Below are 57,671 nucleotides of genomic sequence, written 5' to 3'. Positions count from 1 at the left end.
TTTTTATGAAGATAACCACTTTTATTATTTTCAGCCTCTGCATAAAAACCTGCATCCATTTCTACCCCAATTGTCGGAATATGAAATTTATCATGTACATAAATAGGAACTCTCCCTTTTCCACATCCCATATCGATAAACACTGGATTATCAGGCATTTCATACTCTGCAAATAATTGTTCTAAGCCAGCATACGGTGTTGGCTCATAGCGATGATAATGAGCTAGTTTAGGGAAGCCGTATTGTTCACCTACTGTGTTAATATGTAAATATTTATCAAATTGATGTTCATTCATACTATTACTCCTAAAAAAAGAATGATTAATTTTAGCACGATAAAAAGAAAAAACCACCCCCAAAAGTTTTGAGGGCACTTGGTGAGGCTTTGTGTTGTTAGCGATTTTTTGATGTTTATCAGCGATTTATCTGGTTTTATCAGCGATTCCTTGTTGTTTATCAGCGATTTTTCCGGTTTTATCAGCGATTCTTTGTTGTTTATCAGCGATGTTCCCGGTTTTATCAGCGATTCTTTGTTGTTTATCAGCGATGTTAAAAGTTTTGGAATATCGTCCTCCCCGGTTTAAAACAAAGAGCATTGCAACTATTAATAAGGCAAGCAAACAACAATCGTATAACAGTTCCTTGCTTTAGTTGCTCATCGCCTTTGCTAGGCCATGTAGGTCCTCCATTTTCGTCAGGTCGTTGCATTGGACCAGCACAATATGGTCTTTCCCCCTGCTTATCACCATTTTGAAGCTATTTTACATTGCTCTTCTATTGACAATGTCTTCCTAGGCGAATTATCATTGATTGCGAATGATAATCATTGATAATTCATTCATATGGTTAACTAAAAAATGAATAGGGGGGGAAATTATGATTATTGTTACAAATCGTATTCAAGTAAAACCCGGCTTTGCTGCAAAAATGGCACCGAACTTTACAAAACCAGGACCTCTACAGCAGTTTGAAGGCTTCCATAAAGTGGAGGTATTAATTTCAACTGATGATCCGACTTATGACGAAATGAGCGTCAATATGTACTGGGAGTCCAAGGAGCATTTCCAAGCTTGGCGTAATAGTGATGCATTCGCTGCAGCTCATCACCGTCCTGGACAAAGTGCTGAGGGAGGAAAGCCTGAAAACAGTCCACTTATCGGTAGCAAAATAGTTATAGCCGAATTAGCTTCTTCGATTGAAGCGTTACGCTAATTTTTAACTTCTTTCAGCAACTGAAAGAGTAACAACTAAAATATCTTCTGATTCTATCTAAAACATCCTGCATTTTTGAAAATGCAGGACTTTTTTGAATTATTGCATGAAAATAACTAAAACATAGCCAAGTATTGATAAGCAAACCGAACCGATAAGTCCTGCAATAAACGCTTTTACGCCTAATTGTTTAAAAGTTTTTATCTCTACATTTAAACCTAGTCCAGCCATCGCCATCCCAATTAAAATATAAGCGATATTTACAAATGTTTGCGCTACATTAGCTGGTACAATCCCTAACGAATTAATAGCACTCATCGCTAAAAAACCAAGAATAAACCATGGAATTATCGACAGCGAAAACCTTTCTTTTTCCTGCCCCTTATCAATTCTTCGATATAAAATACCGATGACAATAGCTACCGGTACAAGCAATGCGACACGTGTTAGCTTCACAATAACTGCCGTATTAACAGCTTCATTTCCACCAGCTGAGGCTGCTGCAATAACATGAGCAATTTCATGTAGCGTGCCTCCCGCAAAAATACCATATTCAGTAGGTGTTAAGTTAAATACTGAATATAACACCGTGTAGACTAATGTGAATACAGTCCCTAGTAATGCGACTATCGCTGCGCCCACTGCCGTTTCTTTTTCATTCGCCTTAATTTGGGGAGCAATAGCGACAACAGCCGCAGCCCCACAAATAGCTGTACCACAAGCTGTTAATATGCCTAGCTTTTTATCTACATGAAATACCTTCGTTAAGCCGTATACAACCACTAAAGCAAATACTAGATTAATAAAGGCAATAAGAAAAACATTCGCGCCAGCATTGTAAATATCCGCTAAGTTTAAACGCATCCCCAAAAAAATAATACCGAGGCGTAACAATTTTTTACTTGAAAATGTTATACCTGTTTGCCAAGAATCCTGCACCTTAAAAGCTGCTCTCCAAGCCATACCTAATATAATGGCAATGACAAGCTGCCCTAATATTGAGAAGAACGGGAATGTCGAAATATACTTTGCTACTAAGGCAATTATGAGTGTCAACAATATCCCCTTCATAAACGCTGGGGTCAGGAAACTTTTTACCCTATGCTGCCTATTATCCATGTTGTTCACTTCTTTCATCCTTGATGATTTTACTTTATTAGAAAGTTAATCATCAGTAAAATACATATATATAATCATAATTATTAATATTTCTAATGATAGGAGTGATGATATGCAATTTGATGCTTTAAGAACGTTCATCACACTGGTGGAGGTCAATAATTTTACGAAAGCCTCCGAAATACTTCATATTTCGCAGCCCAGTGTCAGTTTACACATTAAAAATTTAGAGCAAGAATTTCAAACGACTTTATTTATCCGTTCACCCAAATCTGTACAAATCACACCAACTGGAGAAATTCTATATAAACGAGCTAAGCAAATGATGGCCATTGCCGAGGCAGCAAAAGAAGATATTTTAACCTATCACCATGAAATTCAAGGTACACTTGTGATTGGCGCTAGCTTTACTATTGGGGAATATATATTGCCTCCTATCATTGCGAGCTTGCAACAGCAATTCCCTCAGCTAGAGCTTCAAGTTATTATTGGTAATACGAAAGAAATCATTCAATATACAAAATTGTTACAAGTCGATATCGGTCTTATTGAAGGACAAGCACACGATCATGAACTTCTTATTAAACCGTTTATGCAAGATGAATTATTTATTGTCAGTGCGAGTAATCACCCCCTTGCAAAGAAGGCAACGATTACGGTTTCGGACATGCAGCAACAAAATTGGGTTGCACGTGAAGAAGGCTCAGGCACACGTTATTATTTAGATCATTTATTTAGAGCAAACGGGCTTCAAGTACGTTCACTTCTTACTATTAGTAGTAATCAAGGTGTGAAAGAAAGCGTTATACAAGGGCTTGGACTTTCATTACTGTCCGCTAGTGTCATCGAGCGCGAATTAAAAAATGGCGATATAAAAATCTTACCCCTCGAGGAACAGTATTTTATACGAACATTTTCTTATTTGTGCTCGCCTACACTGAAAAATAAACGCAATGTTGACATTCTTTTAGAGGCGCTATTAAAAAAGGCTTAAATAGTATAACTCTTCGGAGTCAACTTAATATTGTGTAAAATTCTATACAATGTTCTTCAACTCTGACTTTAGTTTAGTCAAAGTCCAGCTTATATTGGTATTCGCCGCTAAAAGTGTGAGTTGCGCCGCTAACCAAAGGAAGAACGCCGCTAAAACACGTAATTCCGCCGCTAACCAAGCAAGAAACGCCGCTAAAACACGTAATTCCGCCGCTAACCAAGCAAGAAACGCCGCTAAAACACGAAATCCCGCCGCTTCGGCAGATTTCCGTACCGACTAGGCGCTTTGTAGCTGACGCTTCGCTTTCACACAGAGCAAAGCTTCCTGGGCGTGTCCGATGAGATGCTTCGCTTTAGTGTCTCGGGCCAACACGATGTTGGTCACGAAGGCGTTGTCACAGGATGTGATGGTTTTAGCCTTCGTTCCTCTCTATCACTAATCTCCTAGGAGTCGCCCGGTCTCCACTACAATCAACATTTGCATGGCGTACTTTATAGCAAAATGTCATCCTAAATTATATGTAACACTTACCGCAACGATGGGATGATTTCCGTTCCACACAGTATGTACCTTCTAGCATGAACTAAAACTTCAGCAATAATGTTTATCTGAGCGACAGCACCGCAACACTCGCAAAGATTCCATTGCTCATTTTTTAACATTTGAATGTTAGAGTTTTACTACTCGCTAATCTTACTTTATAATTCTCGGATTTAGACGTTTAAGCTCCTGCTTATGCTCAATAATTTCTACAAATTTCAATGCTGCTCGTGATAAAGGTACGCTTTTTAAATAACACATGCCTATGCTTCGTGTCGGTATACTTTCTGTTAATGTTAGCTCATATAAAAATCCTCGCTGCAAATAATCATTAGAAAATTCTTTTGTCACACAAGCAATTCCTAAATTACTGCGTGCAAATTCCAGCACTAGATCATGTGAACCAAGCTCAAACTCCGGTTCAATGAAGATCCCTCTTGCAAATAAATAATCTTCTACATACTTTCTTGAATTTGATTTTTTCTCTAAAAAAATAAGCGGAAACTTTAACAAATCCTCAAAGCTTAAGCTTTTTGATGCCAACGTTTTGTACTTCTCGCCGCATACAAAAATATCTTGAACCTCGGTGCACACGGTTAACTGTAATGTCTGATCCTCTATCGGGAAATTACAAAGTCCTATATCAACCTCACCAGATTTAATAAAGTTACAAATTTCCGAAGTCGTTCCATTTAACATTTGTAATTTTATATTTGGATACATTGTATGAAACGTCTCTAGATAAGGCATTAAATAAAAACGAGAAATAGTGTCCCCAACGCCAATTTTCAATTGACCCGTTGTTAAATTTTTGAATTCTAGCAGCTTCTCCTCACCAGCATCTAAAAGGCCTAACGCGGAATTTGTATACTCATATAAAAGTTTACCCTCCGTTGTTAACGTCACCCCTTTAGGTGTGCGGTTAAAGAGACGTGTACCTAGCTCCTTTTCTAATTGCATCATAGCTTGGCTAACAGCTGGTTGAGTCATATATAAATCTTTAGCCGCACTTGAAAAGCTATTATTTTTAGCAACAATACTAAAAACACGATATAAATCTAATTTCCCTATCATATAAGCACCTCTTATAGCTATTATACGAACTATTAATTTTACTTATATCACTAAAGGGGCGTATAGTAAAACTATATTGGTTTTATTTAACATAAATTTACCCATTTAATAAGGAGAGATTATTTTGGAACGTGTAGTTGGTACAGTAGTAAGAGGTCTTCGTGGTCCAATCATTAACGAAGGCGATAATATTGAGCAAATCGTTGTTGATACAGTATTAAATGCAGCTAAGGCTGAAGGTTATTCCATTGAAGATCGTGACATTGTCACAGTAACAGAATCTGTCGTAGCGCGTGCACAAGGTAACTATGCATCCATTGATGATATCGCAGCTGACGTAGCTGCTAAATTTGGTGATGATACTGTTGGTGTTATTTTTCCAATTCTAAGCCGTAATCGTTTTGCTAACTGCTTACGTGGTATTGCAAAAGGCGTAAAAAAAGTAGTTCTTATGCTTAGCTATCCATCTGATGAGGTGGGGAACCACCTAGTTGATATCGATGAGCTAGATGTAAAAGGGATTAATCCTTGGACAGATACTTTAACTGAGGTTGAATTCCGTGAGCATTTCGGCTATAAAAAACATACATTTACAGGTGTAGATTATATCGAATATTATAAAGAACTAATCGAAGCTGAAGGCGCTTCTTGTGAAGTTATTTTTTCAAATAACCCAAAAACAATTTTAGACTTTACGAAGAGTGTGTTAACTTGTGATATTCATACACGCTCACGTACAAAACGTATTTTAACGGCAAACGGCGCTGAAAAAGTATACAGTCTTGATAATATTTTATCTGAACCTAATAATGGTTCTGGCTTTAACGCAGAGTTTGGTCTACTTGGTTCAAATAAAGCTACTGAGGATAGCGTAAAATTATTCCCACATACATGCCAACCGATTGTTGATGGCATTCAAGCAAAAATCAAAGAAGCTACTGGTAAAACAGTGGAAGTAATGGTTTATGGTGATGGCGCATTCAAAGACCCTGTGGGTAAAATTTGGGAGTTAGCTGACCCGGTTGTTTCACCAGCTTTCACTGCTGGATTAAACGGCACGCCAAACGAAGTAAAACTAAAGTACTTAGCTGATAACGATTTTGCGGATCTTCGCGGCGAAGAATTAAAAGCAGCAATTTCGGAGTATATCCAAAACAAAGATGAAGATTTAACTGGAAAAATGGCTGCTCAAGGTACAACGCCTCGTCGTTTAACAGACCTAATTGGCTCTCTTTCAGACTTAACTTCAGGTTCAGGCGACAAAGGAACACCAATGATTTATATTCAAGGTTATTTCGATAACTATACAAAGTAATTTTTTAAAAAAAGTGCGAGCAGGCCGCTCGCACTTTTTCTATTGACATATTTATATTTTTATATACTAATTTACTTTTGAAGCACTAAATATTACACCAGCAGCTTCATCATATTTTAAGTTATACCGAATCGTATCTTTCTCTACAGTTGTTTCATTCTTTTGATAGTCATAACTTTCGTCAAACAAGCGTAAATCCTTCAACACAGCACCAATATCGTTTTGGCTTAAGTCTGGGTTTGTCATACCTATTAATAATCCCATGGAAAATATGATATCCATCCCTTCTCCTTGCCCCACCATAATCAACTCATGTACTGCGCCTTTTTCATCAATATTTTCAATTAAAGTAATATCCTTACCCAACTTTGAAGTAATTGTTTCTTCTTCTTTCTTTGTATTTTCAAGAGAATATGAGAAGTCTAGTTTTTTCATTTCTTTGTTGAATGCCTCTATAAATTCTTCTTGATTATTATAAAGTGGCAGCGTTGTTGCCTTTCCAATTATAATCGGTGAGACAAAGTAGACGCCTGCTATTACGGTAGCTATAGTACGTTTCTTCTTAGTAAGCCGTCCCTGTTTCCACATAAGAAATACGCCCAAAGGAGGAAAAATAATTAACCAAAACCACATAAACCAAGCTGTTTTAACAATGGGGGTTCTAAGTTTTGACTCTGCTTTATGCATCATCTTTCTTTCCCCCTTTTAACAATTCTTCAATTTTAATAGTAAATATATATTTTTTAGCATTATCTGTACCTACATGCAAGGAGTCTTTTAATATATTTACAACATTTTTATCATATGGTGTGTTCTTTTCGTCTTCCATTAAATGATTAAAAAGTGACTTCCCTTCAAAATCAGCCGTCTTAATATGAAAGCTTTTTTGTAGTAATTGTTCCCCTTCTAATCGTTGAAGTTTCTTTTGATATTGTGAGATTACTGTTGGCGTTTCTGTTTTTTTGACCAATAATTTATAAAGCTTTTTAGCATCCCCATATTGCTTTTGGTAAAATGCTTCTTCTGCATCGCTCGTTAAAGACTCTACTGTTTCAGTATAAAAAGATTTAATCTTATCCAACTGTTTTATCTTCTGAGCCTCTTGGATAATGCTGAAAGTTTCTTCGTAATCTTTTTTATCCCTAGCATTTGTAGCTTTATAAAGTAATTCATCGATTTTTTCATTGTCTTTCATTTGTTTTAATAAACCACTAGCTTTTTGCTTAATCTCGTCATTAGAACGTCGATTTTCTTTGATATAAACTGCATAGTCTTTAGCTACAGAATATTCCCCTGCATTAGCCTTAGATTCAGCTAATTCATAAATAGCATTCACAGACTTTTGAATAAGACTATCTGTTTTACTACTACCTTTATTCAATTCGTAAATCTTTTCAAGTTCACTAATAGCTCCCTTATAATCTTTACTGTTATATAAATTCGTTGCCATTGTGTAATAGTTTTCCGCCTTCACTTGATCCTCATCTATTTTGGGCTCCGGTGTTGAAGGCACAGGTTTTTTTGGAGCAGGTTTTGATATATTGCTACTGCCATTAGATGTACTACCACCATTATGATAATGATATTCTCCGTATTGTAATCCCCATTTTTCACAGTTAGTTCGACAAGTATGTCCTCCATTACTATCTGTTCTACCTGGATGGGCACTTGCTGTAAACGGTAATAGTAGTAAAAAACTGCAAACTAATACACTAATTTTTGACAAATAACCACTTCTCACTACTTCTTCCTCCTATCTACAATAATTGACATATTTTATCTTATATCATATTTCCCATGACGCAAAGATAAAAGGGAGAAATAGGAGTATGTTTAGTTTTAGCAAAGATCCCTCACCAAGAAGACGATTGTAACGAAAACAAACTCCCTAAGTGAGGATGACAGGAATCGAGCCTGCATGTCCATTCTGTAAAAGGATACGCCACCATTGCTTACTTCCTCATACTCATTATAAATTTTTAACTTCATGTTGATTGATTAAGGTTTTACTCCATCATTTAACCAATGTTCGCTTGTTCGAGCATGATTCTGTCTCACAAATTTCCCTAGGTATTATTCATAATGAACTGTTTTCATGCATATATTTATAAAAAGCTCCTCATATGTGGGACGGGTCTGGATTAACGCAATAACTTGCTCTTTTGAGATTTCATACAGGCTCACTTTATGCACCATATGAACCTCTTCAACCCCGCCACAATATCAGAAACTCCTCTCATTTTCTCCATTATTACTTTTCGGAATCCACCTCTTTTTTTTAATATTATTTTGATACACACTGAAGACTTGGTATATCAAAATAATATTAAATAATATTAGAACATACAGATATTTTTACCTATCTCAAATACCCTGCGCTCCATTCAATATTTTTCGAATCAACAATAACAAATTGATCTTAAAGTCACATTTAGATACTCACACAAAATACGGGATACCAATCGAAATTTCTACCTAGCAGCGTTCCAAAATACCTTTTAACGCATAGCATTACTCGAAAGAATAAGCGTTTTCCGTCATTTCTTCATTCCCTTTCAAGTGTCTATATCATGTAGAAAAACATATTCTTTTAACAACTTAAGTTGGGTGTGACATTTGTTCAAACAATACTATGAATATAAGTCAGTTTGAGGGCGATTCTTCAAGGATCGGCGTCGCAGACTAGACCTATGAACGTAGATCAACTTATAAACATATTGATACAATAAAATTCTATAACCTACCATAATTTTATAATTTAACTAAACTGGGAATCAGGCTAAAAAAAGACTGCCCCCAATTTTCAGGAACAGTTTTTCAATAAATATTTGATTTTCTTTTACAACTTAATTATAGCATAAATTTGCCAATATTACTAGACTATACTTCTTTCTGAACTAGCTGTATGATAAATTTTCCGCATCAAAAACCCTGCAAATAATTATATGGAGAGGAATGTGAGTAACATTGGAAAAACAATATGAATGGACAGAAGAAAAACAGCATCTTGTTCTTTGTTTACAAACAGTTGGTCACAAAAAGGAGGAGTTACTGCAAAAGGAAAAGGATGTTAGAGAAAATGTTTTAACATTAAAGAAAACCTTTTGGGACGACGTCAGAGTGAACTTAGATACTCCGGAGGATATAGACGAGACCTATTATGCTATTAAACAACAGGCAGAGCTCTTATCAGATTCCCAGCATGCTCAGCAACGTGTCATCAAAGATGTAAAAATATATGACCGTTTGCAGCAATCACCCTATTTTGCTCGCATTGATTTTTTACAGGAAAGTCATAACGAACCTTTTAAGATTTATATCGGTGTCGCAACCTTAATGGATGAAGAGAATGAAAACATATTAATTTATGATTGGCGAGCCCCTATATCAAGTATGTATTATGATTTCACGCCTGGCCCAGCTACTTATGAAACAGTGACTGAAGAAATTCAAGGTGAGATACTTTTAAAACGGCAATTTATCATTAAAAACGGGCAATTACAATCGATGTTTAATACAGGTTTAACGATTGGTGATGATTTATTACTCGATATTCTCGCTCAAAATGCAAACGAACATATCCGTAGCATCGTAGCAACAATTCAAGCCGAGCAAAATAAAATTATTCGACATGTCAACACTCCTTATCTAATTGTAGAGGGTGTCGCAGGTAGTGGAAAAACGGCAGTCGCTCTCCAACGTGTTGCTTATTTGTTGTATCATTATCGAGATCAAATTACTGCTGATCAAATTTTATTGATTACACCTAATCAGCTTTTTAATCAATATGTTCATACCGTTTTACCGGATTTAGGTGAAGACAATATGCAGCAATTAACCTTCTCCGAATATGCAACAAAACGTTTAGGTCGACAGTTCCAATTAGAATATCCTTATGAACAATTGGAGTCACTTTTAACAGAGGAAGATGACACACTCTACCAAACGAGACTCATGATTATTTCTTTTAAAGCTAGCCTTCACTATCGAGAATTGCTGGACACATATATTGAGCACCTTGCAAATGAAGGTTTGCTATTTAAAAATATTGTTTTTCGCGGAGAAAGAATTATTACCGCTCAAGAAATTGCTGAATACTTTTATTCATTCAATGCCACAATGCCCATCCCAAATCGACTGCAGTTAGTGAAAGAATGGTTATTACAACAATTATCGAAAATTGAAAAGGCAGAACGGACAAAAGAATGGGTAGAAGAAGCCAGTGACCTTTTAGACATTGAAGAGTACACAAAAACCTATAGCGAGCTTTTGCATGAAGGTCGGTTTTCAGAAAACTCTTTTGATGATTTTGAGCAAGAGCGCAAGAAAATAGCTAGCCAAATTGTCAAAAAGCAGTTCAAGCCTCTTCGTCAATCTGTGAAACAATTGAAGTTCGTTCATATGTTAGGCATTTATCGTCAATTGTTTGAAATGAACAAATCTATTCATCGACAATTGCAGCACCTTTTACCTGACCATTGGGAAGAAATCTGTCAGCATACACTCCCTAATTTAGCAAAGCGTATTATTTCGTATGAAGATGCCGCTCCATTTCTATATTTACAGGACAAAATAGAGGGTCAACGAACAAATACGATGATTCGTCATGTTTTAATTGATGAAGCACAAGACTATTCTCCATTTCAGCTATTTGTCTTACAACAATTATTCCCACGTGCACGTATGACTATATTGGGTGATGGGCATCAAACCATCCATCCTCATACCTTTAAAAACCCTTCACTGCTGACACCACAATTATATGGTGAGCAAGCAGAAAAAATGATATTAACGAAAAGTTATCGCTCAACAAAACAAATTATTCACCTTACTTCGAAGATTTTACACGAGGACGCAAAAGTAGAAGCCTTTAATAGAACTGGTCCCGAACCAACTATCACAATTGTGTCGAATGAAATACAGTTAATTGAACAGCTTGTCGAAAAGATTAACAACTTGTCCTTAAATTTCGAAACAATTGCCATCATCTGTAAAACAGAGCAAGAGTGTACGATGGTTTTTAATAAAATGAAAGGCAAAGTAGATATGCAACTCATTACCCATGATACAAAACAATTTAAAAAAGGCATTTTACTGTTACCTGCTTATATGGCAAAAGGAATTGAATTCGATGCTGTCTTGATATACAATGCCTCTTTGGCTAATTATTCTAGGGAAACAGAACGTAATTATTTCTACACAGCTTGTACACGGGCTATGCACGAATTGCATATCTATTCCATTAATGAATTAACACATTTTTTAAAGCTTTAATGTCAAAAAAGAAGAGAATCTGCATGTTTCCATAGACACTCCATGGAACACTTGCAGCTTCTCTTCATCTATCAATTATGCCCCTATCGGCCAAAAGAAGTTAAATGTAGTACGTGTAATCCTCTGGAATAACACGTTTTAAAAATTTCTTCGTGCGTTCCTCTTTCGGATTAACAAATATATCATGAGGATTTCCTTCCTCTACAACGACACCACCGTCCATAAAAATCACCCGATTGGCTACGTCTTTCGCAAAGCCCATTTCATGTGTGACCACAAGCATTGTTGTTCCTTCTGCTGCAATGTTCTTCATAACCTGCAGGACTTCTCCTACTAGCTCTGGGTCAAGTGCAGAAGTCGGTTCATCAAATAAAATAATATCAGGATTTAATGCTACTGCTCGTGCGATACCGACACGCTGCTGCTGACCTCCTGACAATTGACTTGGATAGGCATCATATTTTTCCGATAAGCCTACTTTATCAAGCGCCTTTTTGCCAATTTCAGTCGCTTCTGCCTTCGGAATTTTACGTCCTATAATAAGACCTTCTGTAACATTTTCTAGCGCCGTTTTGTTCGTGAAAAGATTGTAGTTCTGGAATACAAAGGCTACACGCTGACGAATCGAATGTACGTCCTTCTTCTTCACATTTTGAAAATCTACTTGGATATCGCCAAATGTCGCATGTCCTTGGTCAGCCTTCTCTAAAAAGTTAATGCAACGTAATAATGTTGTTTTTCCTGAGCCACTTGGGCCTAAAATAACAACAACATCACCTTTATCGATGGCTAAATCGACACCTTTTAAAATTTCATTGTCACCAAATGATTTATGAATATTTTTAATTTCTAACATACACGTTCACCCCTTAGGCTTTTGCCACTTTGAATTTACTTAAATGTTTTTCATAGCGTTTAAAAATGTATTCAACCGTACTACATAAAATTAAGTACACAATAAAAATATCAATATATGCTTCTACGTAATTGTAACCAACATTAGCAGCTACCTTAGCTTTTAATGTAATTTCAGGTAAGGACATTGCATAGCCTAAAGACGTCGCTTTAATGAGATTGACAGTAGCTGTACAAATATTCGGCATAGCTACTACTAAAGCCTGTGGAATAATAATACGGCGATAGGCTTGAAATGTTGTTAAGCCTACTGCATGAGCAGCCTCTAGCTGACCTTTTTCAATCGTACTTAAAGCAGAACGAAATACCTCAATTAATATTGCCGTTGTACTAAATGCGAAGACGATAAATGCATACCAAATCGGATTGATTTTATAAATATCGTAGACAATATTATATTTCTCAAAAATCATTTTAAGTAGTAATGGAATACTACTATAAATAATAAAGATTTGAATGATTATAGGTGTACCTCGGACAAAGGAGACATAAATTTTCGCTATATGATGGAGCACTGGGATTTTATTGATGCGTGTTAGTGCTAGTAGAAAGCCCAGTGGTAGAGCAATTAGCATAGCAACAATTGTCACAAGGAGTGCGATAGGTACACCTGATAATGCTACAAAAAATGTTTCAACTAAAAATTGATAATTCATGATTTCGCCTCCTTACGTTGTTTCTAATGTCTTTTTCCCTTTACCAAAGAACTTTTCTAGCATAGCGAAGAATTTTTCTATAATAATTGACAACACCCAATAAACAATCGCTAAAGCAATATATATTTCTAATGCATGCGCATTAATATTACTTGCAATAATTAAATTTGCCTTTCCGACAATATCAATTAAGCCGATTGTATAAGCGAGCGCCCCTTCTTGTAATAAGGCAATCATTCCATTCCCAAAGTTCGGTAAGGCGATAACGAGTGCCTGTGGGAAAATAATACGTCGATAGGCCTGAAATGGCGTTAATCCCACACTAACAGCCGCTTCAAATTGCCCTTTATTAATCGCTAAATAAGCAGAACGAATAACTTCCGACATAATCGCCGCAAACTGTAAAGTGAACGTTACGACCACGAAAATGGCTGTTTCGATTGAATGGAGATTAATGCCGAAGTTTTCCGCTAACGCTGGGACACCATAATATACAAGGAATAATAACACGATAGATGGTGTACAACGCATAATCGTTGTATATAAGTTCGCTAATTTTCGTAGCAATTTTATTGAACTTAACTTAGCAGCTGCTAATAGTAAGCCAAATATTGTGCCTAGTACAATGGAAGAACCTGCGACTAAAAAGGTTACCTTTAAAAAAGGCAATAATACAGGAATTGAGTTCCAAATATATGATGCATCAAAATACTTCTCCATTTCCTCACCAACTTTTATTTAAGTAAGTATTAATAAAGACTGCTGAGTATACTGACTCAACAGCCTTTATTTTAGTAGTAGCTGCTAGCACTTTCTCTTCTAAAGAGGAGTCTTCTTTGATCAGCTACCGCTTATTAGCGCTTCACAGAATCTAACACTTCAAATAAATCTCGACCGTAAAACTTAGTGCTTAATTCATTTGTTTTCTTTTGCTCTTTAATTTTTGCTATAGCTTTATCGTAAGCATCTGCAAATTCTTGTTCCTTTTTATTGAACAATGGCCATGTTTTAATAACGGCAAATTCGTTGTAAACTACGTCATCCTTTAAGTTATGATATGGGCCATCTTCTGCTAAAACTTGTTGTTTAAATGGACCTTCAATCATGACACCACCATCGACACGTTTTTCATTTACCCATTGCACGATATCGACAGTGAACGCATCACCAGCCTGTAATTTCACTTTATTGTCTGGGTTTGCTTTATTATATTCATCAATAATTGTGTATTGAGCATTATTCGCAGCAATTGGTGCTAATGAATAATCCTTTTTTGCAAAGTCGGCTAAAGTTTTTATCCCTTCATCTTCTTTACGTAATACTAAACCCGCACTACTTAAACCTAAAAATTCTTTAGGAAAAATAAACTTCTCCGTCCGTTCTTGCGTAAAGAAGGCATTTTTTACGCCTACTTGATATTTCCCTTGCTCAACGCCAATTAGTAAATCATCACTAGTCGTGCCTACATATTCAAACTTATAATCAGGTAACATTTCATCCACCAGCTTCATGACTTCCACATCGTAGCCTGTTGGATTTCCTTTATCATCTAAATAACTAATGGGCTTTGACGCCTGGTCAAATGCAACCTTCACTGTACGTACTTTCGCACCATCTTCTGAATCTTTATCAGATGCTTCACCTGAATTACAGCCGGCTAAAATAGCAAGTGAAGCCAACCCGATTGCTGCCAATTGAAAAATCTTTTTCTTATGTTTAAACATATATCATGTCCCCTTATATAGTTTTTATCATTGATTTTCTTGCGATTTTTGCTGTTCAATTGCGACATTTGCCAATTTAAAAATTGTCATATCATCCATCGGTGGATTATGAAGTCCTGCACGAACATTTCGATAATAGCGCTGTAATGGATTAGTTAAATGTAAGCTTTTCGCACCTACCACACGCATTGCTTTATCGACGATTTCAATCGCCAAATTGGTTACTGTATGCTTAGCAACCGCCATTTCATTTGCTAAAAGTTCACGTCTAGCTGGGTCATCATAAGCGTCGGCAACTCCATACAGTACAAAGCGTGCTTGATATAGCTTCAATTCAATATCACCTAGAAGCTGCTGCACATTTGGTAATGTACTAATCGGAGCATTCAAGCTATTAGGTTGATGATGATTTGCAAAATGCAGCGCATAATCACGGGCTGCTTGCGCAATACCTAAGTATGTTGCTGGGATATGTAGAATCCAACCATTTATCTTGCCACCGCTTGGATGATTCGGTAACTCTACTAAATGATTTGCAGGGACAATTACATCCTTTAAAACTAGGTCATGGCTACTTGTGCCTCGCATCGCTGACATTTCCCAGTTTTCTTCAATTGAAAGTCCTTGAGCATCTTTATGAATAAGGAAAAAACCAATTTTATTTTTTTCCTCAATCCACGCTGATGTTAAGAAATAATCTAGCACCGGAGAGGCTGTCGTAAATATTTTACGTCCGTTTAAGAGCCACCCTCCCTCTCTTGAAACAGCATTTGTTCCTGGTCGCCCTCCACGTGTTGGACTCCCAGTTGCCGCTTCACTCGCAGCTCTATTTATAATGGCACCGTTCTTTATTTCCTGAGCAAATGAACTTAGTAAATCGTCCGACCAAAGCTTTTTCTCATATAGTTCACCTACCACGCCTAATGTCCAACCTAGCGAGAGTGAAGCATTCTCATCATAGCTTGCTAACGTTTCTTGAATGAGTACCATATCATAAACTGATAATCCTTCACCGCCATATTCTTTCGGTAATGTTAGTTTGGGATAACCAATTTGCAGAAGCAGTTTATGTGCTTCGAATGGAAAACGAGATTGTTCATCTACTTCTTTAGCCTCAGCCTTGATTGACTCAGAAATAGATGCTAGCTGATCAAGCCAATACCGTTGTTGCTTTGTTTTAATAAATAAATTCTTCAAGAAAATCTCCTTCTTCCCAAAATGTATAAAACATATATATTTACTAAGAATTAATGTTGTAAAAAAATCTCTAACTACGTATTCGTAGCGAGAGGATGAGTGGTACTGAATTTTCTGATTCGTTGACATTTATAATACTTTTCACATTTAAAAATGTCAATGGGTTAATGACAAGTTTTTTTATAAGCTTTATACACATTATGAATACGTCTTCTTTTTTCACCAAGCTATGTTTTCAACATATGCTACAACTAAAGAAAGAGGTGCATATATGACTAATAATATGAATCCATCTTTGAATAATATGCCTATTTCAACTATGGCCCCTCAGGTTATTCAGACGAAATTTGGAGATATTAATGGGGATGGCTTACTTGAAACTGTTCTTTTGATGGGGACTAAAACTCCAGATAGCCCTTTGTGGAAAGACCTAACGCTCGCTATTTTTTACGGACAGACGCATCAATTCGAAAAAATAATGCTAAAACAAAGCGTTGGCTATAACCCAACTATATTTTTAGGTGACTTTACAGGTAATCATCTAGAAGATATTCTAGCTATTTCTGATACAGGTGGTAGTGGAGGCATTATCAACGGTGAAATATTTGCCTCCATAAACGGCAACATACGCTCAATTTTTGATGCAATTTCTTTTAATAATAAGCTAAAGTACAGCGTTAATTATCAAAATCAATATAAAGTAACCGTTCGTAGTATGAATCCCCTCAAGCAATATATCATCGACATACAATACAAGGGTCCGGATTATTTGGCTGAAATTTATCATCAAGACGGTACACTAAAGCAGCCGATTGAAGGATGGGTAGATCCAATGAGTGGATTGTATCCAGTGGACTATGAACGTGATGGAATATATGAGCTATTAGCTTATCAGTCTATAGCAGGCCGATTTCATGCCGATGGATTAGGTTATGTAGAAAATATTTTAAAATGGGATGGTCATGCATTTACCGTTGATCGCCAAACTGTAGGGATTTTTGGAGAAGATATAAAATAAATTGCGTGCACTTATATAGGAAAAATAGCAAAAATCTGTCCAATTTTCGCACCGAATAATCGAAATTAGACAGATTCAAACTTATTAACGATATTTATTTTTCCACTAATGCAAAATAATTATTTTCGTGATCAGCAAAATTAAAAACCCTACCCGTTGGCATCATTACTAAATCTCCTACTTTAACGCCCTTCGCTTGAAAATCCTGATATAGATCTACTATATCATCGGCATAAAACATAATAGAAGGTGTCCCTAAATTTAATTCAGGCTGCATTTTCGCAATGATTTCTTTATTGTGTAGGACAATGGTAGTTTGAGCTTCTTTAGTTGGGGAAATTTCAATCCAACGTACTCCTCCCTCTTCTTGGTCAGCAACCACAACAAATCCAACTTTTTCTGTCCAAAATTTCACGGCAGTCTCCTGATCATTAACATATAACATCACTTGTCCAATTTGTCGAATCATCAAACAATTCCCTCCTCTTTTGGCATTAGTATATATCAAAAAGTAGCTTTATATGTCATCTAATGGTTATCGTTTCAAAATATTAGTTTTTTAATGAACAGTTATAACAAAATACTTAACTTTTATTTTATTTTTGATAAAATGAGCCTAGTCGTCTATTATTTTCCTTAATCGGTAAAGTATATACTTTTCACCATAACGTAGGGTTCGATTATCCGAAGTACCTCTTAGGATAGTAGGAGGTTGGTCACGAAGGGCGATATTATGTAAGTTTTAAAATACAATATTATAGTGAGGATAATTCAAGTGAAACAACTAAGTTTAAGAAAAAAGCTCATTTTTTCATTTTTAGCAATGCTTATCATCCCAACACTGTTAATTGGAATTGTGTCTTACCAAAGTGCTGGAAAGCAAATTTCAGAAGAACAACAAGCAAGCGCAACCGAAAGTGTGCGCATGCTTGACACGAATATTACTAACACGATTGAGCCAAGAGTGAAGGACGTTCAATATTTTTCAAAAAAGCTCAATCAATCTTATTTACAAGAAGGTAAAATTTCAGAGCTTAAATCTCTTTTCCACGAATATGTCAACATGCATCCAGAGGTAGAGCTGCTTTATATTGGAACCTCTGATGGCAGACTACTAGATGAGCCTGCACAAAAATACCCTAGTGGGTTTGATCCTCGTACAAGACCTTGGTATAAACAAGCTTTAGATAACAAAAACCAAGTGTCTATTACAGCGCCATACATTACACAGTCAACAGGTGATATCGTTCTTACGATTACTCAAGCTTTACCAGATGGCTCAGGAGTAATAGGGTTAGATTTAAATATTTCTACACTAAGTACCATTACGAATGATATCCGCATTGGGGAGACTGGCTTTGCTTCACTTTTAGATAGCAATAAAATTTATATTGCCCAGCCAGATAAAGAAAGTGGTTCTGAAGCAACAGAAAGCTATATTACTAAAATCTATGAACAAGATAGTGGTAACATTATCGAAAAAGATCGTCAGCTACAATTTGTTACAAATAAGCTAACAGGTTGGAAAGTTGTTGGTACAATGTTTACAGCCGAGGCTGCTAAAGCCGCAGCTTCGACCTTTAATATCAACTTAATAATTATTGCAATTTCTATTATTGTTGGCATTATTTTTATGCTATTCATGATAAAATCGATCGTTAATCCGATCAATCGACTTAGACAAAGCGCTATAAAAATTAGTGAGGGCGATTTAACAGAGTTTATTGACATTCATTCCAAAGATGAGGTTGGACAGCTAGGGGAAGCCTTTATCGCAATGAAGGTTAGCTTAAAAAAACTTATTCGCAACGTCGATCAAAGCTCCCAACAAGTACAGACTTCGGCGCATGGATTATCTGCGAATGCCGAACAAAATATTGCGGCTTCAGAGCAAGTTACAAAAGCTATGCAACAGGTTGCTATTAATACAGAAAAACAAACGACAGGTATTGACCAGAATGCTGTTTCTATTGAAGAAATCGCAAAAGGAGTCGTCGAGGTCGCTGATAGCTCTATGCAGGTTTCAGATTTATCTAGCCATGCTATAAAATTGGCCGAAGAAGGCGGACAAGCGGTAGATCAAACTGTGAATCAAATGATTTCTATTCATGAATCTGTGGCGCAATCAGATTCAATGATTAAATCACTCTATGATCGAACAAAAGAAATCGGGTCTATTTTAGAAATTATTAGTGCTATTTCAGATCAAACAAATCTGCTTGCACTTAATGCTGCTATTGAGGCAGCACGAGCTGGGGAGCATGGGAGAGGCTTTGCAGTAGTTGCCGATGAAGTGCGCAAGTTAGCAGAGCAATCTCTTCAATCAGCCGAGCAAATTTCTGCCCTAATTACAGGCATTCAGCAAGACACGGCTAAATCTGTTCAAACGATGATTAAGGCTTCAGCGGATGTCCAGGATGGTTTACAGCTAACAGAAGATACAAGTAAAAAATTCACCAACATTATTAAGAGTCTACACGATATTGCTCCGAAAATGGAGGATATATCTGCAGCCGCTCAAGAGATGTCAGCAGTAGTCGAAGAAGTTTCTGCAACTGCTATCGAGCTAACAGATCATGCAAAATTAAATACAGCAGCGTCAGAAGAAGTTGCCGCTTCAACTGAACAAACGTTGTCCTCGATGCAGGAAATGGCTGCAGCCTCAAAAGCACTTCTCGACATGGCTGATGAATTACAAAGCTATGTAAACCGTTTTAAATACTAATAAGAAAAGCACGATGTTAATGGAGATTTTCCAAACATCGTGCTTTTCAACTTTTTAGCAATTACTCATTGCTCTTTATTTTCCTCATAACTAAATTGCCATTCAATACCGAATTTATCCGTAAGGGAGCCATAACATTTACTCCAAAACGTTTCTTGTAGCTCCATTTTAACCTTGCCACCCTCTTTAAGACCGTCAAAAGCTTTTCGCATCTGTGTCTCATCGTCTGAAACAACGGCTAATGTAACATTGTTTCCAGTCGTGAATGGACTGCCCGGGAATGTATCTGAGAACATTACTGTACTACCAAAAATCGAAAGTCGCGTATGCATCACAAGATCTTTTGCTTCCTCTGGTAATGGATAATTTGGATTTTGCGGTGAATCTCCAAATGTCATAATTTCAGGCTTGTTTGCATTAAAAACTTTCTCATAAAAAGAGACAGCCTCTCGACAATTTCCATTAAAAATTAAATAGACTTCTACTGCCATTTCCAACACTCCCTTTGTCATTTTTTGAAACAATTCTATTTTACATGGATAGCAAATAATCATACAAATTTTAGATAAACCAATCAATAATCTTACTTTCCTACAAATATTCCAAGATTTTTGCTAAGACTTTCTTTTGAAGCATTACGCTTGTCCAGCTATAACAAAAAATAGTATATCTTTATATTTCGGTTAATTCCTGTTTTTTCCTGCTATTTTTTTATTTATTTAGATAAAAGCTTTGACATTTACTCGAAAATAATGTAAATTACCAAATGACGAACGATTTAAATCAAAACTTAAAAAATATTCGTATTTTAGGAGTGTTTATCATGGATAACGTTTTTGACTATGAAGATATTCAGCTAATTCCCGCAAAATGTATAGTAGAAAGTCGCTCAGAATGTGATACTTCTGTTACTTTAGGTGGTCATACATTCAAACTTCCTGTTGTACCAGCAAACATGCAAACAATTATCGACGAAAGTCTTGCTGTGAAGCTTGCTGAAAACGGTTACTTTTATATTATGCACCGTTTTAACCCTGAGACACGTATCAATTTCATTAAAGATATGCATGATCGTGGATTAATCGCATCCATTAGTGTTGGTGTAAAAAATGAGGAATATCCTTTTATTGAAGAATTAGCAGCTGCTAATTTAGTGCCTGAATTTATTACAATCGATATTGCACATGGTCATTCAAATGCTGTCATTCGTATGATTCAACATATCAAAAAACATCTACCAAATAGCTTTGTTATTGCCGGTAATGTGGGTACACCTGAAGCGGTACGTGAACTTGAAAACGCGGGTGCAGATGCAACAAAAGTTGGTATTGGACCAGGTAAAGTATGTATTACTAAAATCAAAACTGGTTTTGGTACAGGTGGTTGGCAACTTGCCGCACTACGCTGGTGTGCAAAAGCCGCAACGAAGCCTATTATTGCTGATGGCGGTATTCGTACACATGGTGATATTGCAAAATCGGTTCGCTTTGGTGCTTCAATGGTGATGATCGGATCATTATTTGCAGGTCATGAAGAGTCACCTGGCGAAACAATCGAAATCGACGGTAAAACTGTGAAGGAGTACTTTGGATCTGCTTCTGAATTCCAAAAAGGCGAACGTAAAAATGTTGAAGGTAAAAAGATGTTTGTTGAACATAAAGGCAGCATCAAAGATACGTTAATTGAAATGCAACAAGACCTTCAATCATCTATTTCCTATGCAGGCGGCAATAAACTTGATGCCATTCGAAATGTAGATTATGTAATTGTGAAAAACTCTATTTTTAATGGTGATAAAGTATATTAAAAACTAAAAGAACCCAAACAAGAATGGAATAAATTCTTGTTTGGGTTTTTCGTTGGTTCCGTTTCTCCTGGGCAAATACTGAGCAATTTTCCGTACTTGCAAAAGAAAAAATGCTACCCATGAGGTGTAGCATTTCCCTTTCAATTATAGCTTGTTAATAACAGCGTGGATCGTTTCTTTTAATTCTTCATCATAATCAGAAAGGTCTACAAGGTTTGCTACACGCTCACGTAATACTGGACGTTCAATTACAAGCTTTTCATCAAGTACTTGTACTAATAACTCGATAATAAGACGATCACGTACGTTTAATGCTTCTTCTAAACGCTCTGGTGTAATTTTTCCTGCTTTTACTGCTTTAGCCATTTTTAAAACCCCTTTTAAATTTTATATTCATGCACATCTATTTTAGCATACAGCTAATTTATTTTGAAAACTTTCTTTCATGAAAATATACCAAAACTTTACAAATACACACTATTATATTTACGATGAAATGTTATATTCAAAGCATAAAACGATGACGCGTTTTCATATTCATTAATAACGATTTATAAGTTTGGAGGAATTCGATGAACCATAAGCACTCGACTTATTTACAATTAACAAAGGCAATACCTAAAATTTTACAGTCATTTCTTAATATATGTCTTGTACTTCTGGCACTCATTTTATCCTTCCTACTTAGCAAAGAACTCATCCAATTTCTTAAAATTTTAATTTTCAACAACGATGGTGGAGACTATAAGCTTTTTCTTGCTAATATTCTTATTTTCTTTTTGTATTTTGAATTTATTACTATGATTATTAAATATTTTAAAGAGAATTATCATTTCCCACTAAGGTACTTTATTTATATAGGAATTACAGCCATGATTCGATTAATTATTGTGGAACATGATCATCCTATCAACACCTTAATTTATTCACTTATTATTTTAATATTAATTGTAAGCTATTTTATTATTAATATTACGCCGTTGGAACGGCCTGTACGCTCATCACTCTTTATGAAAAAAGAACCATAACTTTATTTTCCTAAAATGCTGTAATGCAAGTTGGTTTATCAAGGACAAAGAAGAAATGATGCAATGACTGTACGTACTGTCCATCACTAAATCTTCACCTTGCTGAGCATCAATAATTCTTGTACTGTCACAACTCCTATGATAAGAGAAGAAAGCTCTGCGATATCGATCACCATTTCTACACCATAGTTAGTACTATTAGAAATTTTTATATTACCATCAATAGCCTCGATAACAATTTGCTGATTATTTTCAGCCAATAACGAATCGTTCACAGTTAACTTAAATGTCAATGTTTGACCATTAAAATTATGTGTTGTAAGCTCCTCAAAAAAACCGCGAACATTAATAATGCGATACATTAAACCAACACCAGAAACAGCACTTGCATGATAGACACTTGGGATTAAATGATTTGTTCCATTACATATATCTCCTAAAAGTGTTCCATTCAATACGGTTCACTTGATCCACCTGACTATTTAAAAATGTACTGAACTCTAATAGAGCCTCAGGTGTCTCATAGATCCATTCGTTAATGACTAGATTATTAAGTAATTTGTTTCACTTTGCTTATTAAAGGAAAATACCATATAACCTTGTATTGAATCTTCCTTTTCAACAGCAATAATATAGTTTTGAGGGTTATTAAAAATTGATGCCAGCTCTGATTCTGTTTTTAAAAACATACGTATCCAAAGCCCATTTTTTTATAAAAGTCAGGTCTAAACGGATATAACGCAACAAAATGAACATTTTTCTCTAAAAAAAACTTTAAAAAAATGATCGATCAATTCTTTGGCAACATTTTCCTTTTTACGGAGTAAATCAACTGCAACTAGGCCTACTCCCCCGATTGGCATCATTTTAGAGAAGAGATTCATTTCAAAATCATGGAGTCGCATGCCACCAAAAAATTTGTTATCTTCCCATAGCCCATAATAATGAATAGCTGCGTCATTGTTTTGATTGTGCATAAAAAGCGCTTTTAACTGCTCTTTTGTTGGTTGTAAACTGCCTATCCTTCCTGGATAAGCACCCTCCACAATATTAACAAAATGTATAAAATCCTCTTCCTCTTCCTACAATAATTTTTCAACGACTTTCATATACATCCCCATCCCACACTAAATTATTTTAAGGCAAGCTCTTTTCATAATTTTTTTCACATGAATTTCAATCCTCGATAATAACATATATTACCACATACAAATAAGACTCGGTGGGCTCCTTATTTACAGAAAGGAAGCATGGGGCGGAACATTTCGTGCTTGTTGTTTTTGCATACAATGTTTTATAGCTACACCCTTATTCAGCTTCTCAAGCACGTTGGTAGTAGCTAAAATACATTACTGTCGTTAGCTCGTTGATTAGGGCATCAGAAAGTGCCGGAAATACGATGTGTTGCGCACACATATGACTTAACTAAAAAGGAATGGATTGAATTATTGAAGGGAGACGGAAAGAGTGACTCTGATTGATGCATATATTCATGAAGTAACTAAAAGGATAAGCAAGGATAAGCGTGATAAAACCCGTCTAGAACTAAAATCTACTATTGAAGATATGTTATCTGAAGATTACTCAGAATCAGCTATAAAGGAAGTTCTTAAAAAACTCGGTAATCCTGTAGAAGTTGCAGCAAGCTATCAAAAAACGCCACGATTTTTTATTGGTCCAGAAGTGTTTGACACTTATATTAGGACAATAAAATTAGTTATTCCTTGGGCAATTTTACTTACAATTATTGTACAGATGATAGAAAGTATTGTGCTCTATAACGGAGAAGGTGCACTCCTGACTGCTATTATTAAAACTATTTCAATCACTATCTCCCATATTATTTCAGTAATCATCTACGCACTGTTCTGGATTACAGTTGCTTTCATTGTCATCGAACGATCTAAAGGAAAAAACGTTCGAATGCCCCTTATAAAAAAAGAATGGACACCGGATAATTTAGCAAAAGTTAAAATAATCCCTAAAGAAAAAACGATTTCACTTAATGATAATATTTTAAGCTTCTTAGGCATTGCTATTTTCTCCTTTGCCTATTTCAATGCTAATCACCTGTTAGGAATTTATACTTCTCACAATAAAGGCGGGTTGAAATTTGTTATGCCTATATTCAATCAGGATGTCTTACTGTCCTTCGCTCCAATCGTTTTATGTTGTATCATTTTAAGTGTAGCTTTAACATTATGGAAATTGAAAGCTGGTCAATGGACCATGTTAATCGCCGTAACTAATGCACTTCTTCAATGTACAGGAGTCATTGTTTTTATCCTGATGGCTATTCACCCTGATCTTATACACAGTCCAGCCGTACCTTATATTGCTGCAATTACGGGAACGACCTCTGCTAAGATTTTGTTTGCGATAGACCGAATATTATTCGTAAGCATTGCTATTGCCATCATTGCAAATGCATTTGATATTTATAATGGCTTTAAAAAAGCTAGAATTTGAAAAGAACGATACGTTTCGAGAGCTGACTCTTTCTTGTTAGCTCTTTACTTATTCATAATCTACATTCTCCTTAAAATACCGTTATTCTCCAATATTTTGTATAATAATAACGTTCATACATTCATAAAGAATCTGCACTACTTCAAACAAAATAAGGGACATAATGATGACCATTCTTCTTGTAGGTGGCAATCAGGTCAATCTAGAAAAAGTATGAAAATATGCAGGTTAAGATAACTGTGTTTCTCTAACATCTGCCTATGAGCTTTTTGATTATTTACAGTTAGATGCACCAAATCCTACAAGAAATTCAGTAGATTTGATTTTCTTAGATTATGATGGCCGGAATCGACGATATTGAAGCTTGTAAACGTATTAAGCAAAATGAACGATATTATTATTGTCACAGCTCTAGGGATAAAAACAAGCTTGCGCGGTATCGGAGGAGTAGTTTATATGACAAAGCCGATTAACATCTTTTCCGACAAATACTTAACAAAATCTACTCATTTAAAGTTAATAAGTCCCCTATTTTTTTCATATACATTTTATATTGAACTACTTTAAATTAAGGAGAGAATAATTGTGGACATTTACGTAAGACCAGGGGATTCTCTTTGGCGTTTCAGTGAAGTGTTTAAAATACCTCTTCAACTAATTAAAGATTCGAACCGAAATATTAATGTTCAATTTTTAACGGTTGGACAGCGCATTCGAATTCCAGGGTTTGTTACAGTCAATTATCAAGTAAAACAAGGAGATAGTTTTTGGCAAATAGCCCAAAGCAGAAATCTGCCATTAGGAGCAATCTTGCTTGTCAACCCCGGTCTTAATCCAAATCAATTACACATTGGACAGACAATCCGCATCCCCCAACGAATTACATGGAGGCTCGTCAATGGGAAACAAAATTATACTTACACGATTATGATGAATGATATTAAAAAGCTTGTCGATGCTTATCCATTTCTACAAAGCTCTACTATTGGACATTCTGTTTTACAACATGAAATCCCAGAGCTTCTCATCGGGAACGGAACTAAGCGTGTCCATTATAACGGCTCCTTTCATGCGAACGAATGGATTACGACTTCGATTATTTTAACTTTTATTAACGACTATCTACTCTCTCTCACCAATCAAAGTACAATTCGAGGTTTATCTTCATTACCACTTTACCAGCAAACAATCCTATCTATAGTTCCGATGGTCAATCCCGATGGTGTTGATTTAGTATTACAAGGGCCACCTAATGACGAAGTATTAAGAAATAAGCTTCTTACGATGAATAACGATAGCACCGATTTCTCAGGTTGGAAGGCTAATATAAATGGTGTCGATTTGAACGATCAGTTTCCTGCAGAATGGGAACTCGAACGTGCGCGAAATCCAAAAATACCTGGGCCAAGAGATTTTGGCGGACAACGGCCTTTGTCCGAGCCTGAGGCCATTGCTATGGCTGACTTAACAAAGAAACGCGATTTTGCTAGAGTTCTTGCGTTTCATACACAAGGCAGAGTGATTTATTGGGGTTTTAAAAATCTCGAACCACCAGAGTCAGAAATTCTTGTTAATGAGTTTAGCCGCGTCAGTGGCTACGAGCCTATTCATTCAGCTGGCAGTTATGCAGGCTATAAAGATTGGTTTATTCAGGATTGGCGTAGACCTGGCTTTACAGTTGAATTAGGTAGTGGTACAAATCCACTTCCGCTTAGTCAATTCGACGACATCTATGAAGAAACATTAGGTATATTCCTTGCAGCATTGTATATGTAATAAAAACAGCCGTTCAATGCTAAATAAATAACCCCAATCCCCTTTTACTTCTGATGTAAAAGGGGATTTTTTGACCTTTAATAATTACACTTCGGTGAAAATCTGGACGTATTTGGAAAAATTACTTTGACAGGCAGAGTAATGTTTGCTAATATTACTCTAACAGATAGAGCAATAAAAATTAAGTAGGTGACTTATGGTTCGAAGTGACATCATCCGCGGACACTTGGATTCCATTATTTTAAGGTTAATTTTAGAGAAAGACCGTTATGGTTATGAAATTTCTCAGGAAATAAGTATCCGCACAAATAATCGATTTCAAATTAAAGAAGCAACTTTATACGCAGTTTTTCAACGTCTTGAGAAAAAGGAAATTATTGAAGCCTATTATGGTGATGTTTCCCACGGAGGCAAAAGAAAGTATTACCGTATTACCCCGTTAGGTAAAGCTTATTTAAATGAGCTAGTAAAAGAGTGGTCGGAAGTAAAAGAAATTATCGACTTATTTATGGAGGGCTTAGAATGAAAAAGATAAAAAATCATATTGATGAGCTTTTTAAAGACATTCCTCGTAATAAAGAAACAGAGATGGTGAAACAAGAAATTATTCAAAACCTTGAAGAAAAAGTATTTTATTTAATGGAGCAAGGGAAAGAACAAGAGGATGCCATCAACAAAGCCATCGTGGAGTTTGGGGATATCGAGGATTTAAAAAAGGAATTAGGTGTTAAGGAGCCCGAAAAGAAAAACATGTCTAAATTAAATTTAGAATTCTCTATATGGGGTAGTGGCTTAATTATTGTATTTTTTATTTTTATTAATCTTTACTATACACCCAATATAATTTGGGCAATCTATCCAATCTTCGCAATATTATGGTGGCCATTAACTATGTACTTCGTTTGGTCACGTAAGAAATGGAGGGAATAAAACATGAAGAACTTTATTAGCTTTTCGATTGTTGGTAGTTTGATGACAATGATTTTTTTAGGAATCGTCAATTTTACGACTTCACCTCAGACGATTTGGTTTATGTACCCGTGCTTTCTAATTTTACTATGGCCTATAACTTTATTTTTCATGTCTAAAAGAATGTATAAACAATATTCTCTTGTTTGCAGCGCCATGATCATTGCTTTTCTAATCATTGAAAATTATTTATACTCACCAGATTATATATGGTTCATATATGCGGTTTATCCAATTATCTGGTGGCCTATTCTAATGTATTTAGAGGAAAAAGCAAAAACATTAAAAATTGCACTAATAGGCTGTGCAAGTACCATTATTTATTACTCCTTATTAAATATTATTTTATCGCATCCATACCCTTGGGCAATCTATCCATCATTTTTAGTCATTTGGTGGCCTTTAGCTTTATATCACGCACAAAGAAAAACGTTTGTAGCCTTCTCTGTTACCGCTACAATTCTTATTAGTATCTTTTTTATTACAGTAAATATTGTTTCTTCACCAGGCGTGATATGGGCGATCTATCCAATCTTTATCGTTCTATGGTGGCCACTTAGCATGTACTTTTATGTTTATAAAAGAAAAATATACAATTCAACAACTCTCCCTAAAAGGGTCTGAAAATTCCGATTAAACTTCATGTCCACAGGGGAAAGGTCCCAGCAAGAACAGAAATCAACCACACGTTATGGTGGTAATCCACTCTTCTCGTTAATATCATTAATATAATAAACCTTTAGTACAACAGCACTCGAAGTTATCGATATAGTCATTAGCAACGATTGCTGTAGCTCACATTATTTATTTACTATATAATTTAGTTATTAAATATTTTAACGGGCTGTGATACTATGTCAAAAAAAGAACAATTGCACAATGTGGAAACGATTATGAGAGAAATGCTTGAAATACAACAGAAATCAAAAAAGTTTGTAAATCTCTTATCCGAGGGAGAAACATTGTCGCAAAACCAACTGATCCTCCTACTTCAACTAAAGAGTAATAATGGTATGAAGGCAACTGAAATTGCTGAGTTCTTTAGTGTGACACCAGGAGCCGTTACATCGATGTGCGATAAACTTGAGAAATTAGAACTTGTAGAACGGATTAGAGAACAAGAAGATCGTCGTGTTGTAAAAATGGCGTTAACTAATAGCGGTGAATTAAAGGTTCAAGATTTATTTTTAAAGTTTCCACAGGAAAAGCTGATAGACATGGCAAACATATTGCGTGAAGTTAATCAGTTAATGAATAAAATTTTTTAGGATTTCATGTTATTGAAATCCTTTTTTTATTGCCTAAAAAATCCATAAAAAACCCTCGTAGCACTTTTTTGTTCTTGACAAAACAAAGCAATATATAATTTAATTAATATATATTTTAGTAATTAAAATATATATTAATTAAATTAAAATGAGGTGGTTATCCTTGATTCAAAAACTACGTACAGTAACCCTTACTAACGGTTCTATTAAAGACTTAGTAGCAGACTGTGAGCAATTAAATATCCGTGGATCTGTTGCTTTACATCAGGAAATACGCGTAAAAAAAATCTCCACTCATGGTCATAGTTCTTTTCATTCCCTCGTTGAAGCACAGATTTTAAATAATACGGGATCATGCTCTATAAAAGATTTTTGTGAAATTAATGAGGTGAAAAGTGCGGGGAGCTTAAATATGTGCAATGGGCGAGTAACAAAATTGAATAGTTCTGGAAAGTTGGGCATTGAACAAAACTTACAAGTAGAACAGTTTCATGCAGTCGGTTTTGTTAAAGCAAATGAAATAGAGGCTAAACATTTTCACTTAAAAATGTCTGGTGGAAATAAAATTGGAAAGCTTATTGCAGATGTGATACATGTAGAAAAAGATACGTTATCTATTTCTTTTCTACAGAAAAAGTTGAATTGTACATGTATTAAAGGTGAACAAATACATCTGTCCTATACAGATGCAGAAATTGTTGACGGAGATATTGTAGCAATAGGCGATAATTGTCATATACAAACACTTTATTATACAAAAAGCTATTCGATTGCTAAAAACGCCAAGGTGCAACAAATTATACGGAGGGAAAACGAATGACATTCATAAAAATCATTCAAGGCTTTTTTTGCTCATTAGCCCTTCTCGTACTATCTATCCTCTATGCAGGGCTGGTCTTCAGTGCATTACTATCAATAGTAGCCGGCATTTTACGAACATTCGGCTTGGAACAAATACAAATGAGCATTTGGTATGGTGTAGAGCTTCCAATCGTGTTCAGCATTCCGCTAGCACTCTTGGTTTCTTTGTTGCTATTCTTTTGTTCAATGTATATCAAACGCTCTATCCAATTTTGTAATTCCAAGCTTAAATTTTAAAATTAGAAGCACACCTTTTATTTGCTAGTAAGAGGTGTGCTTCTAATCATTTATTTTGATTTATAAATATTTGTTTCATAAATTATTGCGATTTTGTCATTAATTAATGCCTATTTAAATATATTAGATAATATATTAAATATTCCTGGTACAACTTGTTATCAAAAGGATATGAGAATCGTTAAAGCATACGCTATGAAATCACTCCACGTTTTAATAGAGGCTAATTTTTCACAAAATACTCTTCCTTAAAGATGTTGAAATAAAAAAATAGAACCTTCAATCTAAAATTAAAATTGAAGGTCCTATTGTATTTTGTAGAAACAAATCATTTACATTCTTTGTTTCTACATCCTATTTTATTTTAAACGAAGCGCTTCGTCTGTTGCTTCGTTAATTTCTTTAAGAAGCTCTGGGTTTTCTGCTAATGACTTGCCGTATGATGGGATCATTTCTTTAATTTTTGATTCCCATTCGTTAACATGTTGAGGGAAGCATTTATTGATTACCTCAAGCATAACGTGAACAGCAGTAGAAGCACCTGGAGAAGCTCCAAGTAATGCAGCGATTGAGCCATCAGAAGCACTTACAACTTCTGTACCAAATTGAAGTGTTCCTTTACCACCAGCTTCAGTATCTTTAATAACTTGTACACGTTGACCAGCTACAATAATATCCCAATCATCGCTCTTAGCATTTGGGATGAAATCACGTAGCTCTTCCATACGTTGTTCTTTAGATAACATAAGTTGTTGGATTAAATATTTTGTTAAGCCCATTTCTTTAACCCCTGCCGCTAATAACGTTGTAATATTATGCGGTTTTACAGAAGCAAATAAATCCATATTTGAACCTGTTTTTAAGAACTTAGGTGAGAAACCTGCAAACGGTCCAAATAGTAATGATTTTTTGTTATCAATATAGCGTGTATCAAGATGCGGAACAGACATTGGTGGAGCACCAACTTTAGCTTTTCCGTATACTTTCGCATGATGTTGCTCAGCAACTTCTTGGTTTTTACATACTAGGAATAATCCACTGATTGGGAATCCACCGATATGTTTCCCTTCAGGAATACCTGATTTTTGTAGTAATTCTAGGCTTCCTCCACCAGCTCCAAGGAAAACAAATTTTGCTGTATGGTATTCCATTTTACAGCCTTTTTTGTCGTGCACTCGTACTTCCCATGAACCATCGCTAGTACGTTTCATGCTTTCAACACTATGGTTATAGTTGATGTCAACGTCTTTATTTTTTAGGTGGTCGAATAACATACGTGTTAATGCACCAAAGTTAACGTCTGTACCAGTATCAATTTTTGTCGCAGCAATAGCTTCATCTGCTGGACGATCTTGCATAATAAGAGGAATCCATTCCTTTAGTTTTTCTGGATCATCAGAAAATTCCATACCTTGGAATAAAGGATTTTTTGTCATCGTTTCATGACGTTTTTTTAGAAACTCTACATTGTCTTTCCCTTGTACTAAACTCATATGAGGTAAAGGCATAATAAAGTCTTGTGGATTATTGATCAGTTTATTGTTCACTAGATAAGACCAGAACTGTCTTGAAACATGGAACTGTTCATTAACGTTAATCGCTTTGCTAATATCGATTGATCCGTCTTTTTTCTCTGAAGTGTAGTTAAGCTCACAAAGTGCAGCATGTCCAGTTCCCGCATTATTTAATTCGTGAGAACTTTCTTCACCAGCTTTATCGAGCGACTCAAATACTGTAATTTTCCAATCTGGTGCTAATTCTTTGAGCATTGTCCCCAAAGTCGCACTCATGATTCCGGCACCAATTAAGATAACATCTGATTTAATTTGTCTGTTACTCATTTTTACCTTCCTTATATATTAAGATTTGCAGAAAGGATGTATAGCTCTCCTGCTTAGATATCTCAGTAAGCCATGGAGTAACCTAGGCGTACACCTTTTCTGTATCAATTATTACCTTATTGCAGTGTATCATAATTACATAAAGATTAAAATATCAACTATCTATATGAGAGTTATGTGCTTTTTTCGAGCCTTCCCCTTAATAAATCAAGAGAAAAACCTCCTATTCCACCGCAAAGAAACCCAACCTTCATGTAAGTTTTATGGAATAATTGACCTAAAATTGGCTAGCGTTTTCATATAATAATGCGGATCTTTTAATATTATATCTATATAATAACATAAAAATATGGAACCAGTCTTGTTTTTGCACCAGCTCCACTACATATAAAAATATAACGAATATTCTTAATATTTACTAGTGTTATTTCTGTTTTATTCTAACCAAAAAATCAAATCTCATCCTATTTTTCGACAGTGCTTTTTATTTTCCAGCCGTCTATTTTGAAACCACCCATCTGATGAAATACATGGTTTACTAACAGTTCATATGCCTCCACCATCTTTTGTTTGTCCACTTCTAATAATGCTTTTAAAAACATTTCTTTAAATATTGAATCAGGAAAAACATTTTTTAAATATTTTTTAATATATGTTGGCTCTATAAGATAAGAATGTACTTGGTAGTATGGAATGCTTTCTAATCTTAGAAACTGACAGTACTCAGAAAATAAATTAGCTAATGAATTAAAATATACAAAGGGGAAATCTACTCTTTGTTGTTCAAAACAATCCTTTAAATTATCTAGTGAATCCCAGAGTGAATATTTTTTTATTTCTAAAACTGTTTTATTTAGGTCTTCATAATCTTTGTTTAGCCAATGTTCCGCTTCGATTTTTAATTCATTAAGTATGCCCGTGTTATCAAATAAAATCTTTCCTGTAATAAATTGAACCATGGACATTGTTCTTTGGTTTTGAAAATCTTGTTGAAAGTATTTGCGAATTTGTTTTGGTGGATTAGCGAAATATTCTATAAGAAAACCATTCATAACCCTATTCCCTCGCTCTCGCCAATCAACATCTTCAGATAAAATAATATGTACATCTATATCAGAACGCTTTGAAGGATCTCCCGTTATATAGCTCCCACATACGAGTGCCCCTACAACATCATGTCGATTCTTCCAATCTTTTAAAAACTCTTCAAGTGCCATTTTCCACTCTTCCATAAACATCACCCTTCTTAAAAATCAGACTTTGGAATACCACAATATATTCAAGATTTTTTGAAGAAAACCTTTTATTTTTTATAAAAAAAACACAGCCTATTAGCTGTGTTAAATTATGAAATATTATCTTTTTTATGATGTTTCCTTTGTTTTCTTAATTAGATAATTGTCTAAAATGACACCCAACTAACCTTTACTTTTTTCTAGCAGCTGCTCGATTTTATGATCAACACGTAGCAAGACTTGCTTTATTTGTTTAATCTCATTTTCTCTTTGAATCATCTGTTTATACTTATTTTGAAATAATATTTTCAACTGTTGAACGTTTTGGATTTCCGCTTCTGTCAATTCATCATTTTCATCCGTATTTTGCGACCATTCAAAAAGCATTTTAATTTCTTGAAGTGAAAAACCACATTGCTTTAGTTTACGAATTGCACTAATGATTTCAATATGTTCCTCGTTATACTCACGGTGTTTGTTTTTCATTTCCGGATGTAATAAACCCATTTTTTCGTAATAACGGATCGTATCTTTACTAAGATCCGTACATGTAGCAAATTCGCCAATTTTTATGATCATCACCTACTACATTATAAATTTATAAACCAATAATAGTAGTATACAATGGAATATGAAACGAACGATATGGTGACTGTATCTTAGCTGTTTATTTGTTAATAGCCCTTCCGCAACTGTTAATACATGTAACAACACAAATTCTAAAATTAATAACATCAGTACTAGAGCTTTGTTTGGTAAAAATATTGTTACAACAATACTGATAGATATGACCACAAATAAGAATGCTCGTATTTGAAAGCCATTCTCTTTCCATTGATGCAAGCCTGCAATCCCTGTTAATAATGCGTATACCCCTATCAATACATAAACAATAACATCCATTTACATCACCCCAACCTTTTATTACTTTCACTTTAAAAGATGGAGTTAACTCCATGTCAACAGATTCAAATCAGAAGAGCAGTCATCATTCTTCTAGAGCTAAATTACTAATTAAGTCATAAACCCAATTTCAACTATGAATAGCTCAGTCTCTTTCTCCTAATCCTACTTATTTAAAAATATCAGCTAAATAGTTTTGAATAGATCCTGGTAATAGTTGAAAGAATAATCCTTCATATTTGATATCGAGTATACCAGCAATAAAAATAATAATAATGATGAATAGTAAAAGGGGCTTCTTATTTTTAGAAATCCACTTCAATAATCTCCCCTCCTCTGAATTTATAGTTTGCAAATTAAGTATATATTGATTCATGTAATATAGAAACCTAACCTTTTGATCATAAAATCATTCTGTCACCCAAATTGGGAATGTTACATAAATTAAAATGACGCTGCTTATTATAAAGTTGGTTTTCTTTTAGCTTGTTTCACCAATTTTTGATTTTAATACAGAAAGGAATAGCAATGGTAAACTTTAAATCATTTCGTGGGGTCGTTACTCAGATTGATGATTTTCCGATCGGGCAAAATGGGGAAAAGGAAGGCTGTTATAAGCTTATGACGGTAGAAGATAGTACTCAGGGCATTATCAATTTTGTCGTCTCACCTTCTACTTATTTTGTAAACCAAGAAATTGTAACAATTGGTGATTTGATTACTGGATATTATGATGGGAGTGCACCTGTTCCTTTGATATATCCACCTCAATATCGAGCCCTCGTCATCGTAAAGGAAAATAACTTTCAAAATGTCAAAGTCGACTTTTTTAATAATCAATTAGTGAGTAGTGATGGTCAATTACAACTAAATCTTTCTGCTTATACACTTATCTTGCTTAAGAATGGGCAACCTTTTTCAAAAAGCCCGGCAAATCGAAACTTAATTGTGATTTACGGTCCTACTACAAGGAGTATTCCTGCACAAACAACACCGTATACAGTAATTGTTTGGTGTTAAGAATAAGTTCGTCATCATAAGGGTTGATTTCCGTTCCTGGGGGCGTCCGAATTTGCGAGGCTCGCTCCAGGGGTCTCGGGCCAACACGAGGTTGGTCACGAAGGAGTTATTACAGGATGTGATGGTTTTAGCCTTCGTTCATCTATATCGCTAATCCCCATGGAGTCGCCAGCTCCACTCCAATCAACTTATATGGCATACGTTTTTACTTGTAATGATACAAAAACTAAATTAAATGTAAAAAAACACTGAAAATATTTCCCAGGAAAGGTGTCAGTCACTACAATTTTTTGGAGAGCATGTATTCCAATTCGTCGGATCACAGCCCAGGATCCATCGGAAAAGAAAACGTTATGTTTCCTCTTCTATGCAACATAGCGCTATAATCGACTAAAAGTAAAGTTACTACAAGCAAAAGGAATACAATTAAGCGGCTCAAGTCCTTTTAGGCTAAGCCGCTTAATTGTATTTTTTTTATATCTTCTGTCTACTGCTTGCCTTGCATTTCGTGTAATTGCTGCTTGATTTGCTCTAAGTATTCTTTATTTTGCTGAACTGTATCCAAATGCTCACCAAATTGCTGTGCATTCATGAATGCATTTTCTGCATGTTCGATTTGATTGAAAGCATGCTCAATCGCTATTTCCTCCGGATGTGACTTTGCATGCTTCAACAAACGCTCTGCCTTTTGGACAGAGTTCCCAAACAAAGTGCTTGGATGATCTTGTTTCCAGCTCATATCTGAGTGCTTAGCCAATTTTTCATCTTCCCTTCTTGCCAATTTAATATAAATAATTTAGATATAGTATTGGAAAATGTGCAGAAAATATGTACGGAAAAGCTAATGAATACTCCCCCATTTATTAGCGTACTTTTAAATTAAAAATCACAATAAACATTTAATTTTTATACTTCAGCACGGTCAGATTTTTCTATAAATACTTTATCCATTGCAGTTGATTTTGGATAAGATATACTAAATTTAATAGTATTTTCTTAAGATAAATCCATATTTGAAAGAGGATAATGTCATTGGAAATGAAGAGTATTCAAAGCGTCGGACAAATCGGAATCCCAGTTAAAGAGTTAGATCGAGCCATACATTTTTATAAAGAAAAACTAGGGCTTTCACTTTTATTTAATACTGACAGCATGGCATTCTTTGATTGTAATGGATTACGTCTTTTGTTAACCTTGCCAGAAAAAGACGAATTTATTTATTCAAGTTCAATTATTTATTTTCAAGTTGAAAATTTGAGCATGACATATGAGGATTTAGTAAATAAAAATGTTACGTTTATCGATGAACCACATGTTGTAGCAAAAATGGGACAAACAGAAACATGGATGGTATTTTTTAAAGATACAGAAGATAATACTCATGCATTCATGAGTGAAGTGCAAGTTTAAGAAGAAAGGTGACCGTCAAATATACGCGCTCTCCTTTAATAATCCTTTTAATACGCAAGTGTAAATTGCACTTTTTCCGATACGGTACTTCAAGTAACAATTCCTCTATCGTGTATCCATTACATCTGCCAATCACCTTGACATATGATACGATTCTCCATGACTAGTTTTGATGTACAGTACTATTCCTGTCATTATACAAATTATAATCAAGCTCACCTATCATTTAGGTTGAAATCATCAAGGAGAACCAACATGAACAACAATAAGGACAACACAGAAATCATCTTACTTTCTGATCCATCCGAGTGCTTGATGCATCCGTTTTATAATAAACAAATCGTTTTTACAGGGACCCTTTCCACGATGACACGTTCAGAAGCTGCGAAAAGAGTACGATCTTGTGGAGGGATTATGCAAGGGACTGTGACACAAGATACAGACTTCGTTATTCTCGGGGACAAACGTCGCGGTATAAGTACGAAACAATTAAAAGCGGAGAAATTAATTAGCCTCGGTCAAGATCTTCAAATTATTATTGAAGATGATTTTATGTGGCTCATTTCAATGCAAAAAAAAGAGCTACCTCCAATTTAAACCCATTCTTTATTCCATCTCATCTTAGAAGGTATGCAAAACAACTATGTTTACATACCTTTTCACCTATTTTATTACTTCAAACTAAAGATCATAAATTCTAAAATGATTTTACTTTGAAAGCTCATAATTCCATTAAAAACTAGAACAGTTCACTAGACGAAGTTTAAAAAATAACACAGCTTAGTTTACTACACAATCCAACTCTAATATAGAACATATCTTATAGTATCCTAGCAAAAGGAGGTGATTAAATGGTACAAATTCTTGATTACCAAGCAACTGAACCTCTAAATACGTTTAACCCAGAAACTGCTTTTCCAATCCCGCAGGCACCATTTAAAATTCTTTTAGCTTCGATTCAAATAAACATTCCAGGCACCGCTTCAAGAAACAATAATGTTGAACTGCTTGCAAGCATCGGCGTGGCAGGAGTTACTGATATTTCCCAAATTGTATTTAGAGTCTTCCGTAACGGGAAAGAGATCTATAATACGCAAGATGGAGTAGAATCAGCTGATTCAGAACAAAATTACATCTTTACCTTCCAAGCTATTGATTCCAATTTAATAGCTGGCGCTAACTTCTATCAAGTTTTTGCTGAGAATATTACACCCAACGCACAAGCAAACATTGTTGGACCGATTTCTTTTAGTGGCCTAGCTATAAAAAGTTAACGATAATAGTTCTTACTATGCCTCTTGATTATGTTTATGCCCCATGCAAATTTAAGGCATACATGATCAATTTTTTTAGAGTGTTCATAGAGTGAGACGAATGCTTTAAGGCATATTAATTAAAAAAATAAGCTGTACAGAAGTTATTAAAATTTAACTTTCTATACAGCTTATTTTTTCGTTTATATTATACTTTCCTAGTATATAAGATCTTTATCTCTAGCGAAAATCACTATTCAATATTAGAAAATGTTACTACCCTCATTTATTAAAACTGACATTATTTAATTTGTATAAATGAAAACCACCAAAACGCTGACACTCCAACGTTTTAGGTGGTTCTTTTCATAAACCGCACTTACTTATGATACGGTTCTCCGTAACTAATGTAAGTGCGGTTTTAACCAGTAACCTACTTTACACGGAAACGGTCAACACTCTGTTTCAATTCATCCGCCAGCCCATAAAGCATAGCTGCAAAACTGGCTACCTCTTGCATGGCTGCAAGTTGTTCTTCTGATGAGGCGGCGACGTGAGCGGAGTCGGCTGAAGATGAATTTGCGATACCCTCCAGCACTGTTAGTGAAGCCGCAACTAACTCACTTCCTGATAACAGTTGTTCCGAAGCTGCAGATACTTCATCAATCTGATCAGACACTTTCTGAATCGACTCCACGATCGAACTAAATGTTTGCCCTGCCTTATTCGCAATGTGTGTACCTGCCTGGGCTTCTGTCATTGATTTATCCAAAGAAACCACTGTTTTACTCGTGTGATCGCTGATACCTTGGAGTATGTCAGTTATTTTCTCCGAAGAGGTTTTAGACCGTTCAGCGAGTATACGAATTTCTTGAGCCACAACGGCAAAACCTTTACCATGCTCACCTGCACGCGATGCCTCAATCGATGCGTTAAGTGCAAGCAAATTGGTCTGATTAGCAATGCTACCTATTAATGTAACCATTTCACTAACTTGATCGCTTAATTTCTTCAGTCCATGGATTGCTTCGACCGATGTTTTCAAGTTTTGTTCAATTGTGCTCATTTGAGCAACTGTTGTTTCTATATCCTTCATTCCTGCATTTGCGCTATCTGCTGTAACCGAAGCCAATTCTGAGACGACAGAGGATGCATCTACGATTCTATGAATACCCACTCCCATTTCCTTCATTGATTGTTGACACTCATTAGTATGACGAAGTTGTTCATCGAGACCAACAGCAATGTTTTGAATGGCACCTGTGATTTCTTGCGTAGCTGCTTCGGTCTGGGCAGCGCTTTCTTGTAATTGAGAAGAAGATACTGCAACTTCATTCGAAGAATTTTGTATGTTATGGGTCAATATCCTAAGTCCGCTAATCATCTGATTAACTGAACTTGCAGCCTTACCAATCTCATTATGGTTCAGTACAGGAATTTCAACGGTTAAATCGCCTTTCGATGCATGTTCAGACACTTCAGCTAAACGTGCAAGCGGACGCAACATTTTACGAAGAATGAATACAACCAACGCGATTAACATAAGTACAAAAAAAATACCAACCGTGATATTCGTCCATAGAATTCGTTGGAGTTCCTTTTTAACAATCCCATAATCGAAATCGACACCGAGCAACGCAACTGGTTTCCCGCTTCCGTCATTAATCGGCGCTAAATACGAGATGAAAGTTCCACCTTCATCAGTGTAAACATCAGTTAAGGTGCTACCGTTTCTCATTGTATCTTCGTAACTTTTAAGAAATTCCGAATCTAATTCATATAACGTACCTAACTCTTCAGCATATTCAACTGGATCCCGACCATATTCTGAGTTATATAAGTATTCTTTGCCATCCTTCTTGATAATGTCCGGTGTTAATAAATAGACATCCACTACCATATGATTGGATTTCATAGAATTCAAAATATTGGGGAGTTCCTCGAATGGTTTTCCCTCCAATGGTTGATGCTCAAGAATTGTCTTCGTTGCTTCGGCAACAAGAGGTTCATTTTGTTGAGTTATGGATTTAAATACTTTTCCATATTCATCAAATTGGCGAAAGTACGCCCCACGTTGTTCGCGGATGGACAGGGAAATCATTAATCCGATAACGATAATTATGAGAGCGGAGAGAAATAACGAGCTCGTAAATACTAAACTTCTAGAATTCGCTTTTTTAGAGCGCTTAGTTGTCCTCCTGGTATTTAATATTTTTTTTCTTCCAATCAAGGGAAAACCCATTTTCATTACACCTTCTATTTAACTTTGATTATTAATTACTTCTTTTGAATCTAAATTATGATATTTCCTTACAATGTCCTCAATACCCATCTTATCGTCATTCATAGTCACTTTTTAAATTATTTGTATACTACTCCTTCAGTTTGGTCATAAGTAAAAGCGAGAGCTGTTGGTACAACCAGCGTAGCTGCTGCATATCCTAGAGATTTATCATCAATTAAATTATATTTACCTAATTTAAGAGTAAGTAAAAATCAGTCCGTTTTTCCGAAATAATAGGTCCTCCAAAACACTATATAGTTCCCACATTATCAGTGGTTTTTGTTGGATTAATTTTAGAATCGTGGAAATATCGTGATTGGAAAAAAGAAAATCATCTATAAAATAAAAAACTATCTAGAACGTTGATATGTCAACGTTCTAGATAGCTTTTTTTATAACCGCACTTATTTATGATACGGTTCGCCCTTCATAATTCTAAAACTTCTATAAATCTGCTCCACCAAAACAAGCTTCATTAGCTGATGCGGTAATGTCATTTTTCCAAAGGATTGTTTCTCATCAGCACGTTTCAACACATCGTCGTGTAAACCAAGGGAGCCACCGATGACGAATGCGATTTTACTTTTGCCGTAGGTCATAAGGGATTCAAGATCTGCCGCCATTTGTTCAGAGGTTTTCATTTTGCCATTAATGGCTAAGGCGATAACGTATGTATCTGGGTTGATTTTAGATAGAATACGTTCACCCTCTTTTTTCTTTACAATTTCCATCTCTGCTTCGCTTAGCTGCTCGGGCGCTTTTTCATCTGGTACTTCGATTAAATCCATTTTTGCGTAGCCACCGAGGCGTTTTACGTATTCATCTATTCCCATTTTTAAATACTTTTCTTTTAGTTTTCCGACTGATACAATCGTTATATTCACACGTTATCCACCTTTACATTTCATTTACAAACAAATTATCCACAAAAGTTATCAACATATCCACAAGTGATTCCTATATCTTGTGTAAAGTTATTTACTTGATACAAGATATTCTGCAGGTCGTTCACAGTAGCTACATTTTGTGGATAACTTTTCATCCTCTTCGATTTTATCCATAATTGGGAACTCTTTTTGCTCAGCCACAAACATGTCTAAAGCGTGTTCTATATGGTTTTCACAGCTGTATTTTTCCATTTTTGCACCTCTTCTTATTTTCCGAAATTTCCACAAACTTATTCACAATTCAGTCTATGTTATCCACAATCCATTGTAACAAAGGTCAGGCGAGTATGGAAGAATAGGCTTTCTACCGCAACTCGCACTGTATATGTTATTATTCACAATTTTCTAGTTATCCACAATATTTTCTAAATCATTTATTCAGTGAACGTTGCGGCGAGGTGAATTTCAACTCAGAGGTTACTCGTTCTCACTACTCACCAAGCTTAAGCAAAAGTTTTGCTGAAGAGCTATACTTTAATATGACACCTTACTATCATTGATTCAACAAACAAAAAATCAGTGGGGACCCTAACATCCCCACTGATTTTTAATTTACAAAGAATCGCTATTTGTTAATGTTAGTGATAGATCCACTAATTTACCTTGGCGGTATACTTTTATTGTTAATTTATCACCAATTTTTTTGTGGTTATATAAATGTTTGCGTAAATCAATTGCTGTTTCGATTTTTTGGCCATCCATTTCAACAATAACATCGTATTGTTTAACGCCTGCTTTTGAAGCTGGAGAGTTCGATACAACATCTGTAATAACAACACCTGTTGTTACGTCTCTTGGTAATTTTAACGTTTCTTGTTGGTAGAATGACGGAACATCCGTTAAGTCTACTAATGAAATACCCATTGTTGGACGCTTCATTTCACCATTTTTCTCTAATTCCTCAATAATTGGAATTGCTGAGTTAATCGGAATTGAGAAGCCTAAACCCTCAACAGAGGATTTTGCAATTTTCATGGAGTTAATGCCGACTAATTCACCAGCAAGGTTTACAAGTGCACCCCCACTATTACCAGGATTGATAGCTGCGTCTGTTTGTAATACTTCTTGCTGCCAATCTATAGTACCATCACCGTTTATGTCAACTGGTACAGAACGATCCTTACCAGAAACAACACCTGTAGTAACAGAGCCATAGAATTCTAAGCCAAGTGGATTACCAATTGCAATTACTGTTTCACCTTGTTTTAATACATCTGAGTTACCAAATGTCGCTACTGTCTTAACATCTTTAGAGCTAATTGAAATGACCGCTAAGTCTGTCCAAACATCGTGACCAACTATTTGTGCTACTTCTTTCGTTCCATCAGGCATTGTAACTTCTAACTGCTTTGCATCTTGAATAACATGGTTATTTGTCACGATAAACGCTTTATCACCTGCAACTTTGTAAATAACACCTGAACCGCTTCCCGCAGGCTGTTCTGATGAGGATCGTGGACTCCAGAATCCGCCAGTTGTCACTTCTTGAATATTTGTAATCCCTACAACAGCCCCTGAAGCCTTATCTACTGCTTTTGTAACGTCAGTTGTCACTTCTGTTGCAACCTGATTAATGGTTGTTTCATTTTTATTACTTGCGCTACTTGTTGTTGTACCTGGCATTTGATTGACCAGTCCAGGCATCATGAGCCAAACGAGTAAAGCGCCTATGATAACGCCGATAAAACCGGTAAATAAATAACCACCTTTACCTCCGCCACCGCCTTTCTTTTTATAACGCTTCTCTTGCGTTTCTCGCTCCTCTTGTTCGAGTCGCTCCTGAAGAGGTGACTTCTGTATTTCATCATTTTTTAATAAATCATTATTTTTATCATCATCTTGAAAATAGCCCATTTACCTCATCCTTTCGTTTATTAAGTATTTGCTAGTTGTTACCCTAATATTACAATTCAAACATTAAAATCAGATGAAAAATAAATAAAATGGACATAAAAATAGCTGTTCAATGCATTTTCTATAAATGTCATTGAACAGCCTCGATATTTTATCATTTAAACGGTTACTAACTTCGTCGGCTCTTCTGCATCTGTATCAAATAAATTTAAATACTCACCGACAATAATGCCGCAAGATTGCAAAGTTTGTGTGACACTCATGCGTGCAAGCTCTTTCATATTATTATCTTTACTTAAATGTGATAAATATATATTTGTTGGCTTTTCAAATACTACTTCACTCATTGCGATAGCTGCATCCTCATTTGAAACATGCCCTACATCACTTAAAATACGACGTTTTATAGACCATGGGTAACGCCCCATTTGCAGCATATTCACATCGTGGTTACTTTCAAATACAAAGGAATCAGCACCACGAATAATCCCTTTCATACGGTCACTAACATAGCCTGTATCCGTAATAACAACAAGTTTACGCCCATTTTCATGAAAGCTATAAAACATTGGATCTGCTGCATCATGTGATACCGCAAAAGATTCAACAGCCAATGAACCAAAATGCTTGACAGTATCCATTTCAAATTCAAAACGTTGCTCTAAAGGTATATCACCAACTAGCCCGTCCATCGCCTGCCACGTTTTGGCGTTAGCATAAACAGGTACATTATATTTTCGTGCCAATACACCTATTCCTTTAATATGATCACTATGCTCATGTGTAACGAAAATGCCACTTAGCTGTTTCATATTGCGGTCGACTTTTGTAAATAGTTGCTCCATCTTTTTGCCACTAAGACCCGCATCGACAATAAATGCATGCTCGTCATTCTCTACATAAATCGAATTTCCTGTACTGCCACTTGCTAAAACACTAAACCGCATTATTCAACTCCCCAGTCTTCCTCTTCAGCCTTTTGCTTATCTCCTTGGATTTCAATAATTTTTCCATCAATAGCATCCACGAAGTACTCTTCTATTTCTCCGTCCGGTAATTCCACTTGTACTTCCCATGTTGGTATCAACACTTGCGTTTGCGTTAAATTACTAAATGTCGAGTAACCTAACTTCACATGTTTAATACGCGATTCTGATTTTAATAGCCCTTTATTATAAAGTGTCTGGAAAATTTGAAGTGGTGGTATGACCGTTTCCTGTTGCTCCATCTCTTCGATATTATCAATCATTGTCTGCTCATACATTGTCACTTCGTTTTCTAAATTCCACTGTACTTTTAATAAGGCACTATCATTATAATAGAACATTCGATTATTTTTCTTTTGGAAGAAAATTGCGACTCGTTCCTCACGATCTACCTTCCATAATGCATATGAATCTCCATCTTTAACGTTTGTATGGACAAAATCGGTAAAGCTTGCATCATCACTTATATTTCGTAATTTCACAGGGTTAATAAAATTAACACGTATATGTGCATGTTTCTCATCAGTGAAACTTACTCGCTGATTATCATCGTTAACAATATTTTTAAAATTATGCACTTTTCCTGTAATGTAAGAAGCTGATTCATTACTATTCGGCAGTGGTCCATACGTAATATTATCATCTTTCAAACGGGCTTCTATCGTTTTTTCACCTAGTATTTCTACGCTCTGCGCTTCATTATAGCGATTTAAATATAACCAATACAAAAAGATATTTAAGATTAAAAAAACGAATATAAAAATAGACTTTGTTCTATTCCAATCCATTTTTGACACCCCCTAATATTTCAGGCGTCAGTTTTGTCGATATACCATTACGAATAACAAACCAGCATGGCTCTAATGTCACTATTGTGCTTTGATCATAGGTTAAATAGAAACCCACAACAATATCATCTATATCTGATAAAGCAATGTTATTTAGCTTTTTAATCTTTTCAACGATTTCCGATCCTGATGGAAGTTCCTTCATCTCTTTCTCAGATGGAATATCTTTCTCAAAAGAAAAGTATGGACGTTTGTAGCGGAACATACGATTATCTCCCCACACGGTTGTAATTCGGTTTATAGCCTGATCACTATAAATCGGTAATCCATGTATATATAGCTGATAATCCAATTGATTATTGCTTGTACTTGTTGAGGCTAAGCGATAATCATCTGTAAAACCTCCGTGTTCATTGATAAATTCAAAGCTATCCGTAAAGAGCTTAGAAGGCTCTATTCTTATACTACTTTCTGCAGCTGGATATACATAGGTTAATGATTTCACCTTCGAATCAATCACCATCCGTGACATGCCATCGTGATATTTTTCAGTAGTCGCACTTTCATCAGTGCGCACGACATTGTTTAGATTTGTAAATACCACATTTTTAAATAATTCAGGTTTCTCTTCGGTAAAATACGTATATTTTGCAGATTCAATTTTATCATTTGCAATATATAGTGAGGTAAAGCCATCTCGCTCCACTTCTTTAAAAGTGTTGTATGTTTTCGCTGGCTCAATAATATTTCTTACAAATTGATTAGCATTTTCTAGACTTACACGTGAACGCATTAATAATTCATTATTGCCACTAATGAAAAAGACCTGTAAATATTTGCTACTATAATTGCTCCAATCTATAATCATACGATTGAAGGTTGTTTCAGGTAGCTCCTTATCGGCGAACTGAAAAATCGTGTTAAAGGCAGAGTAAGGAATCTCACCAGGGAAAAAGACGGTCATACAATTATTAGAACGAATCATATTGTTTACAGTGTCCGCCTTAAGATTAGTGTCCATGGGCATTAAATCTAGGATATTCCACCCATGAAACGCTTCCATAATATCTACCATTGCACCATTAGATACGGTTCCAGTAAATTCTTTATCAAAACGGTAAATAGCTTTATAAGGACGAATTACATCCTCCGGTTTTTTTTGTGGTCCGATTAAAATTTCTTTTCCTTCAGTCTGTTCAATAAATTTATAATCTGGCGTGTATGTCCAAATCATAAAGGTTAAAACAACACTTAGCACAACGAGTAGGAATAAAACAACTGATTTAACTGGTTCTATATATTTCATTCCCACTCACCTGCCTCGTCAAAATCATCTAAATTAAGTGGTAATGTGAAGAAAACCGTTGTTCCATGCCCTTCTTCACTTTCAGCCCATATTTTACCGCCATGAGCTTCAATCATTTCCCTGGCAATAGCTAGCCCTAGACCAGTGCCTCCCATAGAACGAGCTCGAGCTCGATCCACTCGATAGAAACGCTCAAAAATACGTCCTACATTTTCCTTAGGAATTCCCATACCATCATCGGAAATCATAACCTTTAGCATATCTCCTTGCGCTGTAAAGCCAAAGCGAATATTACCGCCATCGGGAGAATATTTAATAGCATTAGAAATAATATTATCGATAACTTGTGTCACCTTATCCGTATCGATTTCTACATAATAAGATGCCTCTGGGAATAAACGTTCAAACATCACTTTATCTGACTTAGACATTTCAAAACGATCGATAATACGGTTAAAGAATGAATTAAAGAGAACAATGTCTTGATTCAGTTCATAATCTGAACTATCCATTCTTGATAACTGCAATAAGTCATTTACTAAGCGGATCATACGCTCTGTCTCTGTTTGTGTGACATTCAAAAATGTTGGAGCAATATTTTCATCTTTCCATGCACCATCTGCTAACGCCTCTAAATAACTGCGCATCGTCGTTAACGGTGTCCTTAATTCATGTGACACATTTGATACAAATTCCCTGCGATCCATCTCTATTTTTTCCTGCTCCGTAATATCGTGCAGTACGGTAATTAGACCATTAATAAAGCCCGTTTCTTTTTGAATAACAGAGAAATTCGCACGTAAAATATACGGTGCGTCTGCTGTACTGAAATTTAAATTCACCGCATCATTCATGTGAATTAAATCCTCAAAACTATACTCTTGGTCAATTCCTAAAACAGATGCAATCGGTCGGCCTAATGTAATATCTCTTGAAATATGCAGCAGCTCTAGTGCGGGGTCATTAATAAGAATAATACGCCCTTTTCGATCTGTTGCAATAACGCCATCCGTCATATTACTAAGGACCGAATCGAGCTTTCGCCGTTCCGCCTCAGTAGTAGATTGCGCCTCCTGCAAGCGATTTGTTAAATGATTAAAGGTTATAGCAAGCTGCCCTATCTCATCTGTACCATAAACCCGCACTTTGCGAGAATAGTTACCTTTTGCCATCGCTTGAGCCTGCTTACGCATATCTGAAATTGGCTGTGTAATTGTTCGTGCCACTAAAATTCCTAAAAAGATAGTAATGACTAAGGACACTGCTGTACCACCAAGGAAAATACGGTTAATGTCATTCACTTGTTCAAAAACAGATTCAATATTTGCCTCAATATAGAGTACCCCTATAATCTCATCATCAGGTCCTGCACCATCTCGAATTGGCGAAGCTAACACCCACACTCGATTTCTTGTTTTATTATCCAGTTTAATGTTTTCAAATAATGTTTCTGCAGAGATAGCACGGCGTACGAGGTCATTATTCGAGCGCTGTCCAATCAAACTTTGATTGTCTATCTCAGATGTGGCTCGAATACGCTGCCTATTATCGATGACACGGATTTCTAAAATATCTCCTTTAGAAAGTTCCTTCAACCCTGTGGAAAATTCCATAACAATCGTTTTCAAGCTCTCTTCAAGAGTTGGCATACTTTCATCGCGCTCTTTTAACATTTCTTCACGAATGCTATATTGCATTAAATCGACACGTTGAAAAATGGATTGTCGGAAGTTGTCTTTTAAATTTTGCTCTAATTCACGCGCAAAATAAATTCCTATTATTTGCAAAGCAAGTAGGATTAGCAAAATATAAATTAGTACTAGCTTGACATGAATTGATTTAAAGAAGCTAACTTTCTGCATTCCTTTTTACTCCTGTTCAGGATTTCGTAAATAATAACCTACACCACGGCGTGTTACAATCCAAGCCGGATGACTAGGATTGTCCTCTATTTTTTCTCGTAAACGACGAATTGTTACATCTACTGTTCGTACATCACCGAAATAATCATAACCCCACACAGTTTGTAATAGATGTTCACGCGTCATTACTTGACCGATATGCTTCCCTAAGTAATGTAATAGTTCAAACTCTCTGTGTGTTAGTTCAATTGCTTCATCACGTTTCAATACTAAGTAAGCATCTGGCTGAATAACAAGCGAACCTACTACAATTTCATTGGACTCTTCTTCAACCTCTTCGGCAGTAGGAGCTACTACCTGTAAGCGACGCATATTTGCCTTTACACGTGCAATAAGCTCACGTGTACTAAATGGCTTTGTCACATAATCATCTGCGCCCATTTCTAGTCCTAATACTTTATCAATCTCAGACCCTTTTGCAGTTAGCATAATGATAGGGAAATCATATTTTTTTCGTACTTCTCGACAAACTTCCATCCCATCACGCTTCGGTAACATTATATCTAAAAGCATTAAATCTGGTTGTTCTTCCTCAACCTTCTCTAGTGCCTCATCTCCATCATAAGCACAAATAACTTTGTAGCCTTCTTTTATTAAATTAAACTGTAAAATATCTGCGATTGGTTTTTCATCGTCTACAACTAAAATGGTCTTGTCCATATTTTTTCTCCCTTTCGCTTTTTATCTATTTTTAAACGATTGTATTTTTAAAGTCACTACTCTAACTCTACCATGCTTTTAACTTCTATGCATTATTCTAAATCCTAAGACATTTTACGATATTGTTATAATCCATTATCCCTCGACAAATTGCATCCGGAATTGGCCCTCGTGCTTGCACTAAGCATTCCCTTCCGAACCCGTGACATCTGCCGAAAGGCTTGTGCGAAAGAGTAGTACTAACACAGCTTCAGCACGGTGTTTTGTCTGTGCGACAGCAACAGTACAAAGTTGGTCACTAAAGCCGTTGCCACAACGACGCAGCGTTCTTAGACTGGGTTCCTCGATACTCTCTGAAAATTGGCTTCAAACCGCAGTCATCTCATCACCTATAGAGGCGGATGACTTCTGTACCTGTCGCTTTGCTTTCGCTACAGAAATTATATTTCGACAAATATTTCTCGGGAAATAACATAGATTTACATACGAAGTATATAAAAAGACAGTCCTATTTTGGACTGCCTTCTATTCGAATTGATTAACGCCCTACATATGATAATGGTTTTTCTAACGAATCCTTTTTCTTAACTTCAAAGTGTAGATGTGTACCTGATGGATTTCTAGTAGTGCCTATAATTCCCCTACTACTTCCTATGATAGGTGACCGCAAAGCACCTTCCACCTTTTCTATCGTAGTATTAATTACCCACTAATAGTTTTTGCACCAATATACTGTACCATAAAGAAAATACAGTTTAACTGTTTTCATCTTATTGTAATGTAAATGTATTAATTCTCTACTAATTGTTACATCATTCCTATTTTTATAGCTATTAAAAAGTATAGTTTCAGACGTAGATTTTGCTCCAGTCTTGTACTTTTCATGAGGTATCTAGACCCTCAGCCGCTCAACCTCTACTCCAAGCCTTATGACTTTTTGCTTTTTTAATATTCTGATAAAATAGAGATTAGATACATTAGTTGAATGGAGCGATTAATTTGAATGTTTTACAAACATCTGAAATAACCCCTAAAGTAAGAAAGCCTCAATGTAAAAATCCCGTTCGAAAACTTATCATTAGGACCATTATGGTGGCATTAGGTGCAGTCATTATGGCACTGGGACTTGAGCTATTTTTAGTACCAAACCACATTATGGATGGTGGAATCGTAGGTGTTTCCATTATTACTTCTCATTTATTAAATTTACCTCTTGGTATTTTCATCTTCACTTTAAACTTACCTTTCATTTTTTTAGGCTATAAACAAATCGGTAAAACCTTTGCACTTTCCACAGGGCTCGGAATTACAGTACTCTCATTAACAACGCTTTTCTTACATAATCTAAACCCGTTTACTCAAGATACGCTATTGGCCACAGTTTTTGGTGGCATGATTTTAGGTATTGGTGTCGGCATTGTCATTCGTTATGGTGGCTCATTAGATGGGACAGAAATTTTAGCTATTTTATTTAATAGTAAAACACCGTTTTCCGTTGGTGAAATTATTATGTTCTGCAACTTACTCATCTTTGCGGTAGCGGGGTTTGTGTTCACATGGGAACAAGCCATGTACTCTATCCTAGCATACTATATTGCCTATAAAATGATTGATATCGTCATTCAAGGCATGGAGGAATCAAAATCCGTTTATATCATTAGTGATGAAATTGATGAAATTGGGCAAACGATTATGGACCGACTCGGTCGAGGTGTAACCTTCCTTCATGGCGAGGGAGCTTATACAGGGAACGATAAAAAAGTTATTTTTACCATCATTACCCGATTAGAGGAATCCAAGCTTAAATCAATCGTCGCTGAAATTGATGATCATGCATTCCTAGCAATTGGTAATATTGCAGAGGTTAGAGGTGGCCGCTTCAAGAAAAGAGATATTCACTAATGAAAAAGGACGTACCGCTGTGGTACGCCTTTTTTTGATTTATATTTATTTCGCTTCCCAAACATCCACTAAAACGTTCGTTTGTTCACGTGCAGGACCAACAGAGAAAGTAGCAATTTCAATACCCGTTAATTCACTTACGCGTTCTACATAGCGACGTGCATTCTCAGGTAGCTCTTCTAATGTTTTGCAGCCTGTAACATCTTCTGACCAGCCTGGAAGCTCTTCATAAATTGGTTCACATTGTTCAATAATATGAAGATTTGCTGGATACTCAGTAATCGTTTCATCTTTATATTTATACGCTGTACAAATTTTAACTGTTTCTAAACCAGATAAAACATCGATTGAGTTAAGAGCAAGATGCGTAATACCACTTACTCGGCGTGAGTGGCGCACAACTACCGTATCAAACCAACCTACACGACGTGGGCGGCCAGTTGTTGTACCGTATTCACGACCAACTTCACGGATTTGTTGACCTACTTCATCAAATAATTCAGTTGGGAACGGTCCATCGCCAACACGAGACGTATAGGCTTTAGATACACCAATAACACTTGTCACTCGTGAAGGACCAACACCAGCACCAATCGCTACTCCACCAGCAACAGGATTTGAAGATGTTACAAATGGATACGTACCTTGATCGACATCAAGTAAAATACCTTGTGCTCCTTCAAATAACACTTTGCCGCCTTCATCTAGTACATCATTTAAGATTTTAGACGTGTCAGTTACATATTTTGCGATTTCTTGTCCATAGCCGTAGTATTCTTCGAAAATTTCTTCGAATGTTACGCCTTCAACTTCGTAAAATTTCTCAAATAACTTATTTTTAATTGCTAAATTTTGACGTAGTTTTTCTTCAAATACATCCTTGTCTAGTAAATCAGCCATACGGATACCGATACGTGCTACTTTATCTTGATAGCATGGTCCAATCCCTTTACAAGTTGTACCAATTTTTTTATCGCCACGGCTTTCCTCATCCGCGATATCTTGCTTAATATGATATGGCAAAATAACATGCGCTCGATTAGAAATTCGTAAATTATCTGTATCAATGCCACGCTCTTGTAAGCCTCTAAGCTCAGTAACTAATGACTTTGGATTAACAACCAAACCATTTCCGATTACTGAAGTTTTCTCTTTATAGAAAATACCTGATGGAATTAAGTGTAACTTATAAGTTTCACCATCAAATTTAATTGTATGTCCTGCATTATCGCCACCTGCAAAACGAGCGATTGCATCAGCTTTTTGTGAAAGGAAATCTGTAATTTTACCTTTTCCTTCGTCTCCCCACTGTGTTCCTACAACTACAACTGATGTCATAGTCAGCACCTCCGTTAGATACCATTTGTATCTCAATTTTTAAGCCGTTAATTATTGTATCAATGATAGAAACGCCTAGTCAACAAAAATACTTAAAAACACGAACATAAAATCAAAAAATATGATTCAACGTTCGTGTTTAATAACAGAATGGTATGAATATTATCGAACATTCAGATTAATTCCGTCTTGGTGTAATGTCCAACGTTGAGTTCCTCTAAAAGAAGGAAATTTTTCTTATGAATGAAGATAAATATTACTCACGTGGAGGTGGTGGTGGCATTTGCGACCAATCCACATTAATGAATTTATTGAATTCTTTTTTAAAAGCAAGTGTAACTGTACCCGTTGGACCGTTACGCTGTTTAGCAATAATAATTTCAATCATATTTTTACTCTCGGACTCTTTATCGTAATAATCATCACGATATAAGAAGGCAACAATATCAGCATCTTGCTCAATACTTCCCGATTCACGTAAGTCACTCATCATAGGTCGCTTATCTTGACGTTGCTCAACGCCACGAGATAACTGTGATAATGCAATGACCGGAACCTTTAACTCACGCGCTAAACCTTTTAAAGAACGTGAAATCTCAGATACCTCTTGCTGACGGTTCTCACCTGGCTTACCACTACCTTGAATAAGCTGTAAATAATCGATCAAAATCATACCGAGGCCATGCTCCTGTGCTAAACGTCGACATTTTGCTCGAATTTCATTGATACGTACACCTGGTGTATCATCAATAAAAATTCCGGAATTCGATAAACTTCCCATTGCCATAGTTAGTTTACCCCAATCTTCCGTTGTTAAAGCACCTGTACGTAAAACTTGTGCATCTATATTTCCCTCCGCACAAAGCATACGCATAACTAGCTGCTCAGCACCCATCTCTAGCGAGAAGATCGCAACGTTTTCACGTGCTTGAACGGCAACACTTTGTGCGACATTCAATGCAAAGGCCGTTTTCCCTACAGAAGGACGTGCCGCTACAATAATTAAATCGTTGCGCTGGAAGCCAGCTGTTATATTGTCTAAATCACGGAAGCCTGTCGGGATACCTGTAACATCACCTTTTTGTGATTGAAGCTTTTCGATGTTATCAAAGGTTTCCACCAATACGTCTTTTACATGCTTAAAGTCCCCCGCATTTTTACGATTGGCTACCTCCATCATTTTCTTCTCTGCTTCACCTAGTAATGCCTCTACCTCATCCTCACGAGTATAGCCATCTTCTACTATTTTAGTAGCTACACGAATTAAACGACGTAATAGTGCCTTTTCTTCGACAATTTTCGCATAGTGTGCGACGTTAGCAGCTGTAGGCACAGCATTGGCGAGCTCTAGTAAATAAGATAGCCCGCCAACATCCTCAATTTCCTTTTTAGCTGATAATTCTTCCGTAACTGTTACAACATCTATCGCTTTTCCTTGATCACTTAAACGTAGCATCGTTTCAAAAATTGTCTTATGTGCATTATGATAAAAATCATCTGCTAGTAAAATTTCAGATGCTGTGATTAACGATTGAGGATCGAGGAAAATTGCACCGATAACCGATTGCTCCGCTTCCCGGTTATGCGGTGGGACGCGGTCCATCATCGGTTCGTTCATGGTTCGTCGCCCCTTACTCTTCCGTTACATGAACTTTTAATGTTGCAGATACTTCATGATGTAGTTTTACAGGTACATTTGTAAAGCCTAGCGCACGAATTCCATCACTTAAAGTCATTTTACGTTTATCAATTTTTATACCATGCTTTTTTTGAAGCGCATCAGCAATTTGCTTTGTAGATACTGAACCAAATAGGCGACCACCTTCACCTGATTTTGCTTTTAATTCTACTGTTAAAGCTTCTAATTTTTCTTTTAACGCTTTCGCTTCTGCTAATTCTGCAGCGGCGTTTTTAGCTTCTAATTTCTTTTGACCATCTAATTGACTTAATGCTTGTGCATTTGCTTCAGCAGCATAGCCATTTTTAATCAAGAAATTTTGTGCATAGCCGTCCGCTACATTTTTTATTTCCCCTTTTTTCCCTTTTCCTTTAACATCTTTTAAAAATACTACTTTCATGATTCAGAACTCCCTTCGAGTACCTCATTTATGGCCTCTTCTAAATATTTTCTTACTCCATCAATGGAATTTGCTTCGACTTGGCAAGCTGCATTCGTTAAATGCCCACCGCCGCCTAACTTTTCCATAACAAGCTGCACGTTTACTTCGCCAAGCGATCTTGCACTTATGCCGATTTTGCCATCTGAACGATGTGCAATGACAAAGGAAGCACCAACATCCTTCATTGTTAGTAAAATGTCTGCTGTTTGCGCAATTAGTACAGAATCATACACTTTCGCTTCCTCACCAACAGCAATAGCAATACCCGGCTTCACGAACTTAACCGTTTGCACTATTTTAGAACGCTCAATATACGTATCGACATCTTCTTTTAATAATCGCTGTACTAGCACTGTATCGGCACCATTTGTCCGTAAATAAGAAGCCGCTTCAAACGTACGGGCTCCTGTGCGCAGTGTAAAACTTTTCGTATCGACTATAATTCCTGCCAGCAATGCCGTAGCCTCTAGCATATTAATCTTCGCACGTTTTGGTTGGTACTCAAGTAACTCTGTTATAAGCTCAGCTGTGGACGATGCATATGGCTCCATATAAACAAGCGTTGGATTTTCTATAAAATCCTCACTACGACGATGGTGATCAATCACCACAACTTTTTCTGCCAGCTTCAATAGCTGTGAGTCGATGACTAAATCTGGTTTATGCGTATCAACTATAACGAGCAAAGATTTTTCTGTCATTCTTGCCGCAGCTTCCTCTGGCGTTAGGAAATTTTCATAGAAATCCGATTTACTCTCTATTTCATTCATTAAACGTGTTACACTTCCGTTTAATTCCTCGAAATTCACGATCACATAGCCCTTCACATCATTCATCTGTGCCATTTTACGTACACCAACAGAGGCACCAATAGAGTCCATATCAGGGTTTTTATGTCCCATAACAAATACTTGGTCACTATCCTGAATTAAATCACGTAGTGCATGAGAAATAACACGTGCTCTAACGCGTGTACGTTTCTCAACAGGGTTCGTTTTCCCACCATAGAATTTCAGTTTTCCTGTAGGTTGCTTGATGGCAACCTGATCACCACCACGCCCTAAAACAAGATCTAAACTTGATTGTGCTAGTTCACCAAGCTCTACTAATGAAGATGATCCTGCGCCAACACCAATACTTAATGTTAATGACATATTTTTTTGCGCTGTTTTTTCTCGAATTGTATCTAAAATGGCAAATTTTTTCTTCTCAAGCTCCATTAAAATGGATTCGTTTAATACAGCTAAAAAACGATCGGATGATATTCGTTTGACAAATATCCCTTGTTCAGCCGCCCAATCATTAACAATTGATGTCACCATCGTATTTGTTAAACTACGTGGCTGGTCATCCATTGCTTGCGTAATTTCGTCATAATTATCAACAAATAAAATGGCGATAACTGTACGATCTGCATAGTATTGTTTTTCAATAGCTATCTGCTCCGTTATGTCAAAGAAATAGAGTAAATTCTCTTCTTTTTTATAATAAACTCGATATTTACGATCACGGAGCGTAATCGTATCTTCGTTTGTCTCTTCGCTTTTCATTAGCACGTAAATGTCGTCAGATATATTAACGATTCCTTCACCTACTAAATTCTCCATATTTAAAACGCCTTGCATATATGGATTCGACCATTCTATTTCATATTGATCATTGACAAGTAAAATCCCAATTGGCATTTCAAGCAATGCCTCTTCCCCTACTTTTTTCATGCGGAAAGAAATGGATTCAATATGCCTTTCTGTTTCATCAAAGGTAATCTTTTCTACCTTCCACGTATAGACCATTAATAGTACAAAACCTACTCCATAACCGACACCTATCCCGATATTCCAAATACATAGAAGCACGAACGTCACAATGCCAAAAATGGAAAGAACAAAAAGCGGATAGCGGATTGGTCGTTTTCTAAAAGTCCCCATTACATCAGCCCCTTATTCTTTAGTTTTTCCCTTCACAAGTGAACGTACGTCGAAACCTAAATCTACGATGCCTAGCAATATCATAAAGGATGATAGTGGTAAGGCTAACAAAGTAGCTATCCATTTTACAGCATTCGGCATTCCCTTTTTAGAAATAAGATAATGTATAAAGGAAATCCCCTGCAGGATTAATAACATCCATAAAACATAAGAAACATTTAAAACAATAACATCTAATGTAGATCCAGCTTCTGGACGCATAAATAAGTTAATGCATAAAACAATCATGTAATACCATAAAATAGATCGTGGTAGACGCATATGTTGGAACGGTGGAAATTTCGGTACGTCTAAACCAAGACGTTTTAATACAGGTAAATTGAATGTCATGACAATAAATGCTGTCATAAATGCAGAGAGTGTTACTATTGCAGGTATTGTCAGTTCAACTGTTTTTAACAGAGCCTCAATTAGCTCTGGCTGAAACGCTTCTTGACCTGTCATAGTTTTTGTCAGTTCATTTGATTGCTCATAACTTTCACGGAACAACTCCATGCTTATGTTAATCATATTGATACCAGAAAATTGAACATAGGCTACATAGACAATTGTCATTGACAGAAGAACAGCAACCCCAGATGACATGAATAGGTAAAGTTTGCTCTTCTTTTGATTAATTGCATTTCCTATTACGACACCAAGTAATGCCAATACAAAGGCAAATGGTAACATAATTAAGCCAGTTGTTAGAGTGGTTAAAATACAGCCTACTACTGCTACAAATACTGATGATGAACGCTTATAATTTGCGCTATACCAAGCAATTGGTAATGGGGCAAATATTAGACTTACTATACGAATGAATGGTACATATGCAGAAATAAGCATAAGAAGCGTAAAGATTGCGACCATCATTGAGCCATGTAAAAGCGCCTTTGTTTGATTATTCGGCATTGAAAACCTTCCTTTTTTCAGTCAATCTTACTGACCTTTATTGTACCATTTTTTTAGGTTATTGAACAAAAAACGCTAAGAACAACTGAATGCTTTGCCATTAATTTTGTAGAACCAATGACTAAAGCGTGAAATACATAACTATATAGAAGATTTTTTACCGAAAAGTCATAACAAATTCATTATTTATGTTCTTATATATATTGTTGAAATTTTTCAACGATGCATACGACCGTTACTACTGCATGAAAAAAGGCTTTTAATCGAAATGATTATAAGCCGTTTGTTTTTAAAAATGTTACTTAGTCGATTGTTTCTCAATCTCTAAAATTTCATCTTTTCTTTATTCATGTCTGTTAAGAGTGTAATAAATTCTTATGATAATAGCAAATGGTAATATATAGAGCAATTACTGAAGTAAAGATCATTACTATAGTATTGCGATGACAAGATCAGCAACTCCAGTTTTATAAATAAAAAAGCACAACTAAAGTTAATTAAACCTCGTTGTGCCTTTATTATCTTATTTGTCTTCTGCTACGAATGGAAGTAATCCCATGATACGAGAAACTTTGATAGCTGAAGTTAATTTACGTTGGTACTTAGCGCTAGTGCCAGTTACGCGACGTGGTAAAATTTTACCGCGCTCAGAGATGAATTTTTTAAGTAAATCCACATCTTTATAGTCGATATGCGTAATGTTATTAGCAGTGAAGTAGCAAACTTTACGGCGTTTGCGGCCTCCGCGACGTGGTGCCATAGTATGTCTCCTCCTTATCATTTTTTATTTTAGAAGTATTAGAATGGTAATTATGTTCAGCGTACAGTGTGTAATCTTTGTG

58 protein-coding genes and 1 tRNA gene (1 of these 59 running past the window's edge) are annotated in these 57,671 nt (G+C 35.9%); 21 read left to right on the top strand and 38 right to left on the bottom strand.

Annotated elements, in window-relative coordinates; translation table 11 throughout:
• Both PVA17_RS01110 and PVA17_RS01105 read right to left on the bottom strand, forming a co-directional pair.
• A protein-coding gene (locus tag PVA17_RS01110; RefSeq protein WP_274066661.1) for a class I SAM-dependent methyltransferase crosses the window boundary here: on the bottom strand, window positions 1–296 show its beginning. The gene continues 307 nt to the left of window position 1, outside the view; only the first 296 of its 603 coding nucleotides appear in the window; its start codon is at window positions 294–296; its stop codon lies beyond the left edge, outside the window.
• Window positions 297–422: 126 nt separating this feature from the next.
• Window positions 423–620: a hypothetical protein gene (locus tag PVA17_RS01105; protein ID WP_274066660.1), complete on the bottom strand. Its 198-nt coding sequence runs from the start codon at window positions 618–620 to the stop codon at window positions 423–425.
• Between the two features lie 256 nt (window positions 621–876).
• Here PVA17_RS01105 and PVA17_RS01100 point away from each other — a divergent pair, with 256 nt between their 5' ends.
• Window positions 877–1,212, top strand: coding sequence for a heme oxygenase (locus PVA17_RS01100; RefSeq protein ID WP_132362605.1), 336 nt, complete (start codon window positions 877–879; stop codon window positions 1,210–1,212).
• Window positions 1,213–1,311: 99 nt separating this feature from the next.
• Here PVA17_RS01100 and PVA17_RS01095 read toward each other — a convergent pair whose 3' ends face one another.
• Window positions 1,312–2,331, bottom strand: a complete 1,020-nt coding sequence (locus PVA17_RS01095) for a YeiH family protein (RefSeq protein ID WP_274066696.1) — start codon at window positions 2,329–2,331, stop codon at window positions 1,312–1,314.
• A gap of 112 nt (window positions 2,332–2,443) precedes the next feature.
• Between PVA17_RS01095 and PVA17_RS01090 the strand changes: the two genes are divergently transcribed.
• Entirely contained in the window at window positions 2,444–3,325 is an 882-nt protein-coding gene (locus PVA17_RS01090; RefSeq protein ID WP_274066659.1) for a LysR family transcriptional regulator, read from the top strand.
• Between the two features lie 693 nt (window positions 3,326–4,018).
• Here the strand turns inward: PVA17_RS01090 and PVA17_RS01085 are convergent.
• Window positions 4,019–4,939, bottom strand: a complete 921-nt coding sequence (locus PVA17_RS01085) for a LysR family transcriptional regulator (protein ID WP_132362601.1) — start codon at window positions 4,937–4,939, stop codon at window positions 4,019–4,021.
• A 124-nt stretch (window positions 4,940–5,063) separates the two neighbouring features.
• Here PVA17_RS01085 and PVA17_RS01080 point away from each other — a divergent pair, with 124 nt between their 5' ends.
• Complete coding sequence (locus PVA17_RS01080) at window positions 5,064–6,254, top strand: coenzyme F420-0:L-glutamate ligase (protein WP_248717515.1); 1,191 nt, start codon at window positions 5,064–5,066, stop codon at window positions 6,252–6,254.
• Between the two features lie 66 nt (window positions 6,255–6,320).
• On the opposite strand, the gene PVA17_RS01075 is transcribed toward PVA17_RS01080, so the two are convergent.
• From PVA17_RS01075 to PVA17_RS01065, 3 genes are all read right to left on the bottom strand, one after another.
• Window positions 6,321–6,944, bottom strand: coding sequence for a hypothetical protein (locus PVA17_RS01075; RefSeq protein WP_274066658.1), 624 nt, complete (start codon window positions 6,942–6,944; stop codon window positions 6,321–6,323).
• Window positions 6,934–7,995: a YHYH domain-containing protein gene (locus tag PVA17_RS01070; protein WP_274066657.1), complete on the bottom strand. Its 1,062-nt coding sequence runs from the start codon at window positions 7,993–7,995 to the stop codon at window positions 6,934–6,936. Before PVA17_RS01070 ends, PVA17_RS01075 begins: the two co-directional genes overlap by 11 nt.
• A 152-nt stretch (window positions 7,996–8,147) precedes the next feature.
• Window positions 8,148–8,216: transfer RNA gene (locus PVA17_RS01065), tRNA-Cys, on the bottom strand.
• Window positions 8,217–9,221: 1,005 nt separating this feature from the next.
• Between PVA17_RS01065 and helD the strand changes: the two genes are divergently transcribed.
• Window positions 9,222–11,528, top strand: a complete 2,307-nt coding sequence (helD, locus tag PVA17_RS01060) for an RNA polymerase recycling motor HelD (protein WP_274066656.1) — start codon at window positions 9,222–9,224, stop codon at window positions 11,526–11,528.
• Between the two features lie 100 nt (window positions 11,529–11,628).
• Here the strand turns inward: helD and PVA17_RS01055 are convergent, their stop codons facing one another.
• From PVA17_RS01055 to PVA17_RS01035, 5 genes are all read right to left on the bottom strand, one after another.
• The gene (locus PVA17_RS01055; protein WP_248717519.1) at window positions 11,629–12,384 is read right to left on the bottom strand and encodes an amino acid ABC transporter ATP-binding protein; all 756 of its coding nucleotides are present in this window, start codon (window positions 12,382–12,384) and stop codon (window positions 11,629–11,631) included.
• 13 nt (window positions 12,385–12,397) lie between these two features.
• The gene (locus PVA17_RS01050) at window positions 12,398–13,099 is read right to left on the bottom strand and encodes an amino acid ABC transporter permease (protein WP_132362591.1); all 702 of its coding nucleotides are present in this window, start codon (window positions 13,097–13,099) and stop codon (window positions 12,398–12,400) included.
• Between the two features lie 12 nt (window positions 13,100–13,111).
• The gene (locus tag PVA17_RS01045) at window positions 13,112–13,819 is read right to left on the bottom strand and encodes an amino acid ABC transporter permease (protein WP_053482868.1); all 708 of its coding nucleotides are present in this window, start codon (window positions 13,817–13,819) and stop codon (window positions 13,112–13,114) included.
• Window positions 13,820–13,953: 134 nt separating this feature from the next.
• Complete coding sequence (locus tag PVA17_RS01040) at window positions 13,954–14,823, bottom strand: transporter substrate-binding domain-containing protein (protein WP_248717522.1); 870 nt, start codon at window positions 14,821–14,823, stop codon at window positions 13,954–13,956.
• A 27-nt stretch (window positions 14,824–14,850) separates the two neighbouring features.
• A complete protein-coding gene (locus tag PVA17_RS01035) occupies window positions 14,851–16,020 on the bottom strand; it encodes an acyl-CoA dehydrogenase family protein (RefSeq protein ID WP_274066655.1) in 1,170 nt (389 codons plus the stop codon).
• Between the two features lie 271 nt (window positions 16,021–16,291).
• Between PVA17_RS01035 and PVA17_RS01030 the strand changes: the two genes are divergently transcribed.
• Complete coding sequence (locus PVA17_RS01030; RefSeq protein WP_274066654.1) at window positions 16,292–17,038, top strand: hypothetical protein; 747 nt, start codon at window positions 16,292–16,294, stop codon at window positions 17,036–17,038.
• Between the two features lie 94 nt (window positions 17,039–17,132).
• Here PVA17_RS01030 and PVA17_RS01025 read toward each other — a convergent pair whose 3' ends face one another.
• Window positions 17,133–17,507: a VOC family protein gene (locus PVA17_RS01025; protein WP_132362583.1), complete on the bottom strand. Its 375-nt coding sequence runs from the start codon at window positions 17,505–17,507 to the stop codon at window positions 17,133–17,135.
• Window positions 17,508–17,813: 306 nt separating this feature from the next.
• On the opposite strand from PVA17_RS01025, the gene PVA17_RS01020 reads away from it, so the two are divergent.
• Window positions 17,814–19,763 carry a methyl-accepting chemotaxis protein gene (locus tag PVA17_RS01020; RefSeq protein WP_274066653.1) on the top strand — a complete coding sequence of 650 codons (1,950 nt, stop codon included), beginning with the start codon at window positions 17,814–17,816 and terminating at the stop codon, window positions 19,761–19,763.
• A 65-nt stretch (window positions 19,764–19,828) separates the two neighbouring features.
• Here the strand turns inward: PVA17_RS01020 and PVA17_RS01015 are convergent, their stop codons facing one another.
• Window positions 19,829–20,254, bottom strand: coding sequence for a VOC family protein (locus tag PVA17_RS01015; RefSeq protein WP_274066652.1), 426 nt, complete (start codon window positions 20,252–20,254; stop codon window positions 19,829–19,831).
• A 332-nt stretch (window positions 20,255–20,586) separates the two neighbouring features.
• Between PVA17_RS01015 and guaC the strand changes: the two genes are divergently transcribed.
• On the top strand, window positions 20,587–21,570 hold the full coding sequence (gene guaC / locus PVA17_RS01010; RefSeq protein WP_132362577.1) for a GMP reductase: 984 nt from the start codon (window positions 20,587–20,589) through the stop codon (window positions 21,568–21,570).
• Between the two features lie 144 nt (window positions 21,571–21,714).
• Here the strand turns inward: guaC and PVA17_RS01005 are convergent, their stop codons facing one another.
• Window positions 21,715–21,936, bottom strand: coding sequence for a phosphate-starvation-inducible protein PsiE (locus PVA17_RS01005; protein ID WP_132362575.1), 222 nt, complete (start codon window positions 21,934–21,936; stop codon window positions 21,715–21,717).
• Between the two features lie 206 nt (window positions 21,937–22,142).
• Between PVA17_RS01005 and psiE the strand changes: the two genes are divergently transcribed.
• Window positions 22,143–22,598 (top strand): phosphate-starvation-inducible protein PsiE, encoded by a 456-nt coding sequence (psiE, locus tag PVA17_RS01000; protein ID WP_132362573.1) that lies wholly within the window; start codon window positions 22,143–22,145, stop codon window positions 22,596–22,598.
• Window positions 22,599–22,684: 86 nt separating this feature from the next.
• Here psiE and PVA17_RS00995 read toward each other — a convergent pair whose 3' ends face one another.
• Window positions 22,685–23,053 (bottom strand): sterol carrier protein domain-containing protein, encoded by a 369-nt coding sequence (locus PVA17_RS00995; protein WP_274066651.1) that lies wholly within the window; start codon window positions 23,051–23,053, stop codon window positions 22,685–22,687.
• A 270-nt stretch (window positions 23,054–23,323) separates the two neighbouring features.
• Window positions 23,324–23,644 (bottom strand): GNAT family N-acetyltransferase, encoded by a 321-nt coding sequence (locus tag PVA17_RS00985; RefSeq protein ID WP_274066650.1) that lies wholly within the window; start codon window positions 23,642–23,644, stop codon window positions 23,324–23,326.
• A gap of 421 nt (window positions 23,645–24,065) precedes the next feature.
• Here PVA17_RS00985 and PVA17_RS00980 point away from each other — a divergent pair, with 421 nt between their 5' ends.
• The 8 genes from PVA17_RS00980 (at window position 24,066) to PVA17_RS00945 (ending at window position 30,178) form a co-directional block, all read left to right on the top strand.
• Window positions 24,066–25,067 (top strand): HAAS signaling domain-containing protein, encoded by a 1,002-nt coding sequence (locus PVA17_RS00980; protein ID WP_274066649.1) that lies wholly within the window; start codon window positions 24,066–24,068, stop codon window positions 25,065–25,067.
• 585 nt (window positions 25,068–25,652) lie between these two features.
• Window positions 25,653–26,843, top strand: coding sequence for a M14 family metallopeptidase (locus PVA17_RS00975; RefSeq protein WP_274066648.1), 1,191 nt, complete (start codon window positions 25,653–25,655; stop codon window positions 26,841–26,843).
• 196 nt (window positions 26,844–27,039) lie between these two features.
• Window positions 27,040–27,369, top strand: a complete 330-nt coding sequence (locus PVA17_RS00970; RefSeq protein ID WP_053482886.1) for a PadR family transcriptional regulator — start codon at window positions 27,040–27,042, stop codon at window positions 27,367–27,369.
• Entirely contained in the window at window positions 27,366–27,773 is a 408-nt protein-coding gene (locus PVA17_RS00965) for a permease prefix domain 1-containing protein (protein WP_132362567.1), read from the top strand. Before PVA17_RS00970 ends, PVA17_RS00965 begins: the two co-directional genes overlap by 4 nt.
• 3 nt (window positions 27,774–27,776) lie before the next feature.
• Window positions 27,777–28,436, top strand: coding sequence for a hypothetical protein (locus tag PVA17_RS00960; RefSeq protein WP_274066647.1), 660 nt, complete (start codon window positions 27,777–27,779; stop codon window positions 28,434–28,436).
• A 230-nt stretch (window positions 28,437–28,666) separates the two neighbouring features.
• Window positions 28,667–29,080: a MarR family winged helix-turn-helix transcriptional regulator gene (locus tag PVA17_RS00955; protein WP_248717535.1), complete on the top strand. Its 414-nt coding sequence runs from the start codon at window positions 28,667–28,669 to the stop codon at window positions 29,078–29,080.
• Between the two features lie 163 nt (window positions 29,081–29,243).
• Window positions 29,244–29,900, top strand: coding sequence for a hypothetical protein (locus PVA17_RS00950; RefSeq protein WP_274066646.1), 657 nt, complete (start codon window positions 29,244–29,246; stop codon window positions 29,898–29,900).
• Window positions 29,897–30,178 carry a hypothetical protein gene (locus PVA17_RS00945; RefSeq protein WP_274066645.1) on the top strand — a complete coding sequence of 94 codons (282 nt, stop codon included), beginning with the start codon at window positions 29,897–29,899 and terminating at the stop codon, window positions 30,176–30,178. The genes PVA17_RS00950 and PVA17_RS00945 overlap by 4 nt, the downstream gene beginning before the upstream one ends.
• Window positions 30,179–30,537: 359 nt before the next feature.
• Here the strand turns inward: PVA17_RS00945 and PVA17_RS00940 are convergent, their stop codons facing one another.
• From PVA17_RS00940 to PVA17_RS00920, 5 genes are all read right to left on the bottom strand, one after another.
• Window positions 30,538–32,019, bottom strand: a complete 1,482-nt coding sequence (locus PVA17_RS00940; RefSeq protein ID WP_132362557.1) for a malate:quinone oxidoreductase — start codon at window positions 32,017–32,019, stop codon at window positions 30,538–30,540.
• A gap of 464 nt (window positions 32,020–32,483) precedes the next feature.
• On the bottom strand, window positions 32,484–33,251 hold the full coding sequence (locus PVA17_RS00935) for a nucleotidyltransferase domain-containing protein (protein ID WP_274066644.1): 768 nt from the start codon (window positions 33,249–33,251) through the stop codon (window positions 32,484–32,486).
• Between the two features lie 186 nt (window positions 33,252–33,437).
• Window positions 33,438–33,833, bottom strand: coding sequence for a MerR family transcriptional regulator (locus tag PVA17_RS00930; protein ID WP_274066643.1), 396 nt, complete (start codon window positions 33,831–33,833; stop codon window positions 33,438–33,440).
• 6 nt (window positions 33,834–33,839) lie between these two features.
• Window positions 33,840–34,157 (bottom strand): hypothetical protein, encoded by a 318-nt coding sequence (locus tag PVA17_RS00925; protein WP_274066642.1) that lies wholly within the window; start codon window positions 34,155–34,157, stop codon window positions 33,840–33,842.
• A 169-nt stretch (window positions 34,158–34,326) separates the two neighbouring features.
• Window positions 34,327–34,479 (bottom strand): hypothetical protein, encoded by a 153-nt coding sequence (locus tag PVA17_RS00920; protein ID WP_274066641.1) that lies wholly within the window; start codon window positions 34,477–34,479, stop codon window positions 34,327–34,329.
• Between the two features lie 206 nt (window positions 34,480–34,685).
• Between PVA17_RS00920 and PVA17_RS00915 the strand changes: the two genes are divergently transcribed.
• Window positions 34,686–35,177: a hypothetical protein gene (locus PVA17_RS00915; RefSeq protein WP_274066640.1), complete on the top strand. Its 492-nt coding sequence runs from the start codon at window positions 34,686–34,688 to the stop codon at window positions 35,175–35,177.
• A 487-nt stretch (window positions 35,178–35,664) separates the two neighbouring features.
• On the opposite strand, the gene PVA17_RS00910 is transcribed toward PVA17_RS00915, so the two are convergent.
• Window positions 35,665–35,934: a hypothetical protein gene (locus PVA17_RS00910; protein ID WP_132362547.1), complete on the bottom strand. Its 270-nt coding sequence runs from the start codon at window positions 35,932–35,934 to the stop codon at window positions 35,665–35,667.
• Between the two features lie 281 nt (window positions 35,935–36,215).
• Between PVA17_RS00910 and PVA17_RS00905 the strand changes: the two genes are divergently transcribed.
• The 3 genes from PVA17_RS00905 (at window position 36,216) to PVA17_RS00895 (ending at window position 37,861) form a co-directional block, all read left to right on the top strand.
• Complete coding sequence (locus tag PVA17_RS00905; RefSeq protein WP_483307995.1) at window positions 36,216–36,587, top strand: VOC family protein; 372 nt, start codon at window positions 36,216–36,218, stop codon at window positions 36,585–36,587.
• A gap of 255 nt (window positions 36,588–36,842) precedes the next feature.
• Window positions 36,843–37,184, top strand: coding sequence for a BRCT domain-containing protein (locus PVA17_RS00900; protein WP_274066638.1), 342 nt, complete (start codon window positions 36,843–36,845; stop codon window positions 37,182–37,184).
• 254 nt (window positions 37,185–37,438) lie between these two features.
• Window positions 37,439–37,861, top strand: coding sequence for an exosporium protein C (locus PVA17_RS00895; protein WP_274066637.1), 423 nt, complete (start codon window positions 37,439–37,441; stop codon window positions 37,859–37,861).
• Window positions 37,862–38,273: 412 nt separating this feature from the next.
• On the opposite strand, the gene PVA17_RS00890 is transcribed toward PVA17_RS00895, so the two are convergent.
• The 9 genes from PVA17_RS00890 to yycF all read right to left on the bottom strand — a co-directional run bounded on the left by PVA17_RS00890 (window position 38,274) and on the right by yycF (window position 48,587).
• Window positions 38,274–40,088, bottom strand: a complete 1,815-nt coding sequence (locus tag PVA17_RS00890) for a methyl-accepting chemotaxis protein (protein ID WP_274066636.1) — start codon at window positions 40,086–40,088, stop codon at window positions 38,274–38,276.
• Between the two features lie 440 nt (window positions 40,089–40,528).
• The gene (rlmH, locus tag PVA17_RS00885; RefSeq protein WP_274066635.1) at window positions 40,529–41,008 is read right to left on the bottom strand and encodes a 23S rRNA (pseudouridine(1915)-N(3))-methyltransferase RlmH; all 480 of its coding nucleotides are present in this window, start codon (window positions 41,006–41,008) and stop codon (window positions 40,529–40,531) included.
• A gap of 90 nt (window positions 41,009–41,098) precedes the next feature.
• Window positions 41,099–41,263 (bottom strand): CxxH/CxxC protein, encoded by a 165-nt coding sequence (locus PVA17_RS00880; RefSeq protein WP_132362535.1) that lies wholly within the window; start codon window positions 41,261–41,263, stop codon window positions 41,099–41,101.
• Window positions 41,264–41,623: 360 nt separating this feature from the next.
• Window positions 41,624–42,925 (bottom strand): S1C family serine protease, encoded by a 1,302-nt coding sequence (locus PVA17_RS00875; RefSeq protein WP_274066634.1) that lies wholly within the window; start codon window positions 42,923–42,925, stop codon window positions 41,624–41,626.
• Between the two features lie 158 nt (window positions 42,926–43,083).
• Window positions 43,084–43,872, bottom strand: coding sequence for an MBL fold metallo-hydrolase (locus tag PVA17_RS00870; RefSeq protein WP_132362531.1), 789 nt, complete (start codon window positions 43,870–43,872; stop codon window positions 43,084–43,086).
• Window positions 43,872–44,699, bottom strand: a complete 828-nt coding sequence (locus PVA17_RS00865) for a two-component system regulatory protein YycI (protein WP_132362529.1) — start codon at window positions 44,697–44,699, stop codon at window positions 43,872–43,874. Before PVA17_RS00865 ends, PVA17_RS00870 begins: the two co-directional genes overlap by 1 nt.
• Window positions 44,686–46,005, bottom strand: coding sequence for a YycH family regulatory protein (locus tag PVA17_RS00860; protein WP_274066633.1), 1,320 nt, complete (start codon window positions 46,003–46,005; stop codon window positions 44,686–44,688). The genes PVA17_RS00865 and PVA17_RS00860 overlap by 14 nt, the downstream gene beginning before the upstream one ends.
• Window positions 46,002–47,867, bottom strand: coding sequence for a cell wall metabolism sensor histidine kinase WalK (walK, locus tag PVA17_RS00855; RefSeq protein ID WP_132362525.1), 1,866 nt, complete (start codon window positions 47,865–47,867; stop codon window positions 46,002–46,004). The genes PVA17_RS00860 and walK overlap by 4 nt, the downstream gene beginning before the upstream one ends.
• 6 nt (window positions 47,868–47,873) lie before the next feature.
• Entirely contained in the window at window positions 47,874–48,587 is a 714-nt protein-coding gene (gene yycF / locus PVA17_RS00850) for a response regulator YycF (protein ID WP_049662630.1), read from the bottom strand.
• A 1,089-nt stretch (window positions 48,588–49,676) separates the two neighbouring features.
• Here yycF and PVA17_RS00845 point away from each other — a divergent pair.
• Complete coding sequence (locus PVA17_RS00845) at window positions 49,677–50,489, top strand: YitT family protein (protein WP_274066694.1); 813 nt, start codon at window positions 49,677–49,679, stop codon at window positions 50,487–50,489.
• 45 nt (window positions 50,490–50,534) lie between these two features.
• Here PVA17_RS00845 and PVA17_RS00840 read toward each other — a convergent pair whose 3' ends face one another.
• From PVA17_RS00840 to rpsR, 6 genes are all read right to left on the bottom strand, one after another.
• Window positions 50,535–51,827, bottom strand: a complete 1,293-nt coding sequence (locus tag PVA17_RS00840) for an adenylosuccinate synthase (RefSeq protein WP_132362521.1) — start codon at window positions 51,825–51,827, stop codon at window positions 50,535–50,537.
• Window positions 51,828–52,083: 256 nt separating this feature from the next.
• Window positions 52,084–53,445, bottom strand: coding sequence for a replicative DNA helicase (dnaB, locus tag PVA17_RS00835; protein ID WP_132362519.1), 1,362 nt, complete (start codon window positions 53,443–53,445; stop codon window positions 52,084–52,086).
• A 13-nt stretch (window positions 53,446–53,458) separates the two neighbouring features.
• Window positions 53,459–53,905 (bottom strand): 50S ribosomal protein L9, encoded by a 447-nt coding sequence (gene rplI / locus PVA17_RS00830; RefSeq protein ID WP_132362517.1) that lies wholly within the window; start codon window positions 53,903–53,905, stop codon window positions 53,459–53,461.
• Window positions 53,902–55,875, bottom strand: coding sequence for a DHH family phosphoesterase (locus PVA17_RS00825; RefSeq protein ID WP_132362515.1), 1,974 nt, complete (start codon window positions 55,873–55,875; stop codon window positions 53,902–53,904). The genes rplI and PVA17_RS00825 overlap by 4 nt, the downstream gene beginning before the upstream one ends.
• 12 nt (window positions 55,876–55,887) lie before the next feature.
• The gene (locus PVA17_RS00820) at window positions 55,888–56,829 is read right to left on the bottom strand and encodes a YybS family protein (RefSeq protein WP_132362513.1); all 942 of its coding nucleotides are present in this window, start codon (window positions 56,827–56,829) and stop codon (window positions 55,888–55,890) included.
• A 523-nt stretch (window positions 56,830–57,352) separates the two neighbouring features.
• The gene (rpsR, locus tag PVA17_RS00815) at window positions 57,353–57,589 is read right to left on the bottom strand and encodes a 30S ribosomal protein S18 (protein ID WP_012296211.1); all 237 of its coding nucleotides are present in this window, start codon (window positions 57,587–57,589) and stop codon (window positions 57,353–57,355) included.
• Window positions 57,590–57,671 lie beyond the last annotated feature (82 nt).

It is taken from the genome of Lysinibacillus sp. CNPSo 3705, assembly GCF_028674935.1.
Classification (GTDB): domain Bacteria; phylum Bacillota; class Bacilli; order Bacillales_A; family Planococcaceae; genus Lysinibacillus.
Note: the sequence above shows the minus strand (reverse complement) of the source record. Positions and strands in the feature narration are given on the sequence as shown.

What these genes read in the sequence shown, in the direction of transcription:
- PVA17_RS01100 (WP_132362605.1), top strand. Translation starts at nt 877, where the DNA reads ATGATTATTGTTACAAATCGTATTCAAGTAAAACCCGGCTTTGCTGCA.
- PVA17_RS01095 (WP_274066696.1), bottom strand. Translation starts at nt 2,331, where the DNA reads ATGGATAATAGGCAGCATAGGGTAAAAAGTTTCCTGACCCCAGCGTTT.
- PVA17_RS01090 (WP_274066659.1), top strand. Translation starts at nt 2,444, where the DNA reads ATGCAATTTGATGCTTTAAGAACGTTCATCACACTGGTGGAGGTCAAT.
- PVA17_RS01085 (WP_132362601.1), bottom strand. Translation starts at nt 4,939, where the DNA reads ATGATAGGGAAATTAGATTTATATCGTGTTTTTAGTATTGTTGCTAAA.
- PVA17_RS01075 (WP_274066658.1), bottom strand. Translation starts at nt 6,944, where the DNA reads ATGATGCATAAAGCAGAGTCAAAACTTAGAACCCCCATTGTTAAAACA.
- PVA17_RS01055 (WP_248717519.1), bottom strand. Translation starts at nt 12,384, where the DNA reads ATGTTAGAAATTAAAAATATTCATAAATCATTTGGTGACAATGAAATT.
- PVA17_RS01050 (WP_132362591.1), bottom strand. Translation starts at nt 13,099, where the DNA reads ATGAATTATCAATTTTTAGTTGAAACATTTTTTGTAGCATTATCAGGT.
- PVA17_RS01045 (WP_053482868.1), bottom strand. Translation starts at nt 13,819, where the DNA reads ATGGAGAAGTATTTTGATGCATCATATATTTGGAACTCAATTCCTGTA.
- PVA17_RS01040 (WP_248717522.1), bottom strand. Translation starts at nt 14,823, where the DNA reads ATGTTTAAACATAAGAAAAAGATTTTTCAATTGGCAGCAATCGGGTTG.
- PVA17_RS01030 (WP_274066654.1), top strand. Translation starts at nt 16,292, where the DNA reads ATGACTAATAATATGAATCCATCTTTGAATAATATGCCTATTTCAACT.
- PVA17_RS01025 (WP_132362583.1), bottom strand. Translation starts at nt 17,507, where the DNA reads ATGATTCGACAAATTGGACAAGTGATGTTATATGTTAATGATCAGGAG.
- PVA17_RS01015 (WP_274066652.1), bottom strand. Translation starts at nt 20,254, where the DNA reads ATGGCAGTAGAAGTCTATTTAATTTTTAATGGAAATTGTCGAGAGGCT.
- guaC (WP_132362577.1), top strand. Translation starts at nt 20,587, where the DNA reads ATGGATAACGTTTTTGACTATGAAGATATTCAGCTAATTCCCGCAAAA.
- PVA17_RS01005 (WP_132362575.1), bottom strand. Translation starts at nt 21,936, where the DNA reads ATGGCTAAAGCAGTAAAAGCAGGAAAAATTACACCAGAGCGTTTAGAA.
- psiE (WP_132362573.1), top strand. Translation starts at nt 22,143, where the DNA reads ATGAACCATAAGCACTCGACTTATTTACAATTAACAAAGGCAATACCT.
- PVA17_RS00970 (WP_053482886.1), top strand. Translation starts at nt 27,040, where the DNA reads ATGGTTCGAAGTGACATCATCCGCGGACACTTGGATTCCATTATTTTA.
- PVA17_RS00965 (WP_132362567.1), top strand. Translation starts at nt 27,366, where the DNA reads ATGAAAAAGATAAAAAATCATATTGATGAGCTTTTTAAAGACATTCCT.
- PVA17_RS00960 (WP_274066647.1), top strand. Translation starts at nt 27,777, where the DNA reads ATGAAGAACTTTATTAGCTTTTCGATTGTTGGTAGTTTGATGACAATG.
- PVA17_RS00955 (WP_248717535.1), top strand. Translation starts at nt 28,667, where the DNA reads ATGTCAAAAAAAGAACAATTGCACAATGTGGAAACGATTATGAGAGAA.
- PVA17_RS00945 (WP_274066645.1), top strand. Translation starts at nt 29,897, where the DNA reads ATGACATTCATAAAAATCATTCAAGGCTTTTTTTGCTCATTAGCCCTT.
- PVA17_RS00940 (WP_132362557.1), bottom strand. Translation starts at nt 32,019, where the DNA reads ATGAGTAACAGACAAATTAAATCAGATGTTATCTTAATTGGTGCCGGA.
- PVA17_RS00935 (WP_274066644.1), bottom strand. Translation starts at nt 33,251, where the DNA reads ATGGAAGAGTGGAAAATGGCACTTGAAGAGTTTTTAAAAGATTGGAAG.
- PVA17_RS00930 (WP_274066643.1), bottom strand. Translation starts at nt 33,833, where the DNA reads ATGATCATAAAAATTGGCGAATTTGCTACATGTACGGATCTTAGTAAA.
- PVA17_RS00925 (WP_274066642.1), bottom strand. Translation starts at nt 34,157, where the DNA reads ATGGATGTTATTGTTTATGTATTGATAGGGGTATACGCATTATTAACA.
- PVA17_RS00915 (WP_274066640.1), top strand. Translation starts at nt 34,686, where the DNA reads ATGGTAAACTTTAAATCATTTCGTGGGGTCGTTACTCAGATTGATGAT.
- PVA17_RS00905 (WP_483307995.1), top strand. Translation starts at nt 36,216, where the DNA reads ATGAAGAGTATTCAAAGCGTCGGACAAATCGGAATCCCAGTTAAAGAG.
- PVA17_RS00900 (WP_274066638.1), top strand. Translation starts at nt 36,843, where the DNA reads ATGAACAACAATAAGGACAACACAGAAATCATCTTACTTTCTGATCCA.
- PVA17_RS00895 (WP_274066637.1), top strand. Translation starts at nt 37,439, where the DNA reads ATGGTACAAATTCTTGATTACCAAGCAACTGAACCTCTAAATACGTTT.
- PVA17_RS00890 (WP_274066636.1), bottom strand. Translation starts at nt 40,088, where the DNA reads ATGAAAATGGGTTTTCCCTTGATTGGAAGAAAAAAAATATTAAATACC.
- PVA17_RS00880 (WP_132362535.1), bottom strand. Translation starts at nt 41,263, where the DNA reads ATGGAAAAATACAGCTGTGAAAACCATATAGAACACGCTTTAGACATG.
- PVA17_RS00875 (WP_274066634.1), bottom strand. Translation starts at nt 42,925, where the DNA reads ATGGGCTATTTTCAAGATGATGATAAAAATAATGATTTATTAAAAAAT.
- PVA17_RS00870 (WP_132362531.1), bottom strand. Translation starts at nt 43,872, where the DNA reads ATGCGGTTTAGTGTTTTAGCAAGTGGCAGTACAGGAAATTCGATTTAT.
- PVA17_RS00865 (WP_132362529.1), bottom strand. Translation starts at nt 44,699, where the DNA reads ATGGATTGGAATAGAACAAAGTCTATTTTTATATTCGTTTTTTTAATC.
- PVA17_RS00860 (WP_274066633.1), bottom strand. Translation starts at nt 46,005, where the DNA reads ATGAAATATATAGAACCAGTTAAATCAGTTGTTTTATTCCTACTCGTT.
- walK (WP_132362525.1), bottom strand. Translation starts at nt 47,867, where the DNA reads ATGCAGAAAGTTAGCTTCTTTAAATCAATTCATGTCAAGCTAGTACTA.
- yycF (WP_049662630.1), bottom strand. Translation starts at nt 48,587, where the DNA reads ATGGACAAGACCATTTTAGTTGTAGACGATGAAAAACCAATCGCAGAT.
- PVA17_RS00845 (WP_274066694.1), top strand. Translation starts at nt 49,677, where the DNA reads ATGGTGGCATTAGGTGCAGTCATTATGGCACTGGGACTTGAGCTATTT.
- PVA17_RS00840 (WP_132362521.1), bottom strand. Translation starts at nt 51,827, where the DNA reads ATGACATCAGTTGTAGTTGTAGGAACACAGTGGGGAGACGAAGGAAAA.
- dnaB (WP_132362519.1), bottom strand. Translation starts at nt 53,445, where the DNA reads ATGAACGAACCGATGATGGACCGCGTCCCACCGCATAACCGGGAAGCG.
- rplI (WP_132362517.1), bottom strand. Translation starts at nt 53,905, where the DNA reads ATGAAAGTAGTATTTTTAAAAGATGTTAAAGGAAAAGGGAAAAAAGGG.
- PVA17_RS00825 (WP_132362515.1), bottom strand. Translation starts at nt 55,875, where the DNA reads ATGGGGACTTTTAGAAAACGACCAATCCGCTATCCGCTTTTTGTTCTT.
- PVA17_RS00820 (WP_132362513.1), bottom strand. Translation starts at nt 56,829, where the DNA reads ATGCCGAATAATCAAACAAAGGCGCTTTTACATGGCTCAATGATGGTC.
- rpsR (WP_012296211.1), bottom strand. Translation starts at nt 57,589, where the DNA reads ATGGCACCACGTCGCGGAGGCCGCAAACGCCGTAAAGTTTGCTACTTC.